42 protein-coding genes and 1 riboswitch are annotated in these 44,972 nt (G+C 41.3%); of the genes, 39 read left to right on the forward strand and 3 right to left on the reverse strand.

Annotated elements, in window-relative coordinates; all coding sequences use genetic code 11:
• Nucleotides 1-242: 242 nt before the first annotated feature.
• From CSX02_RS06355 to CSX02_RS06390, 8 genes are all read left to right on the forward strand, one after another.
• Nucleotides 243-905 carry a response regulator transcription factor gene (locus CSX02_RS06355; protein ID WP_099386069.1) on the forward strand — a complete coding sequence of 221 codons (663 nt, stop codon included), beginning with the start codon at nt 243-245 and terminating at the stop codon, nt 903-905.
• Nucleotides 902-1,930: a sensor histidine kinase gene (locus CSX02_RS06360; RefSeq protein ID WP_099386036.1), complete on the forward strand. Its 1,029-nt coding sequence runs from the start codon at nt 902-904 to the stop codon at nt 1,928-1,930. Before CSX02_RS06355 ends, CSX02_RS06360 begins: the two co-directional genes overlap by 4 nt.
• A 75-nt stretch (nt 1,931-2,005) precedes the next feature.
• Entirely contained in the window at nt 2,006-2,770 is a 765-nt protein-coding gene (locus CSX02_RS06365) for an ABC transporter ATP-binding protein (RefSeq protein ID WP_031542245.1), read from the forward strand.
• Nucleotides 2,760-4,748 (forward strand): ABC transporter permease, encoded by a 1,989-nt coding sequence (locus CSX02_RS06370; RefSeq protein WP_099386037.1) that lies wholly within the window; start codon nt 2,760-2,762, stop codon nt 4,746-4,748. Before CSX02_RS06365 ends, CSX02_RS06370 begins: the two co-directional genes overlap by 11 nt.
• Before the next feature lie 77 nt (nt 4,749-4,825).
• Entirely contained in the window at nt 4,826-5,845 is a 1,020-nt protein-coding gene (locus tag CSX02_RS06375; protein ID WP_099386038.1) for an alpha/beta hydrolase, read from the forward strand.
• Nucleotides 5,846-5,927: 82 nt separating this feature from the next.
• Nucleotides 5,928-6,683 (forward strand): ABC transporter ATP-binding protein, encoded by a 756-nt coding sequence (locus tag CSX02_RS06380; RefSeq protein ID WP_099386039.1) that lies wholly within the window; start codon nt 5,928-5,930, stop codon nt 6,681-6,683.
• 2 nt (nt 6,684-6,685) lie between these two features.
• Nucleotides 6,686-7,603 carry a SufB/SufD family protein gene (locus tag CSX02_RS06385; protein ID WP_334293584.1) on the forward strand — a complete coding sequence of 306 codons (918 nt, stop codon included), beginning with the start codon at nt 6,686-6,688 and terminating at the stop codon, nt 7,601-7,603.
• Nucleotides 7,604-7,788: 185 nt separating this feature from the next.
• Nucleotides 7,789-9,810 carry a methyl-accepting chemotaxis protein gene (locus CSX02_RS06390; RefSeq protein ID WP_099386040.1) on the forward strand — a complete coding sequence of 674 codons (2,022 nt, stop codon included), beginning with the start codon at nt 7,789-7,791 and terminating at the stop codon, nt 9,808-9,810.
• A gap of 71 nt (nt 9,811-9,881) precedes the next feature.
• Here CSX02_RS06390 and CSX02_RS06395 read toward each other — a convergent pair whose 3' ends face one another.
• Nucleotides 9,882-11,192 (reverse strand): sensor histidine kinase, encoded by a 1,311-nt coding sequence (locus CSX02_RS06395; protein ID WP_099386041.1) that lies wholly within the window; start codon nt 11,190-11,192, stop codon nt 9,882-9,884.
• Complete coding sequence (locus CSX02_RS06400; RefSeq protein WP_099386042.1) at nt 11,189-11,914, reverse strand: LytR/AlgR family response regulator transcription factor; 726 nt, start codon at nt 11,912-11,914, stop codon at nt 11,189-11,191. The genes CSX02_RS06395 and CSX02_RS06400 overlap by 4 nt, the downstream gene beginning before the upstream one ends.
• A gap of 184 nt (nt 11,915-12,098) precedes the next feature.
• On the opposite strand from CSX02_RS06400, the gene CSX02_RS06405 reads away from it, so the two are divergent.
• From CSX02_RS06405 to CSX02_RS06505, 21 genes are all read left to right on the forward strand, one after another.
• Nucleotides 12,099-13,601 carry a sugar ABC transporter ATP-binding protein gene (locus tag CSX02_RS06405; protein ID WP_031542229.1) on the forward strand — a complete coding sequence of 501 codons (1,503 nt, stop codon included), beginning with the start codon at nt 12,099-12,101 and terminating at the stop codon, nt 13,599-13,601.
• A gap of 11 nt (nt 13,602-13,612) precedes the next feature.
• On the forward strand, nt 13,613-14,569 hold the full coding sequence (locus CSX02_RS06410) for an ABC transporter permease (protein ID WP_189281384.1): 957 nt from the start codon (nt 13,613-13,615) through the stop codon (nt 14,567-14,569).
• A 52-nt stretch (nt 14,570-14,621) separates the two neighbouring features.
• On the forward strand, nt 14,622-15,791 hold the full coding sequence (locus tag CSX02_RS06415) for a sugar ABC transporter substrate-binding protein (RefSeq protein WP_099386044.1): 1,170 nt from the start codon (nt 14,622-14,624) through the stop codon (nt 15,789-15,791).
• An 83-nt stretch (nt 15,792-15,874) separates the two neighbouring features.
• Nucleotides 15,875-16,873, forward strand: coding sequence for an ABC transporter permease (locus tag CSX02_RS06420; RefSeq protein WP_031542222.1), 999 nt, complete (start codon nt 15,875-15,877; stop codon nt 16,871-16,873).
• Nucleotides 16,874-16,892: 19 nt separating this feature from the next.
• Nucleotides 16,893-18,587 carry a glycoside hydrolase family 3 protein gene (locus tag CSX02_RS06425; protein ID WP_099386045.1) on the forward strand — a complete coding sequence of 565 codons (1,695 nt, stop codon included), beginning with the start codon at nt 16,893-16,895 and terminating at the stop codon, nt 18,585-18,587.
• Nucleotides 18,588-18,608: 21 nt separating this feature from the next.
• Nucleotides 18,609-21,362, forward strand: coding sequence for an alpha-L-rhamnosidase (locus CSX02_RS06430; RefSeq protein ID WP_099386046.1), 2,754 nt, complete (start codon nt 18,609-18,611; stop codon nt 21,360-21,362).
• Between the two features lie 9 nt (nt 21,363-21,371).
• Nucleotides 21,372-22,022, forward strand: a complete 651-nt coding sequence (gene pgmB, locus CSX02_RS06435) for a beta-phosphoglucomutase (protein WP_099386047.1) — start codon at nt 21,372-21,374, stop codon at nt 22,020-22,022.
• A 137-nt stretch (nt 22,023-22,159) separates the two neighbouring features.
• Entirely contained in the window at nt 22,160-23,269 is a 1,110-nt protein-coding gene (locus CSX02_RS06440) for an Ldh family oxidoreductase (protein WP_099386048.1), read from the forward strand.
• 69 nt (nt 23,270-23,338) lie between these two features.
• The gene (locus tag CSX02_RS13890; RefSeq protein WP_099386049.1) at nt 23,339-25,018 is read left to right on the forward strand and encodes an HNH endonuclease; all 1,680 of its coding nucleotides are present in this window, start codon (nt 23,339-23,341) and stop codon (nt 25,016-25,018) included.
• Nucleotides 25,019-25,086: 68 nt separating this feature from the next.
• Entirely contained in the window at nt 25,087-25,542 is a 456-nt protein-coding gene (locus CSX02_RS06450) for a GNAT family N-acetyltransferase (RefSeq protein WP_099386070.1), read from the forward strand.
• Nucleotides 25,543-25,557: 15 nt separating this feature from the next.
• Nucleotides 25,558-25,809 carry a heavy-metal-associated domain-containing protein gene (locus CSX02_RS06455; protein WP_099386050.1) on the forward strand — a complete coding sequence of 84 codons (252 nt, stop codon included), beginning with the start codon at nt 25,558-25,560 and terminating at the stop codon, nt 25,807-25,809.
• A gap of 23 nt (nt 25,810-25,832) precedes the next feature.
• On the forward strand, nt 25,833-26,654 hold the full coding sequence (locus CSX02_RS06460; protein ID WP_099386051.1) for an MBL fold metallo-hydrolase: 822 nt from the start codon (nt 25,833-25,835) through the stop codon (nt 26,652-26,654).
• Nucleotides 26,655-26,763: 109 nt separating this feature from the next.
• Nucleotides 26,764-27,486, forward strand: a complete 723-nt coding sequence (locus CSX02_RS06465; protein WP_099386052.1) for a DUF134 domain-containing protein — start codon at nt 26,764-26,766, stop codon at nt 27,484-27,486.
• 16 nt (nt 27,487-27,502) lie between these two features.
• Nucleotides 27,503-28,990, forward strand: coding sequence for a hypothetical protein (locus CSX02_RS06470; RefSeq protein WP_099386053.1), 1,488 nt, complete (start codon nt 27,503-27,505; stop codon nt 28,988-28,990).
• A 3-nt stretch (nt 28,991-28,993) separates the two neighbouring features.
• Nucleotides 28,994-29,668, forward strand: coding sequence for an NUDIX hydrolase (locus CSX02_RS06475; protein WP_099386054.1), 675 nt, complete (start codon nt 28,994-28,996; stop codon nt 29,666-29,668).
• 75 nt (nt 29,669-29,743) lie between these two features.
• Nucleotides 29,744-31,354: a MutS-related protein gene (locus CSX02_RS06480; protein ID WP_189281385.1), complete on the forward strand. Its 1,611-nt coding sequence runs from the start codon at nt 29,744-29,746 to the stop codon at nt 31,352-31,354.
• On the forward strand, nt 31,344-32,012 hold the full coding sequence (locus tag CSX02_RS06485) for a MerR family transcriptional regulator (protein ID WP_189281387.1): 669 nt from the start codon (nt 31,344-31,346) through the stop codon (nt 32,010-32,012). Before CSX02_RS06480 ends, CSX02_RS06485 begins: the two co-directional genes overlap by 11 nt.
• A gap of 83 nt (nt 32,013-32,095) precedes the next feature.
• A riboswitch (cobalamin riboswitch) is annotated at nt 32,096-32,267 on the forward strand.
• A 33-nt stretch (nt 32,268-32,300) separates the two neighbouring features.
• Nucleotides 32,301-33,347: an ABC transporter substrate-binding protein gene (locus tag CSX02_RS06490; RefSeq protein WP_099386057.1), complete on the forward strand. Its 1,047-nt coding sequence runs from the start codon at nt 32,301-32,303 to the stop codon at nt 33,345-33,347.
• Nucleotides 33,348-33,403: 56 nt separating this feature from the next.
• Nucleotides 33,404-34,372: a FecCD family ABC transporter permease gene (locus tag CSX02_RS06495; RefSeq protein ID WP_278278647.1), complete on the forward strand. Its 969-nt coding sequence runs from the start codon at nt 33,404-33,406 to the stop codon at nt 34,370-34,372.
• Entirely contained in the window at nt 34,356-35,129 is a 774-nt protein-coding gene (locus CSX02_RS06500) for an ABC transporter ATP-binding protein (protein WP_099386059.1), read from the forward strand. The genes CSX02_RS06495 and CSX02_RS06500 overlap by 17 nt, the downstream gene beginning before the upstream one ends.
• Before the next feature lie 194 nt (nt 35,130-35,323).
• Complete coding sequence (locus tag CSX02_RS06505; protein ID WP_189281388.1) at nt 35,324-36,766, forward strand: sensor domain-containing diguanylate cyclase; 1,443 nt, start codon at nt 35,324-35,326, stop codon at nt 36,764-36,766.
• A 282-nt stretch (nt 36,767-37,048) separates the two neighbouring features.
• Here the strand turns inward: CSX02_RS06505 and CSX02_RS06515 are convergent, their stop codons facing one another.
• A complete protein-coding gene (locus tag CSX02_RS06515) occupies nt 37,049-37,210 on the reverse strand; it encodes a ribbon-helix-helix domain-containing protein (protein ID WP_099386062.1) in 162 nt (53 codons plus the stop codon).
• A 196-nt stretch (nt 37,211-37,406) separates the two neighbouring features.
• Between CSX02_RS06515 and CSX02_RS06520 the strand changes: the two genes are divergently transcribed.
• From CSX02_RS06520 to CSX02_RS06560, 10 genes are all read left to right on the forward strand, one after another.
• Nucleotides 37,407-37,811 (forward strand): hypothetical protein, encoded by a 405-nt coding sequence (locus CSX02_RS06520; protein ID WP_189281390.1) that lies wholly within the window; start codon nt 37,407-37,409, stop codon nt 37,809-37,811.
• A gap of 18 nt (nt 37,812-37,829) precedes the next feature.
• Nucleotides 37,830-38,933: an SPFH domain-containing protein gene (locus CSX02_RS06525; protein ID WP_099386064.1), complete on the forward strand. Its 1,104-nt coding sequence runs from the start codon at nt 37,830-37,832 to the stop codon at nt 38,931-38,933.
• Nucleotides 38,934-38,946: 13 nt separating this feature from the next.
• Nucleotides 38,947-39,105, forward strand: a complete 159-nt coding sequence (locus tag CSX02_RS13525) for a hypothetical protein (RefSeq protein WP_189281392.1) — start codon at nt 38,947-38,949, stop codon at nt 39,103-39,105.
• Between the two features lie 8 nt (nt 39,106-39,113).
• On the forward strand, nt 39,114-39,671 hold the full coding sequence (locus CSX02_RS06530) for a hypothetical protein (protein ID WP_143248145.1): 558 nt from the start codon (nt 39,114-39,116) through the stop codon (nt 39,669-39,671).
• Between the two features lie 95 nt (nt 39,672-39,766).
• Nucleotides 39,767-40,828 (forward strand): zinc ribbon domain-containing protein, encoded by a 1,062-nt coding sequence (locus tag CSX02_RS06535; RefSeq protein WP_207653756.1) that lies wholly within the window; start codon nt 39,767-39,769, stop codon nt 40,826-40,828.
• A gap of 260 nt (nt 40,829-41,088) precedes the next feature.
• Nucleotides 41,089-42,243 carry an AAA family ATPase gene (locus CSX02_RS06540; RefSeq protein WP_099386066.1) on the forward strand — a complete coding sequence of 385 codons (1,155 nt, stop codon included), beginning with the start codon at nt 41,089-41,091 and terminating at the stop codon, nt 42,241-42,243.
• A gap of 11 nt (nt 42,244-42,254) precedes the next feature.
• Nucleotides 42,255-42,467, forward strand: coding sequence for a hypothetical protein (locus CSX02_RS14025; RefSeq protein WP_330399467.1), 213 nt, complete (start codon nt 42,255-42,257; stop codon nt 42,465-42,467).
• Nucleotides 42,468-43,278: 811 nt separating this feature from the next.
• Nucleotides 43,279-43,494, forward strand: coding sequence for a type II toxin-antitoxin system RelE/ParE family toxin (locus CSX02_RS06550; RefSeq protein ID WP_408607277.1), 216 nt, complete (start codon nt 43,279-43,281; stop codon nt 43,492-43,494).
• A 28-nt stretch (nt 43,495-43,522) separates the two neighbouring features.
• Complete coding sequence (locus CSX02_RS06555; protein WP_099386068.1) at nt 43,523-44,575, forward strand: HigA family addiction module antitoxin; 1,053 nt, start codon at nt 43,523-43,525, stop codon at nt 44,573-44,575.
• A gap of 9 nt (nt 44,576-44,584) precedes the next feature.
• Nucleotides 44,585-44,761 carry a hypothetical protein gene (locus tag CSX02_RS06560; RefSeq protein WP_242970429.1) on the forward strand — a complete coding sequence of 59 codons (177 nt, stop codon included), beginning with the start codon at nt 44,585-44,587 and terminating at the stop codon, nt 44,759-44,761.
• Nucleotides 44,762-44,972: the final 211 nt, after the last annotated feature.

Genomic DNA, 44,972 nt, shown 5'->3' on the forward strand with positions numbered 1-44,972 from the left:
GCATGGTGCCTATAAACACAAAACTCATTTTGTCATTTTACTTGGCAAACGGAGTCTGAACCCGGGGATCCCTTAGATTGAGAAGTACATAATATCAATAAATAAAGTGTCCGCCACTTCATAAACCTTTTTCCAAAATAGTTCATTCTCAAAAGACAAAAGAGGAGATGTGGACTGGAAACTTGGATTTAGGATAGGGGATGCGGTATAATCATGTTAAATATGTAAAGGAAAGGGAAACGATGAAGAAGATTTTAATTGTGGAAGACGATCAGGTGCTGCGTGAGCAGCTGATGCATCTGCTGGAGAATTCGGGATATGAAGCAATGGGCGTGACCTGCTTTGAGACGGTGAAGGAACAGCTGGAGAACACGGATGCTGATTTGATTTTGATGGATATTAATTTGCCGGGCACCAACGGAGAAGCTTTGTTGCAGGAATACAGAAAGAAACATGAAACACCGGTGATTATGCTGACGAGCAGAACCGGCGAGATGGACGAAGTGCTCTCGATGAGCTATGGGGCGGATGATTATGTGACAAAGCCGTACAACCCGACGATTTTGCTGCTTCGCATTTCTGCTGTGCTCAAAAGAGCGGTCAAGACGGAAGGCGTGCAGATGTACGGGGACATCGAGGTCAGCACGGTGAAGGGCAGTTTGACTAGGGGCGCGCAGGAAGTGGTATTGACCAAAAATGAGATGATTATCTTTCAGCTGATGCTCGATCGCAGGGGAGAGATTGTGACGAGAGATGAGCTGATGACGGCATTGTGGGACAATGATGAATTTGTGAATGACAATGCGCTGACGGTCAACATCAGCCGATTGCGTACCAAGCTGGCGGAGCTTGGGGCAGACAAAGCAATTGAGACACGAAAGAAGCAGGGGTATCAATTATTATGAGATGGAATTTGTTTCTGAGAGATAGGATGCCGCGTTATGTGACAGAGATTCTCGCATTGGCGCTGGCTTATGTCTTTCTTAAGGCCTTTCGGGTGCAGACACAGTTGATGATGGCACTTGTGATTATTTTTTTGATTGCAAATGTAATTGAAGAGGTATGGGAATATCAGCGCAAGAAAAAATTCTATGATGTATTGGAGCAGGCCGTGCGGGAACTGGATTGCAAATATCTACTGCCGGAGATGCTGTCCAAACCGGATTTTTATGAGGGCAGACTCGTGTATGAAGCACTTGCGGACACGAACAAATCGATGTATGAACATGTGGCGGAGTGCGAGCGGACGACGAGGGAATTCCGTGAATATATCGAATTGTGGGTGCATGAGGCAAAGATTCCGGTGGCGGGTCTGCTTTTGATGTGCCATAACAAAGCAAATGAAGATGATGCACTTCTGGCAGAAATCTGTCGTGTGGATGATGCCATTGAAAATGTTCTTTATTATTCTCGCAGTGAGAATGCGCAAAAAGATTATTGCATCAAATCAGTGGCATTGAATCGCATCTTTTCCAATGTGGCAGTGAAATATCGGCGGATGCTGCAGCTGGCAGGCGCTTCGCTTGAAGCAGAGCATCTGGACCATATGATTTTGACCGATGCCAAATGGATGGAATATATTCTCGGACAGCTGATGTCCAACAGTTTAAAATATCGGGATTCCAAACGGCCATTGTCGATTCGCGTCTGGGCAGAAGCATCAGATGACAGAATCTGTCTGTGTTTTCGCGACAATGGAATCGGAATCGGGCAAAGTGATCTGCCGCGCATCTTTGACAAGACTTTCACCGGGGCCAACGGCCGTAAGGGAAGCAAGTCCACGGGGATGGGACTCTATATTGTCAAAAACCTGTGCAGCCGTCTCGGACATGCGATTTCTGCGGAGTCTGAAGAAGGTGCCTATACACAGATCCGGATTACATTTGCAAAGAACGACTATGCAATGTTACAAAATTGTAATGTTCGGTAAGATAAGAAATGCGATTCTTTCGTCTGGATTCGGTAAGATTGCATTGACAACGAAAACAGCGAAAGGAGTTTTGAAATGGAATTACTGAAAGTAGATCAAATCGAAAAATATTACGGAAACAAATCGAGTCTGACGAAAGCCATTGACCGATTGTCCTTTTCCGTCAAAGAAGGAGAGTTTGTTGCAATTATGGGGGCTTCCGGAAGCGGAAAGACCACACTCCTGAATTGCATCTCCACAATCGATTCGGTGACTGCCGGACATATTTATCTTGAGAACGAAGACATCACCAAATTGAAAGGCAAAGGATTAAACCGTTTTCGCAGAGAAAAGCTTGGATTCATTTTTCAGGACTTTAATCTGCTTGATACATTGACCGCATATGAAAATATTGCACTTGCACTTTCAATTCAAAAAGTACCGGCGGCAAAAATCGATGCCGAAATCAAAACGGTAGCGGCACAGCTCGGCATCGAGGATGTGCTGTCAAAATATCCTTATCAGATGTCCGGCGGTCAGAAACAGCGCGTGGCTTCCGCAAGGGCAATCATTACGAAGCCAAAACTGATACTGGCCGATGAGCCGACCGGAGCACTGGATTCGAAATCATCAAAAATGCTTTTGGAGAGACTTGGATATTTAAACCGTGAATGTAAGGCAACCATTATGATGGTTACCCATGACAGCTTCTCCGCAAGTTATGCAGGCCGGATTATTTTTATCAAAGATGGACAATTGTTTCATGAAATCAATCGTGGAACAGATTCGCGGAAAGAGTTTTTTGACAAAATTATCGATGTGGTGACTTTGTTGGGAGGTGACGCGAACGATGCTCTTTAAAATCTCCTGCAAAAACATTCGAAAGAGTATGCGCGATTATGCGATTTACTTTTTCACTCTGGTCATCGGTGTGTCCATCTTTTATGTCTTTAATGCAATCGGGACACAGATGGGATTCATGAAGCTTGCGGACGATACAAGACAGATTTCGGAATTGCTTGTCACATTGATTTCGATGCTGAGTATATTTGTCGCAATTGTGCTTGGCCTGTTGATTGTTTATGCCAGCCGTTTTCTGATGAAACGCCGCAATCATGAATTTGCAATCTATATGACGCTCGGCATGAGCAAGGGTCGAATCTCGATGATTCTGGTGCTTGAGACCATGCTGATCGGAATTGGCTCTCTGGTATGCGGATTGCTTTTGGGAATCGGATTATCTCAGCTGATGAGTGCGCTTGTCGCCAATCTGTTTGAAGCGGATATGACGGATTATGCATTTACCGTTTCCTGTGATGCAATTGTCAAAACATTGCTTTGCTTTGTGATTATCTATCTTGTGGCCATGATTTTTAACAGTCTGATCATCACACGGATGCGTCTGATTCAGCTGATTCAGTCAGGTCAAAAATCAGAGCGTGTACATCTGCACAATCCGGTTTTGTGCGTATTGATTTTTGTGATTGCCTCAGCGGTTCTTGGCAGATGCTATTACCAGGTTGGCTGGGATTATGCAAACTTAACAACCAGGAAATTATTGATTTGTATTATTTGCGGTGCGATTTGTACCTTTTTGGTATTCTGGTCAATCTCAGGATTGTTGCTTCGCCTCGTGATGATGCGCAAAAAAACTTATTATCGCGGTCTGAATGCGTTTACATTCCGCCAGATCAGCAGCAAGGTCAATACAATGGTATTGTCAATGTCAGTCATCTGTCTGATGCTGTTTATTACCATTTGTACGCTTGCAGCCGGATTTTCCGTACGCAATTCACTGAATCACGATCTGAAGACACAATGCCCGGTGGATATGGAAGTGGCAGCAGTCAACGGATCGAAACCGGTTGATCTGACAAAAGACTGGGTGATGCGCGGACACGAATGCGGATTCCCAATCGATGATTACATGAGTGATTATGTGCAATATTGTCTGTATTATTTTAAGGATTATAAGGCTTCGGATTTCCTTGGCCCTGAGGCGGGGGACAGATGGGATACCATGATCGAAACATTTATCGGTGTCAGTGATTACAATCGTCTTGCGCAGCTTTACGGCAAAGATTCCATTGAATTGTCAGCGGATGAATTTGTATTGCTTTGTGATTTCAAAAATATGACGGATATGCGCAATGACAGACTCGCAAACAATCGTGAAATTACCGTCGGCGGGACCACGCTGAAAAGCAAATACGATCATTGTGTGGACGGATTTGTACAGATTTCCGCACAGCATATCAACATGGGTGTGTTTGTGGTTCCGGATGAAACATTGCAAAATGCGACAGTGAACCTGATGGTTCTCTCCGGTAATTATCGGGCCAATACGGATGCACAAAAGAAGAGTGTTGATAAGAAGGCTTTGAAGGCATTCGAGCATGATTATTTGATCAATACGAAAATCGATATCGCAAATGCATCCATCGGACTGGGCGCAATTATCACATTCATCGGGCTGTATATTGGAATTGTCTTTTTGATTGCGTCGGGCGCAATTCTTGCATTGAAAGAATTATCGGAGAGTGTGGACAGCATTCACAGATATGAAATGCTGCGCAAAATCGGTGTGGATGAGCGCGACCTGACCAGATCGCTGTTTCGGCAGACAGGAATCTTTTTCCTGCTACCATTTGCAGTGGCTGCGATTCATTCTGTCTTTGGTATGAAATTTGCAGTCAATACGCTTGAAATATTTGGTACGGGCGGACTTCCGGAGTCCATTGCAGCATCTGCGATGATTCTTGCACTCATCTATGGCGGCTATTTTGTTGTAACATACCTGTGCGCAAAAGCAATTGTACGCGACAACTCCCGGCTTTAAATCCCGTACACAAATATGATATACTTTTGGTGTCGCTATTGTGGAGAAGATGATTTCAAAATCAGGGGAAGTTTTAGATGAAATATGGTAGAGCGGTTGCTGCAATGCTCGTGATTCTTATGGGGCTGGCCGGATGCACAAAAGCATCTCCGGCGGGCAGAAATGATAGTTCGGATGTCATAATATGTGATGCTGTTCCGCAGGAGTATTGTGAGCCTGCGGAGCATGCGGGCACTTTGCAGCGGTTTTATTACAGGACACGCAATTATGACAAGGATGAAAGCGAGATGGAGAAGTATGCCGTGGTATATTTGCCGTACGATTATCATCCGGAGCAATCCTATGACATTATGTATCTGATGCATGGCTATACCGGAGCAGCGACTACCTGGCTTGGGGATGAGAACGACGAAAATAAGGTCAAGCATTGTATTGATCACATGATTGAGGATCATCTGACTGAGCCGATGATTATTGTATCCTGCACCTATTATGACAATAATACGGATGAGGAGACAGGAAATTATGATATTTATCTGGTCAATCAGTTTGACCGGGAATTGCAGAATGATTTGATGCCTGCAGTGGAGAGTGCGTTTTCGACTTATGCGGAATCTGTCGATTCTGAAGGCCTGTATGCTTCGAGAGCACATCGTATTTTCGGTGGCTTTTCAATGGGCTCGGTAACCACATGGTATCAATTCTGCACTTCCATGAAATATTTTTATTATTATATGCCGCTGTCCGGATCAATTTTATGGGGACCGGACGGACGGGGCAATAAAGACGCAACATGGTCCGCGCAATTTCTCGAAGATGCGATATCTGCCCAAGGCTATACACCGGAGGACTTTTATATTTATATGGCAACCGGGGAGGAGGATTATGCGCGGTCGCTGTTTGAAGCACAAATCCGGGAGATGGAGCGCAAGCCCGAAGTGTTCCGTTTCGGAAATCCGTATGAGCCGGATACCAATTGTGTATATGCGATTGGACCGGGCGAAAAACATAATGCGGAAGGACGACTGCGTTACATCTATAATATCCTCCCGGCATTCTCCGCACGAATCAGCGCTACCATGCGGATGGAATTGTAAATTGTCTCAGAATGGATTATAATGAAGTGCTAAGTACGTTTTGCGCTTAGTACTTTTTGATTTGATTACCAGGAGGAAAAACATGCTGGAATTAAAAAATATTACATTTCAGGTCAATGACGAGGGCTCGGACAAAGAGATTATCCGCGATATCAGCCTGACCATACCTGATGATAAACTTGTAGTCATCACCGGCCCGAACGGTGGTGGAAAGTCAACTTTGGCACGCCTGATTGCGGGAATCGAAAAGCCGACATCCGGTCAGATTCTGCTCGACGGAGAAGATATCACAAATCTTTCGATTACAGACCGTGCGAAAAAAGGAATCGGATTTGCATTTCAGCAGCCGGTGCGCTTCAAAGGCATTCAAGTGTTTGACTTAATTAAACTGGCCACAGGAACCAATCTCTCAGTAGGTGAGGCCTGCCAGTTCCTGTCAGCGGTTGGACTTTGCGCACGCGATTATATCGATCGCGAGGTGAACAGCAGCTTATCCGGTGGAGAATTAAAACGAATCGAGATTGCAACCGTATTGGCAAAGGCATCTCGTCTGTCGGTATTTGACGAGCCGGAAGCCGGAATTGATTTGTGGAGTTTCCAGAATTTGATTGAAGTATTTCAGAATATGCGGGAACAAATTCATGACAGCTCGATTTTAATTATTTCCCATCAGGAACGAATCCTGAATATTGCAGATGAAATTGTTGTATTAAAGGATGGAAAACTTGAAAAGCAGGGAAGCCGTGAGGAAATTCTGCCAAGTCTTATGGGAACGGCATCGGCTGTGCCGGAGTGCCGTAAAAACTTTGTTGCAAAGGAGGATGCGCAAGAATGTTAGAGATGGATGAAATTCAAAAGCGTCTGTTGCGTGAAGTGGCAGATTTACATAAAGTGCCGGAAGGCGCCTACAACATCCGTGCCAATGGCGAATCGGCAGGACGCGTATCTACAGAAAATATCGAGATTGAACCACGCGAAAGCGGGGACGGATTGACCATTCGAATCAAGCCGAACACCAAAAACGAGAGTGTACATATCCCGGTTGTCATGACCAAGAGCGGTATCAAGGAACTGGTTTATAATGATTTTTATGTTGGTGAAAATGCAGATGTGACCATTGTGGCCGGCTGTGGAATCGACAATTGCGGCTCACAGGATTCCGAGCATGACGGTATACACCGTTTCTTTATTGGCAAAGGTGCCAATATCCGATATGTAGAAAAACATTACGGATCGGGTTCGGGTTCCGGTAAGAGAATTTTAAATCCAGGAACGGAAGTATATATGGAAGCAGACAGCTCCATGGAGATGGAGATGGTTCAGATCAAGGGCGTGGATGACACGAATCGCACGACCAAGGCGGAATTGGCAGAAAATGCAAAGCTTGTCATCCGCGAGCGTCTGATGACACATGGCGATCAGAATGCACTCAGCTTCTATGATGTGCAGTTAAACGGAGAAGGATCCAGCGCAGATCTGGTATCGCGTTCTGTAGCCAGAGACAATTCTTATCAGAAATTTGATGCGACACTGACCGGTAATGCAGCTTGCTCCGGCCATACGGAATGTGATGCGATTATCATGGACAAGGGCACCATCCTCGCAGTTCCTGCACTTGAGGCAAATGATGTTGATGCGGCACTTGTACATGAGGCTGCAATCGGAAAAATCGCAGGTGATCAGATTATCAAATTGATGACACTCGGTCTGACCGAGGCGGAAGCGGAAGAACAGATTATCAATGGATTCCTGAAATAGGGCAATTGTACTATTTTTTATTGCAAGCAAATGTCTTCTGTGATACAATGATATTTAGGATATATTTCCTATTTTTGTAGGGGAAGGGAGTATTTAATTCAAAGAACTGTTCAATTGAATCTTATCTTTTTTGTGGTATTGTTGGTGGTTTTTTATCATTTTATATAGCTTAAAGGAGAATACTTATGAGCAAGAAACAAGAGACAAAAAACGTGAAATCAATTAGCCGTAAATTATCATTGATTTCGGCTGTCATGTTGGTAATCAGCATGATTGCAGCAGAGTTGATTGTAATCGGATTTGGTTACAACATGGTTCAGGATTTGATCAACAAATCGCTGAAGACAGAGGTTTCTACCGATGCAGGACTAGTAAACCGTGAATTGAATGCAACCTTTTATTATTTAAACGGAGTTGCGGATGCAGTGGAGCAAAATACATTTGCGGATGAGGCTGCACTTCGTTCCTATCTGGAAGGCACAATCGGAAGATATGAGATGATTCCGACCGGTGCTTATCTTGCATTGAATGACGGAACATTTATTTATCCTGCAGATCCGTCGATTGAAGAAGGCTTTGTAGCAACAGAAAAAGCTTGGTATACGGAAGCAATTGCATATACCGACAAGTATTTCTATTATTATGATGTTCCATATTTTGATACTGCAACAGGAAATTTGTGTTCTACCGTTCAACGCCATGTTAAGATGAAAGATGGTCGTGAAGGTGTATTTGTTGCGGATCTGATGATGAGTTCAGTACAGGCAAAGCTTGCCGATGTCAATCTCTATGATACAGGTAAAGCAATGATGGTTACGACAGACGGACTGATCCTTTCTTATGAGGATGCTTCTGTTTGCGGACAGAAACTTGAAGAACAGACCGGAAACAAATTGCTTGAGAACATCAATGAAGTGCTCACAAAGGATGACGGAACCGTTTCATCTGTCAATGCGGGCAGCAAATATCTGACCTGCGGATCGACAATTGACGGTACGAACTGGAAAGTAATCATTTATGTGAAATCATCCGAGGTATTTGCAGCCGTAACAAAGATTATCGTTACTTTGATTATCTTTACGATTCTTGCAGTTGCAGTAGTAGTATTCATCATGGTTCGTGTATTGACCAAGATGATTAAGAAACCGGTACATGAGCTGACCAACAATATTGAAAAGATTGCCGGCGGTGACTTTACTGTTGAAGTACATGCAAAGGGCAATGACGAAATTGCATATATGAATTCTGCAATGGGCGATTTCATTGCGGGAATGCGCGATTCCATTACGGACATCAAGGATGCTTCCGTGAGATTGCGCGGTGAAGCACACAACTCACAGGATACGGCAGATCACCTGGAAGGTGCAGCTGAGAATCAGTCATCTTCTATGGAACAGATTCGCGGAACCATTTCAAATATGGCAGATGCGGTAACATCTGTTGCGGAGAGTGCGACCACACTTGCACAGACCATTGACGAAGTCAATGAAGGTGAAAAGCGTATTGAAGAATCTATGAATACATTGGTTCAGAAAGCGGAAATCGGAAAGAAAGACATGATGACGGTTTCAGAAGGAATGACCAATGTGGTGGCATCTATGGCAGATATGGCAGATGCGGTTAATGCGGTAGATGAGGCTGCACAAAAGATCAATGAGATTGTAGATATGATTACAGCCATTTCAACGCAGACCAACCTGCTTTCATTGAATGCATCTATCGAGGCTGCAAGAGCCGGAGATGCAGGAAAAGGATTCGCGGTTGTTGCATCCGAAATCGGTAATCTGGCAAACAATTCTGCACAGGCAACCAGCGAAATTGCAGGTATTATTACAGAAATGTCAAGCCGTGTAAGAATGCTTTCGGAGAAATCAAATACCAATACCGAATTGATTAATCACAATGCGGAATATGTTAATTCGGCAGCTGCAACATTCGAGCAGATTACAGAGGAACTTTCCGAAGCATCTGATACTTTGAACAGTATTGCACAGCAGATGATGACGGTGAACGATGTCGCTTCCAATATGGCAGCAGTATCCGAAGAGCAGTCAGCATCCACTCAGGAAATTGCTTCTCAGGTAGAAGTGGTAACCGAGGCGGCAAGAGGCGTTGCAGAATCCAGCGATATGGTTTCTGTAGCTGCAAATTCCGTTGCAGATGCAGTTGATGTCATCAATAACAATCTGGAGCGATTTACCATCTAGATCCGGACAAAAAAATGAGCCTCCCCCGTTTGAATATGGGGGAGGCTTTTTGATTGTTTTTTCAATGAATGTTATGACTGAATCGGGAAGAGAATACTTGCCACAAAATAACCGCTTTCCATATAGGTATCAAAGATACCGCCAGCTTCTTTGACTGCCCTACGAATAATCTTCATGCCAAGCCCGTGATTGGAGGCATTGTCCTTGGAAGTATGGAACTGAGGATTCACTTCGTGGACATTATAGGATACCTTGTTTTTGATGCAGCAGACAAGGTACTGATTCTTTTGATTCATATAAATCTGCAAATCCGGTTTCTTCTCTTTCACACTGGCCTCAATGGCATTGTCAAGCAGGTTTAACAGAATCGTACAAAATGTTTCTTCGTTAATGGAGAGCTTCTCCGGAATTAAAATTTCGGTATAGGTTTTGATATGATGTTTCTGTGCAAGCGCCAGCTTGGTGTTTAAAATATAATCAATCAGCGTATTGTTGGTATACAGAGCGGAAACATTGTCGCTCAATTCTCCGATATGTTTGGACAGAAATGCATCGATTTGGTCATATTTCTGTTCTTTCAGCAGCGTCTGTATATAAAAGTAGGAATTCTTGAGTTCGTGTCTCTCTTTTTTTGCCTGTTCTTCAATCAAAATCGCATATTTGTATCTGGACAACTGCGCCGAAGTCTCGGCATAAGCGCGTCCCAGTTTGATCCGTGCCTCATTGTTTTCACCAATCTTTGCATATAAGAAATAAAAGACCGGCAAGTTGAAAACCAGTAAAAATGCTGAGACAGAAACAAATATCGCATGTGGAATGGTCAGTGACGGATCGGCAAGCTGGAATGTAACAAAAATCGAAACCGGACAATACATCAACAGCGCAACCTGGTATTTTTTCAGGTATGTCAGGACATTGTGAAGCGGATATTTCAGGCAGAATTTTCGGAAGTAAATCAGCGTAAATGTCGGAACCAGCGCAGTGGTAATATCAAGCGTCAGGTAAAGATAATGGTCCATTGTCGGTTCATGATCATATAAAAATCCACCGAGGAAGAATACGATACATTTGTATACGGTGAAATAATACAGATAATAGACAAGCTTTTCGATGATATAGCGATTGCGCAGGAATACAAATATCCAGATCAGACATACCGACATCAATACAGAAAAATAATAATAATATGGTATGGTCTTATGCTTCAGTGCATATTCCGGGAAATAGTACAATGCCCAGAACAGAATAATGGGCAGCGCATAATACAGGAATGTATTGATTTTTTTGTCATTCTCAAACAAATGCAGCATCATATTCAAAAATACGATGATGTACAACGCATTGCTCATATATTGAAAAAGCAGATAAATGATTTCTATCATGACAGACTCCTGTTGGTATATTGAATAAATAAGTGTTTGACTTCATCAATGCGATTGCGGCTGATTGGAATCAGCTCCTCATTGCTTAATTCAATGGAATTCTTTTTGATGGCATTGATGAATTTATAATTCACCAGATAGCTTCGGTGCGGCTTGATAAAATCATAGTCCACCAGCAACTGTTCGATTTCCGAAAGTGAAATTTTGATTTCGGTTGTATTATTGGTGCAGTGAATCTGGCAGTTTTTGCCCTGTGCTTCAATGAATTGAATATGATTGACATCAAATGAAAACAAGTCTTTTGAGCGCGGTTCCATAATCCGGATAATTGCCGGATTACGGCGGTTCAGTTCCGTGATGATGGCAGGCACAAGACTTGGCAGAAGCTGGTCAAAGTGGCTCTTGCGCACAAAGCGGAATGGCTGTACCTCAAAGGTCGAAAAAACAAGTTCATCTTTATTGGAAATAAAAACAACCAAAGCATCTTCGTTCATTTGCCGGATTTTGCGGCAAATCGATATTCCGTCGATCTCCGGCATCTCGATATCCATGAATACAATATCAAAATGATAATGCTCATCCATCATGGAAAGCAATTGATTTCCGTTATAAAACAAATCAAATTCAACCTGGACATTGTTTTTCTGAAATTCATTTGCCAGAGTTTTCATAACATAAGATGCGATTTCTTTTTCATCTTCGCAAACAGCTGCATGATACATATCCGTTCTCCTTATTTTAGCCCTTCAATACTTTTTTCTTATATCTATTGTATTACAACTCTGTCTTTTTATGTTTTACATTTCATACCATATTTTAACATTTCATTCCAAAAATGAAAATTTGAAAATTTACTTGATATACTCACAATCAGTAAAACAACAATTCAAGTTAGGAGATAGCCACATGAGTGAAGTATTACTTGAAGTAAAAGGTATGTGCAAAAACTACGGACCGATTACAGCATTGAAAAATGTGAACTTAACCGTATGTCGTGGCCAGGTTCATGGACTCGTCGGAGAGAATGGAAGCGGCAAATCGACCATCACATCGATTGCAGCGGGAATGCAGCCGAGAACCTCCGGTCAGATGACATTCCTCGGAAAGGAATGGAATCCATCCTCCATGATTGAGGCGCAACGCAATGGATTTTCCATGATTCTCCAGGAAGCAAATACCATTCCGGGATGTACCGTTGCAGAAAATCTGTTTGCCGGAAAAGAGAATGAGTTTTCAAAATTTTCTCTGGTACAAAAAAGAAGAATGAACCGTGAAGCGGATGAAATTCTCGATCGTTTTGGGATTCATCATATGAGAGGAAAGGATCCGATTGACAGATTTGGATTTGAGGATCGCAAGCTTCTTGAAATCGCAAGAGCGGTGACAGAAGATACACAGATACTGGTTGTGGATGAGACCACAACAGCGCTTTCTCTGGAGGGACGTGACATTCTCTATAAAGTAGTGGATGACATGGTTGCCAACAACAAAGCCGTAATCTTCATTTCTCATGATATGGATGAAATTATGGAGCGATGCAACATCCTTACTGTATTAAGAGACGGTGAGATCCGCGGAACCATTACAAAAGAAGAGATGGAAGCACCGGATGCGGTTCGAACCATTCGACAGCTGATGGTCGGACGAGACATCGGAGAAAAAATGTATCGTACCGATTTTGATGCAAGCTGCTCCGATGATGTGGCTTTGGAATTTGAACATGTGACAGGTCCGAATGTCAAAGATTTCAGCTTACAGCTGCACCGGGGGGAAATCGTCGGAATCGGCGGATTGTCCGGATGCGGTATGCATGAAGTCGGCAGAATGGCATTTGGAATGGAAGAAGTTGACAAAGGTCATGTGCGAAGCAACGGCAAGGAAGTGCTTTCCGCAAAGGATGCGGTCGCAAGAAAAATCGGATATATTTCGAAAAACCGTGATACGGAAGCGGTTATCCTGCAGGGCTCCATCGAAAGCAATATCAATCTTCCATCCCTTTCGGATCTGACCGTCGGAGGAATCCTTTCTCCGCGCAAAAAGAAAAAGCTTTCCAATGAGCATATAGATTTGCTTGAAATCAAATGCAGAAACGGCAATCAGTGGGTGAGCACGCTGTCCGGTGGAAATAAGCAAAAGGTTTCCTTTGCAAAATGGATTGCAAAAGGAGCGGAAATCATCATCATGGACTGCCCGACACGAGGTGTTGATATCGGTGTCAAGCAGGCAATGTACGGTCTGATTGACCAGATGAAGCAGGAAGGCAAAGCAATCCTGATGATCAGCGAGGAAATGTCCGAATTGATCGGTATGTCAGATCGTCTGATCGTAATGAAGGACAGCAAAATTGCAAAAGAATTTAAACGCTCAGCGTCGTTGTCAGAGACCGATGTGATTGAGTATATGATTTAGGAGGTATGACAGTGAAAAAGCTGGGTAAAGAATTATTCACCAATCACGGCGCTGACATATTGAGCTACGGCGGCTTGGTTTTATGTGTTTTGATTTTTTCATTTTTGAGTGAGGGAAAAATTTTCAGCGCGTATAACTTTCGTATATTGATTCAGGCAGTTTGTGTATATGCCATCCTTTGTATGGGCGCAATGTTCGTTTATGCAATGGGTTATATGGATATCAGTGTCGGCGCACAGGTCGGCGTTTACAGTATCCTTTGTATCCTGATTGCAAACAAAACGAATTCCGTATGGCTTGGATTTTTAACCATCCTCGGGCTGGCGCTGATTTGTGGATTCATCAATGGATATGTATCGGTGATGCTGGGACTGCCGTCCATTGTCACATCGATTTTCCTGATGTCCATCTTCAGTGGAATACAGGCTCTGATCATGGAAAAACTCGCGCTCAACAGTGTGGCAATCACCTGTGACATGACACAATACAAAGACACGAAATTTATGATTGCCATGATTGTGATTGTAGCAATTGTATCGATTGTACTGTTCAAATACACACCGCTCGGAGAAGTGGTCCGCTCGATTGGAGCAAATGAGCATGCGACTCAATATTCCGGAATCAATACCACCAAATGGAAGGTTCTGGCATATGCATTCTTTGGCATCTGTGTTGCGCTTGGCGCATTCCTTTTGACAGCAAGAACCGGTGCTGCCGGAAAAGGAACCGGAAACGGCTATGCGATGGATATCATGGTTGCATTGCTGCTCGGCGGAATGCCGCTTTCCGGTGGTATGCGTTCTAAGATTTCGAGCGCATTGATTGGTTCATTTACTTACGTGATTTTGTCAAACGGATTGATTCTTTCCGGTGTTGACACCAAATTGGTTTATATCATCAAAGCAATTGTATTTATCGCGGTAATTCTGATTACATGCCGCAAGAAGGACGGTGTCCTTCCAAGATAATTTTGTTAACTTCCCCATACGGGGGGTTTTGATAAAAAAGGAGGAAAAAGAAATGGCAAATTTCAAAAAAATCGCAGCACTCGGACTGGCTGCAATCATGGGGCTTTCTACACTTACCGCATGTGGTAAGGGAGGATCGTCTGACACAACTCAGGGAGGATCAACAGTAGAGACCAAGCATCACAAAATCGGTGTAGGTTTGTATACCGATTCCGGAAAGGCGGTTGAGGCAATCAAGGCATATCTTGACGGCATCTCAAAAACAGTTGATTGTGAATTCTCTTATACAACTCTTTCAACCTATGATGAGGCAACAAACCTGACAGAGGTACAGAACCTTATTTCTTCAGGCTGTGAGGGTATTATCCTGACAGCAGATATGGGAACCACTTCCATCATCAAGGAATGTGCAGAGGCAAATGTTTATGTAGCAGGATTCCTTTGTGACTTCAACCAGTCTATGTTTACCGCTCATGAAGAAGTATTCGAAAATGAATATTTCCTCGGAACCGTGTGTGACGGATGGGCAGATGCAACACCATACGGCGAGCAGGTTGCTGATGAAGTGATCAAGAATGGTTACAAGTCAGTTGGTGTCATCGTATTCCCTGAATATGCTTATCCAAACCAGACCGTAGTAGCAAAGGCATTTACAGATAAGATTAATGAGTACAACAAGACTGCTGATCAGAAGATCACAGTAAAAGAGCCGACTGTATTGAATTTTGCTCCGCTCGATGCAACTTACTTCAGCGAGAATGCAGACATTGACTGCTTATTCTCAGTAGCAGCAGGTGCAAGCTTCGTATATCCTCAGATGGTTGCTGCAAACCGCACCGATATCAAGCTCTACACCAGTGGATTTGAAGGAACAGAAGATGTAGAAAACTTTGGCGCAAACGGAAACGGAGCATTCCGCGGAACCATGTGCTCAGCACCGGAAGCAATTGCATATCCGCTTTGCCTGTTGATTGACAAGTTAAACGGAACCGTATACAAGGATCTTCCTGCAACTGAGCGTGTAGATTGCCAGCCAATCATTATCTTAAGCGATGACGATTTGAACAAGGTAAAAGAGAAATCTCTTTACTTCTCAGCTGATTACAAGGATGCACTCATCACAGGTGAGGACATCGTAAATATGTGTGCAAGCTACAATGCTGATGCTACTTATGCACAGCTGGTAGAAAAATTACAGCACTTAGGTGTAAACGATTTATAAAATCAAGAAACAAGTTTTCGGGCGGCCGCAGGATATGCGGCCACCCATATCACTAAAAAATGCGATACGGAGACAGGCAGCATATGAAAAAAACAAATAAAGCGGTTGATATTTTAAAAAGAATTTTTTTGACGATGTTATTCCCGTTAGTAATTTATGTCGTCATGTTTATCCTGACAAGGAGTAGAGGAATTACATATTATGGTCTGACTGTGGACATGTGGCGCACGGTTTTGGTGAATTCATCGATGACAGGTGTGGCTGCGCTTGCAATCTGGCTTCAGGTCAAGAACGGCCGCTTTGATTTTTCGGGTGGCGCGACCATGGTGCTGACTGCAATCCTGGCAGGAAATATTGTCATTCAGAATCATCAGGGACCTGTTGTATATCTGATTTTATGTATTTTATTTGCAATGATTTTGTGTACGATTACCGGAATCATTTATATTGTAGGCCGACTTCCGATTATGATCTGTACAATCGGAGTGGCTCTTTTGTATGAATCAATTACCTATCTGGTATTTGATGCGCAGGGACTCATCATGATGAGTAATACCAAGCTTACTATTTTTGGCAGAATGCCATACATTCTGATTGTATTGGCGATTGCATTATTTGTCTTTGTCGGATATTCGTATTTTACGGTTTCCGGAAAGAGAGCAAAACTGCTTGCAAACAACCAGCAGGCAGCAGTTAATATCGGAATTAATGAGAAGAAAAACGTGATTCAGACATTCGTGGTATGCGGCGTGCTGCTCGGATGTGCGGCAGCAATCTACGGTTCCAACAATACCGTAGCACCGCAGTCCGGACTTTCCACAGCAAACACGTTGTTCTCAAACATCATTCCGGCATTTATGGGAATGTTTGTAGGAGCAGCATCAGTAGATGCAATCGGTGTCGTAGTCGCAGCATTCGGTATGGAAATCCTCAATTACGGATTAAGCTGTCTCGGATACGGTGCCGGCGGATGGCAGCAGATTATCGTGGGCAGCTTCATGCTGTTGTTCTATACGATTACAGCGCAGTGGCCACGCATCCAGGCTGCAAGAGCAAAAAAAGCACGAATGAATGAAGCATAGGATATAAAGAGGTGAAAAAATGGTAGATTTAAAAGCCAATCCATTTTATTTAAATGACGAACAAATCGCATGGGTTGAGAAAACCCGCAGTGCGATGACAGATGATGAAAAAGCAGAGCAGCTGCTTTGCCCATTGATGTTTACAGATGATGAAGAAGAATTAAAATCCATCATTTCCGCACACAATTTCGGAGCTGTGATGTTCCGCAGCGGTGTGGCAGAAAAAGTACAGAGAAATTTAAATGCAATGCAAAAAGTCGCAAAGATTCCGCTTTTGATTGCAGCAAATCTCGAAAACGGCGGAGATGGTGTCGCAAACGAAGGAACCAGCATGGGAAACCAGATGATGGTAGCGGCAACCGACAACGAGGAGCGCGCTTATCAGCTTGGCAAGATTTGCGGACGCGAAGGTTCTGCACTCGGATTCAACTGGTCCTTTGCGCCGGTGCTCGACATTGATATGAACTATCACAATCCAATCACCAATGTGCGTACCTACGGCAGTGATTACACCCGTACCATTCGCATGGGACGCCAGTATATCAAGGGATTGACGGAAGAAGGCATTGCACCTTGTATCAAGCATTTCCCAGGTGACGGTGTGGATGAGAGAGATCAGCATTTGCTGACCAGTGTCAATACCTTAAGCATTGATGAGTGGGAAGCAACCTATGGACAAATTTATCGCACCATGATCAACGAAGGTGCGCTGACTGCCATGATCGGACATATTGCGATGCCGGCAATGGAGGAAGCTGTTTCCGGACAGCCTTGCAATGAAGTGATTCCTGCATCCTGCTCAAAGAATATCCTTTCCGGATATCTGCGCGGCAAGTTGGGATTCAACGGCCTGGTATCCACCGATGCATCCCCGATGGTCGGATTCCTTTCCAACAGTGTGCGCCGTGAAGCGGTTCCGCTTTGTATCGAATACGGTTGTGATGTTCTCCTTTTCAACAAGGATCTCGAAGAAGATCTGATGTATATGAAGGAGGGAATCAAGAACGGTCTGCTCTCAAGAGCGCGTCTCGAAGATGCCGTAACCCGTATACTTGCAACAAAGGCAGCACTGAATCTGCATACAAAGCACGCAGATGGCAGCATTTGCAATGGCCCAGAGCAAATGAAACAGATTGCATGTGAGGAACATCTTGCATGGGCACGCGGCTGCGCGGATGAGGGAATTACACTGGTTAAGAATGTACAGAACATTCTTCCGCTTTCTCCGGCAAAGACCAAGAAGGTATTGCTGGAAATCCTCGGTGATTTTGCTTCCAATGAACGCGTGCAAAAGCAGGTAGTGGACATCCTCGAAAAGGAAGGATTCGATGTGACGGTATATGTACCGGAGACCTTTGAAACCATCTTCCTGAATCAGGCTGTCGAAGACTTTAAGAAGAAATATGATCTGGTATTATATGTGGCCAATATTGAGACTGCATCCAATAAGACCGTATCCCGTATCAACTGGCATACACTCTTTGGAGCAGGCAATAACCTGCCATGGTTTGTAAAAGAAGTTCCTACCGTATTTGTAAGCTTTGGCAATCCATATCACCTGTTGGATGCACCAATGATCAAGACCTTTGTCAACAGCTATTCCAATGCACCGCATATCGTGGATATGACATTTGACAAGTTGTTCGGCAAGAGTGAATTCAAGGGCAAATCTCCGGTGGATGCATTCTGCGGACGCTGGGATACCAGACTTTAATCAAAAATTATCAGGTGTGATATGAGAATTACAGACTTAAAAATTAATGGCATCAAGCGACCGGTCGGCTTTGCGTTTCCGCGCATCTCCCTGAGCTGGAAAGTAGAGGAAGCCAAAGATACGACCCAAATCAATGCAAAAATTACTGTTTCAACAGAACCGGATCTGAGCAACCCTGTATGGGTTGCTCAGTCTGCAACATTAAAATCCATCGGCACCACAATCGACATTCAGACGCAACCGCATACGCGTTATTACTATCGCGTCGAGGTATGGTCTGATGGCGGCGATTATGCGGCCAGCGAGATTGATTATTTTGAGACCGCAAAACAGGATGAACCATGGGTTGCAAAATATATCGGAACTGCAGCAGAGGATGAATTTCATCCGGTATTTGTCAAAAGCTTTTCCGGTCCGAAAGATGTGGTTCGTGCAACCATCTGCCTGACAGGACTCGGACTGTACGAAGCATATTTGAATGGCACAAAAATCGGAGACGAGTATCTGGCTCCGAATGTGAATGACTACAGCGTGCGGGTACAGTATCAGACCTATGATATTACGGATTTGCTGCAGGAAAAAAATGAAATTTGCATTTACTGCGGCAATGGTTTTTATAAGGGGCGCTTCGGCTATGACGGACATGTGAAATTCTTCGGTGACCGGTTTTGCACCATCGCAGAGATTCATATCTTGGATGCCGCAGGCGCTGATACGATTGTGGCAACCGATGAGAGCTGGCAGTATCGCGCAAGCGATATTATGGCAAGCGATATCTATGACGGGGAGACCGTTGACCGTATGTACGGTCAGGAACATGAGAACCCGTTGAAGCCAGTTGCAGTGCTTGATTTTGACACAGACAAACTGGTGGAGCGATACAGCCTGCCGGTGCGTGTGAAAGAAGTATTGCCGGTGCGCGAGGTGATCAAAACCGATGCCGGAGAGACCGTGCTTGATTTCGGACAGAATTTTGCCGGATTTGTATCATTTCCGTCAACGCTTCCAAAGGGATGTGAAATCACGCTGGACTTTGGTGAGATTTTGCAAAACGGTAATTTTTATAATGATAACTATCGTTCCGCAAAGTCGCAGTTCATTTATCGTGCAGATGGAAGAACGGAAACGGTGCGGGCGCACTTTACTTATTATGGATTTCGCTATGTGCGCGTAACCGGATGGCCGGGCCAATTGCCTGCCAATGAATTCAAGGGCAATGTGATTTATTCGGATCTGGACAATGCAATTGCGTTTGAGACCGGACATGCAGGGCTGAATCGTTTGCATCTGAATTGTCTGTGGGGGCAGAAATCAAATTTTATCGATATCCCGACCGACTGCCCGCAGCGTGATGAACGTCTGGGATGGACCGGAGATGCGCAGGTATTTTCACCGACTGCATGTTATCAGATGGACACCAGAGCATTTTATCGCAAATTCATGTTGGATTTGCGCACGGAACAGCAGAAATTAAACGGTGCGATTCCGCATTATATTCCGAATAATAATTCAGCCGTAGCTGGCAGCAGTGTCTGGGGGGATGTGGCAACATTTCTTCCGATGACACTCTATGATGTATACGGAAATTTGGCACAGCTGGAAGAAGCATATCCGATGATGCGGGATTGGGTAGGATTTATCCGACGCGGAGATGGAGAACATGGCAATCGTCATCTGTGGGATTTCGGATTCCATTTTGGAGACTGGCTGGCACAGGATGGTGTGACTGCCCAGAGTATGAAGGGTGGTACTGACGATTATTATGTTGCCTCGGTTTATTATTACGCATCGGTCTGCAAACTTGCAAAAGCAGCTCAGCTTTTGGGCAAAGAGCAGGATGCAAAAGAATATACGCAATTGTCAGCAGAAATCCGTGAAGCAATTCTGAATGAATATTTCTCGCAGTCAGGAAGACTGTGCATTGATACACAGACCGGATATTTATTGGCATTGCGTTATGCCATCTATCGCGACAAAGAAAAACTGCTCGAAGGTTTCCGTGTCCGCCTGAAAAAAGATTGTTTCAAGATCAAGGGCGGTTTCGTCGGCGCACCGATTATGTGCCAGACACTGGCAGAAAACGGTATGGAGCAGCTCGCATATGAAATTTTGCTTCAGGAAGGTTTCCCAGGATGGATGCACTGCATCAATCTTGGTGCGACAACCATATGGGAACGTTGGAATTCCGTACTGGATGACGGCAGTATCAGCGGCACTGAGATGAATTCGCTCAATCATTATGCATACGGCTCCGTCATGGAATATGTATATCGTCATATTGCGGGAATTCAGTCCCTGGCACCGGGATTTGCCAAAGTACAATTTGCACCGCAGCCGAATTGCAAACTCGGACATTTGCATTGTGCCTATGATTCTGTCAGCGGACGTTATGTTTCGGACTGGAAGATCAATGAGGATGGCACATTGACTGTACATTTTGAAGTACCGTTTAACGCGTGTGCAGTTGCAATATTGCCGGGAACAGACGGCAGAACCGTCGAATTAAAGGCCGGTGTTTATGAAGAAACCTATCGACCGAATGTCGATTATCGTATGCGTTACTCGATGGATACGCGCCTGGATCAATTAAAGGATGATGAAGAAGCAATGGACATTCTGGCGCAGGATCTGCCTGCACTTGTCGGCATCATCAAGAGCAATAATGAGGAGAGCCTGAGCATGAGTTTTGCCGATTTGCAATTCATGTTTTTCTGGGGCTTCAATCCGGAAATCATCCAAAAGGGGTGCAAGCGAGTACTGGAATTAAAGAATTAGGAGGTTGCAATGTATCGTGGAATTATATTTGACCTGGATGGTGTAATCTGTTTTACAGATCGTTATCATTATCAGGCATGGAAAAAACTGACAGATCGTCTCGGCATTTATTTTGATGAGACGATCAATGACAGATTGCGCGGGGTCAGCCGTATGGAGAGCCTTGAGATTATTCTCGAGCGCAGTGAAGTGCAATATTCCGATGAGGAAAAGGTTGCTTTTGCGGAAGAAAAGAATGAAACCTATAAGCAGTTGCTGACACAAATGTCTGAAAAAGATCTTTCCGATGAGGTTAGAGATACGTTACAGGAACTGCGTAATCGTGGATATAAGCTTGCAATCGGATCTTCAAGCAAGAATACCAAGATGATTCTGGGACGAATTGGCCTGGCTGATTTCTTTGATGCGATCAGTGATGGCACCAATATCACCAAATCAAAGCCGGATCCGGAAGTCTTTTTAAAGGCAGCAGAATTTATCGGCGAGAAGCCGGAGAATTGTCTGGTGGTCGAAGATGCAGAGGCCGGAATCGAAGCCGCATATCGCGGAGGATTTGACAGCGCCGGCATCGGTGAAGCTGCAAAGCATGCACATGTAACATATCCGATTCAAACATTTTCGGAGTTACTATCCCAAACCATATGTAAAAGAGTGTTCTAAGGAACACTCTTTTTTTACTTTATAGAGAGATTCTTTTTTTATTTTATTTGATTTTTGTCGGAATAAAGGGGAGAATGGTAGTAGGTAGTATCAGAATCAAATATGGTCTGAAAAGATTGAATAATAGGAGAATCAAGATGAACGAAACAAGACCTTTTGTCCCTTGGAATATGATGAATGATTTTATGATTGATGTATTTATGAAATACGGTGTGCCGAAAGAAGATGCAGAGATCTGTGCGGATGTGCTTTTGGAGAGTGACAGAAGAGGCATCGAAAGCCACGGCTGCAACCGATTCAAACCAATCTATCTGGATCGCATCAAGAATGGTACATTGCTTCCTGTAACCAAAATGGATATCGTCAAAGAAACAGAGACCACGGTTGTCATGGATGCAAACAACGGAATGGGCATGGTGGCAAGCTATCATATGATGCAAAAGCTGATTGAAAAAGCAAAGAAATACGGAATGGCAGGCGGAACCATTTTCAATTCTACACATTACGGGATTGCGGGTTACTGGACCACTATGGCGCAAAAAGCCGGTATGATTGGCATATCCGGAACCAATGCCAGACCGTCGGTAGCACCGACATTTGGTGTGGAGCCGATGATGGGAACCAATCCATTGACCTTTACGATGCCGACGGACGAGGAATTCCCGTTCAATTTCGACTGTGCAACCAGCATTGTACAAAATGGCAAGATTGAATATTATGAGCGTTCCGGCAAAGAGACTCCGGCCGGACTGGTTGTGACCAAAGACGGTGGCACGATGACCGATTCCGGCCAGATTTTAAAAGACATGCGTGCCGGTGATTGTGCACTGCTGTCTATTGGTGGACTGGGTGAAGCGACCGGTGGATATAAGGGATATGGATTTACCACAATTGTCGAAATCCTTTCCGCAGCACTTGCAGGCGGACCGTTTATGAAAGACTTAAGCGGTGTCGATGCAAACGGAAATAAGCAGATGTATCATTTGGGACATTTCTTCTTTGTAATCAATCCGGAATTCTTTATGGGACTGGATACTTTTGAACAGACAGCAGGCAATATCCTGCGTGGCCTGCGCAATTCGCGCAAGGCACCGGGGGAAGAGCGCATTTATACAGCCGGTGAAAAAGAATGGATTGCATGGAATGAACGCAAGGACAAAGGGGTTCCGGTAGGCGAAAGCATCCAGAAAGAATTGATTGCATTGCGCGATGAATTCGGCTTGGATTATCGATTCCCATTTGAATAAAAGAAAATCTGGATTCCTATAGCTAATGTTGCGATTGAATTTTTGTGTTGAAAAAGGAGAACTGTTAAAATGCTTGATTACATAGCGGAAAATAGAAATGTGATGCTATTGTTTTTGGCATTCGCTCTTGTAGTGGGATTCGTAACCGCTGTATTCATTATTAATCAAATCAAAAGAGAATTACTTGAAGAAGTATTGGTAAAACTGAAATTAGAGGATATTGATTTGAAAATTACGGAATTTGATGATCAAATTGTGGTTAAAAGTCGGCAGACATTAAACAATTATACGGATTTGAAATATTTAAAAGATCATGATGCTTTAGATAAAGTTGTCGCAAAATCTCAAGAAAGAAAACAAATTCGTATGATTTTATCATCCTTTCTTAAAGGAAACGTATATGAGAAAGTGCGGTATTATTCTTATGTAGAAGAACAGCTGGAATATTATTTAAAAAGATCAAATGGTTATAGAGTAAAACTTGTTTATATTACTCCTGCAGGAAATAATCTGGGGGAGAGAGTTATTCACCTGACAGAAAAAAGAATAAATGAAATCGTGGCACATCCGGAATACTTGATGTCAAAGAGCGAATATAATAAACTCATTAAACAACAGGGAAAACTCGAATTGGAGGCAACCAAGGGGTTATATTATAATCGGATTAATGAGTTGATTGATTTTGCTAATCAGGAAAAACCATTATTAATTGTCAAGTCAAAAACAAAAGATGTGGATGAATTAATTCAGAGTTTGTTTGATAGAACAATAAATAGCATTCAAAAAGTTAAATCGATTGAAAGCGACGAGTGGAAAGTATTGGATAATTATATATCCACTATTGATTCTCAGGTCCATCAAATTATTGCGAATGATAAAAAGATAAGTGAATATTATGCGTCTGAAGATTTCGCAAAGATAAAAGAAACATGTAGATTATTAACGGAATCACAAAAGGAATTTAACGAATATATTAATGAAAAAGCCAAGGCATTTGAGAGTCTTTTTGGCACACGAGTTGTTCGTAATGAAACGCAAATTGAAGATGTAAATAATTATATCAGACCATATCAAAAAAGCATTACGCCATTCACTGCTGAAGTTTCATCGACGGTGTTTGGTAGTGCAGAAAATAATCCAATTGAATATGTTATAAAATATTTTTATTCGAATAAAAGTCAATACAAAAATCAAATTGATAAATTAAGAATCCTACTTGAAGAATTGGAAACCTTGAAGGAAGCTAAAATTATTATTGATAATTACAAGGCGGACTATAATCAATATATTCAGAATGTTCCGACGTATGTTATTGAAAATGATGAAAATGGATTTTATTCACGATTGGGATTGGCTGTTATTGATGAAGCAATATTGAATGTTGAATACAGATTTACATACACAAGCAATGGAGGAATGGCACAACGTTCTTTTTCAATTCCGATGACCGAGGACAATATCGTAGAATTAATACATCAGTTAGAAAACAAACTGACCAAGGCACAAGTGGCAAAAGAGCAAAGAGCATTAATGACCACAAAGCTAAGGAACTATATCAAACAGAGAGATAAGTTTACATGTTGTCAGTGTGGAAATTCAGTGAATGAAGAACCTAATTTATTACTTGAAATTGATCATATAATTCCTGTTTCAAAAGGTGGATTAACAATAGAAGATAATCTACAAACATTATGTTGGAAATGCAATCGAAGCAAAGGCGCAAAGATATTGTTAGATGACGAACTTTAAGATATTAAGGATTCAGGAATCGGATTTTTTGAATCATCGCATCTGTGGAAAGGTTATAATGTAAAATGATGGATATTCGAATTGCAACAAAAGAAGATATCGACGATTTGATGTGCATACGCCTGGAAATGCTAAAAGTGGTTAATCAACTGTCTGAAAAGGATAACTTTTTAGAAGAACTGGTGGAAAACAGTCGTGATTATTTTCTAAACGGAAGTCAGACAACTGTGCTTGCATATGACAATGGGAAACAAATTGGCTGTGCCTCGATAAGCTATATCCGGGTTATGCCGACTTTTTCACATCCGACAGGAATGAGGGCGCATCTGATGAATGTCTATACCAGAAAAGAATATCGTCGACATGGTATTGCACGACAAATGGTCAGTATGCTTATGGAAGAATCATGGGAAAGAGGCGTGTCAGAGATTAGTCTCGATACTACGGAAAAAGGAAGAAAATTTTATGAAAGTCTGGGATTTCAGGCTTCTTCTGAATGTATGGTATTAACCAGAAAAGTGTGATTGGAGAAACGTTTTATGATAAAAACAGTATTAAAAATTGACGGAATGATGTGCGGCATGTGTGAGGCACATATCAATGAGGTGATTCGAAAAATAGTTGCAGATGCGAAGAAAGTAAAGAGTTCCCATATGAAGGGGGAGAGTTCTTTTCTATCTGCTCAGGAGCCGGATTTTGAACAATTACAAGCAGCCATTGCAGAGACGGGATATACGCTGCAGTCGTTTCAGACAGAACCGTATACAAAGAAATTTTTAGGATTGTTCTAAAATCCATAAGGGGAAGACAGAAAATGCAAACAGAAATTGTAGTTATTACCGACAATCGTTCAAATGAATACTTGACCGGAGAATGGGGATTTTGCCTGCTTGTTAAATATCAGGACAAGAAAATCCTTGTGGATGCAGGTTCATCCGATTTGTTTTTGCGTAATATGAAAGAATTGGGTGAGCGTGTCGAGGATGTCGATTATGCGGTCTTAAGTCATGCACATTATGATCATGCAAACGGTTTCCCAGCTTTTTTGGAACAAAATAAAAAGGCAAAACTCTATGTGAATGATACGGTGGCGGCTAATTGTTACAAGAAAATCTATTTCCTGAAAAAATATATCGGAATACCGCGCAAAATGCTTGAAAAATATCCGGACCGAATCGAAAAGGTATCCGGAAATTATAAGATCAGCGAAGGCATCTATCTGATTCCGCATACGACATGTGGCCTTTCGAAAATCGGGAAACAGGAAATGATGTATCGTCGAACGAAGAAGGGATGGATGCCGGATGATTTTTCGCATGAACAAAGTCTGGTGTTGGATACCGAGAAAGGCTTGCTGATTATCAATTCCTGTTCGCACGGTGGTGTTGTGAATATCATCAATGAAGTCAGGGAAGCTTTTCCGGACAAAAAAATCTATGGCTATATCGGTGGATTTCATTTGTTTAACAAGAGCAATGAGGCAATCGGGGAAGTCGCTGAGATGATCAGTCAAACTTCGGTTGATTACATATGCACCGGACATTGCACCGGAGGAAGGGCATATGGCATTTTAAAAGAGAAACTTGGAGACAAAATCGAGCAGCTGCAGGTTGGAATGCGGATTCATCTGTCCTAAAATTTCAGATAGATTAAGCACGGGAAGCATATGTTGCGTTTTTGCTAATATTGACATATGTCAAAAACAAGAGTATGCTAAAACTGACATATGTCAGAAAGGATAAGACATGCCTAAGCGTACGAAATGCAGAAAAATATCAGGGCTTCCGGGACAGTTTGGATTTGTCCCATCGGATCAAATGGGTGAAGATGCGATTCAGTTGACATTTGATGAATTTGAAACCATACGATTGTTAGATGCGAAAGGGCTGACACAGGAACAGTGCGCAAATAATATGGGTGTTGCCAGAACAACGGTGACGGCAATGTATGACAGCGCACGCAAAAAAGTAGCCCAAATGCTCGTGGAAGGTAGAAGCCTTATCATTTCCGGCGGGAATGTAAAATTTCATTTCTCCCAAAGTGATAATTATTTGGGAAATTTAAAGGAAAAAGGAGAACACGAGATGAGAGTAGCGGTAACATATGACAACGGTGAGATTTTTCAACATTTTGGGCATACAGAACAATTTAAAGTGTATGATATCGAAAATGGTGAAATCGTACATGAAGAAATTGTAGATACAAATGGCCAGGGACACGGAGCACTTGCCGGTTTCTTGTTTGGAGGAAATGTTGATACATTAATTTGCGGTGGAATCGGCGGCGGTGCACAAGTTGCATTAAAAGAGGCCGGGATTACTCTTTTTGGCGGAGTTTCCGGAAACGCAGATGCAGCAGTGAAGGCATTGCTTGACGGCAACCTGAACTATAATCCTGATGTGCAATGCAATCATCATGATCATCATCATGAAGATAATCATCACTGCGGCGGACATTGCGGACAATAAAAAAACGAGAAAAACGATGTATACATATTTGTTTAAGAATGATTCCGTAAGAACGACTCCTGTGGAGATTCGTGCTGCGCTTACGGAAATGTATAACCAGATTATGCTATATGGAAATACCATTGTATTATCTTATAATCAGGTGACGGATTCCCGCGCCTTTCTTTCCGGAATTTACAGCGATGATTCTTATGAGGCAATCATGAATTTGATTCGACACGGCAAGATTAAGATGAATCGGTATTTCTCCGCCAAAACGCCATCTGAATATATGCAAAATGCAATCGCGCAATATCTGAATCATGATAATCCCGGTTCGTTTCAATTCTCAGGACTTCCGATTGAAACCAAAGAATCCCAACTTGAAGAAAATAAAATGCGTCTAATGGATGTGGCCGATGCCTTGCGCTGCAGCGATCCATGGCTGCTGATGAAAAAGAGCAAGCAATATGCTGCAAAAGGAGATGAGCGGGAAGCAAAGCGCTATCGCATGTTTGAACATTATGTGCAGATGATTCTTTTGTTTAGCATGAAAGAAGATGCTTATATCGCGGAAAAGAATCCGGAAGAAATGGGGAGAACGAATCGCTCCCTGTTGGATTTTTTGTTGCTTTTATTAAAAGATTTCGAGACAGAAAAATGTGAATTTACTGCAGTGTCGGCGAGAAATAGGCTGGAAGCATGTAAGTTAATTCGAGATTATATAAAGCAAAATCAGAGAACTCCAAAAATTCTGTGTGGAAGAAGCAATTGGTATCACCATTTGAGAAACTTATGGGATGGAGCTGCAGATGAAAATAAAGTAAATTGCCGGAAGGCGATTGCTTTTGCAGAAGCAATAATTGACATTTGCTATAATTTTACGATTGAAGAGAGCATCTCAATTGTATTGGATCATGATATTGAAGCTGAACTTCTTGAGGCGATGCATACGGAATTGGAACTATATTGGCAGGATATTGCTTCGGGAGCACATATTCCTTTCTGCAATGAGGAAAGATATGTAAAAGCAATGGAGCAATCTTTTTTGGATGCCATCGAAAAGACGGATGTATTTCGGGATTTTCGAAAGGCAGATATTGTGATTTCCGATAATATTCATCAGAAGAAACAGACAAGGAAACATAAAAAGGAATTGCATTATGAAGTCCTTGAAGGCGAGCATTCAGAGAATATGAGACGCCAGCAGAAAAGATGGATTGGTGGTATCCTTAAGGGAATTTTCTGGAATATCGGAATTGCAGTTTTTTATATAGTTGTATTTGTTTTGATCAATAAGATGATGGGATTGGCGCAGAGCTTGTTTGAAGATATGTTTCAAAGATTTGCCCAGCTGTCCATAGAAATTGTTTCTATTATCGTATTTGGAATTGTGAATTCCGTGATTGCCGGTTGCACGCATGTGCCGGATATTTTGGATTCAATTAAAAGAATTGCTTGCTCGATTCGGGATCTGCATTATATTTTGCAGGCCAAGCGGGCCACAAAGAAATGTGAAGGGTAGATTATGGAAAAAGTGCAAGAGCAGAGTGGATACGAAAACACTCCCGAATGGCGTGGATATTGTAAATTAATGGAGGAACGGCCGAAGTCTTTTCGAGGAGGCGGTTATCCGAAAATTGTCACAGATGTGAGAGTGGTGGATCGGTTTGTGCGTGAAAATCATGTGAAAATCGGTTTGATTTATCAAAGTCCCTACAATACATTTCTGGTGGATTTGGTGGAAGAGAAAGATGGATTTCTTCATACCTATGACAGGCTTTTGGCAACTGTCGGGGAAGGTGCGGTGGTAACCGTTCCGATTTTTGAACATCAATTTGTCCTGATTCGTCAGTTTCGTCATTCGGTTCAGGATTATGTGTGGGCATTTCCGCGCGGATTTGGAGAGAAAGATATTTCACCGGAGGAAAATGTGGCAAAGGAATTGTCTGAAGAAATTGGCGCACGACAGGTGTCCAAGGTGCAAAAAATCGGAACCATCGCGCCGGATACAGGTATCCTAGGAGTCTATGTAGATGCATATGTATGTGAAGTATCAAATGTAGAATTAAGAAAAAATTATGAAGGGATCGAAGAAGTGATGCTCGTATCTGAGGAGCAGCTGCAGCGGATGATACAAGAACAAAAACTGGTAGACGGATATACCCTCGCCGGTTTTGCAATGTACCAACAAAAAAAATAACCCATCGAATTTCGAAATATGATTGACTCTCAACCAGGTTTATACTGTATATTCCCGGTGAAAGGAGAGTATCATATGCATTGCAGAAAAGAAATTTATTCTACAATTAACAATTCTTTTGGGAAAGATCCGCTTCGCGAGGTCCTTCCCTATCATACACAAAATCGCATGGAGGATATCAAACGATATCATCATGCGATTTTGAAATCAGAAAAAAGTGATTGCATTTCCTATGTGGATGAATGCACATGGAATGATTTGGAAATGGATCAGATTTTTTCGCGTATCAATCATACCCATAGTACAATTGGAGAGCAGATGTTGTATCATCAACTTCATCGACTTCTAATATCAAAGAAAGATGAGAAGTCTGCAAAAGCCTTTGAAAACAGGTTAAGCACATATAAAAATAATCCTGATTTAAGAATCAAAACAGAGGCCGTGCTTCATAGGATTGGGAAAAGCAGGGAAGATTGTTTCCTATTTGAATTTCTTTCGGAGACATCTGCATGGAAGTTGGGAAATCCCATTGTTTATCATTTGCTGCAGATTCTTTTGGCTGGATTTGGAATGCTTTCTATTTTAACCGGTGCATATTGGGCTATGGGCGCCTTGATTACGGTTGCTTTGGTGAATTTGGCGGTTTATGTTTGTACAAAGCAACGATATGAGGTTTATCTGCAGGGAATGATGGATTTTCTCCGGATTTACAGTGGCGCAGAAAAAATGAAAAAGCATTTTGAAAAAGAATCTCTGAAGGTGGGAGAGGATGTGACAGATGCGCTGCAACAGTTGAAGAAATTATCGGGTTTGTTAGGTCGTCTTGCGGGACAAAAACAATCCTATGCTTCCGGAGATTTGGTCGGAATCTTATATGAATACATCTTTGGTGTGACATTGATTGATTTGACCATCTTTTGTTATATGAAGCGTATCCTCAGCGAAAAAAGAGAGGCTGTGTATCAAATTTTAAATTTCATAGGGACCACGGATGCAGAGATTGCGGTGGCATCATTTCGCGAAAGTCTGCCCTATTGGTGTGAACCGGAATTCGCAGAAGACGGAATTGAAATCAGGCAAATCATACATCCGCTTTTAGAAAATGCAATTCCAAACGATTGGGCGCCCGGCCGCTGTGCCATCATCACAGGATCAAATGCCTCCGGCAAATCGACTTTTATGAAGAGCCTTGCAATCAATTGCATATTGGCGCAGACCATTCATACCTGTACAGCCAAATACATGAGAATTCGCCCTTATCAGGTCCGCACCTGTATGGCTTTGCGAGATGACATTCGTACAGGAGAAAGTTATTATTATCGGGAAGCCAAGTGCCTGGAATCCATGATTTCATGCTCTGATGATGCCAATATGCTCTTGGTGATCGATGAGATGTTAAAAGGAACCAATTCGAGAGAGCGGATTGCTGCGTCAAAAGCGATGCTTGAATATTTGGAATCGCAAAATGCACAGGTGGTTGTGGCAACACATGACCTGGAACTGACAAATGTAAGCGGATATGAGAATTATCACTTTAGCAGTGAGATTAAAAATGATAATATAGTATTCGATTATAAGATCCACAAAGGGATTAATGCCAAATCAAATGCCATTGCATTATTGGATTTGCTTGGGTATCCGGAAACAATCATCAGACGGGCAAAGGAGTATGCAGATGAGAATTAGTGAGGTTGCGGAGCGAACAGGGCTTAGCATTAGTAATATCCGGTTTTATGAGAAAAAGGGATTGATCGGACCGCAAAGAGAAAAGGAAAGCAATTACAGAAATTACACAGACGAAGATGTTATGCGTCTGAAAAGGATTATCCTGTACCGCAAAATGGATCTTCCTGTGGAGACAATCGGTAGAATTTTGATTGAAGAAGAGGATGCAAATCATGTGTTAAAAGATCACCTTCAGGTGCTTTTGGATAAGCAGCAAATGATTCAAAATTCAGTGGACTTGTGCAATAAAGTAATCGAAGACCAAATCGATGGGGTTTTGGATGTAGAGTATTATCTAAACTATGTGAAAGAAGAAGAGGAAAAAGGCAATTTCTTTGCCATGATTGATGATGTGGTAGAGGAGTTTGCAGCATTTACAAATTTTGATCGATTCGTTGGTTCTACAGCCATGGGATGGCGCTTTTTTACAAATCCGGTATTGAACCGGATCATTAATGTGATATGGTTTTTGCTTTTTATTTCGATTCCGATTATCGGAATCATCGATGATTGTTTGGATGAGAACGGATTTCGTGTTCAATCGTTAGTGCTATGGATTATTTGGATTTTGGTTTTTGGGTTATCCTTTTTGCGCTTTCATCGGAAATCCAAATTCTAATTTTTGATTCACTGAGGAACTTTGTTGACAATAGAGTTTTTGTAATAGTATACTACTCGCTGTATGGGTGTGACCAGAAGCGGAAATATTCGTAGGATTGCGTGTACTTTCGTCTTCGGAGCCAATGAAAAGGGAATGAAGTGAGAATCTTCAGCAGTGCCGCTACTGTGATGAGAAAGTAAGAATGGATTGGCCTGATTATTTTACTTGTGACGCTTTCTCCAGCCAGATACCTGCCTGTATAGTACTACAAAACTTTTTTCGTGACCAAAGAAAGTGAGGAAAATTATGAAGAAAAAACTACTCTCGATGATCATGGCAGCTGTCATGATCTCTACTTTTGTTGCCGGTTGTGGCAAAAACACAACAAGTAACAAAGACACATCAGCCGTTTCAACAGAGGCTTCACAGACTGTGGAAACACAGGCATTACCGACACAGGATCGCGCGGGAAATGATATTGTACTCCCAAGCGAAGTGAATGCAATCGTATCTATGGCACCTTCCATTACCAGAACTTTAATTGATCTTGGTTTGTCAGACAAAATCGTAGCCTGCGACACAAATTCCGCAGCAAGCTATGGCACTGAATTAACAGCTGATATTCCACAGTTTGATATGATGACACCTGATCAGGAACAGATTATTGCTTTAAAGGCAGATCTTGTTTTGACCTCGGGCATGAGCGCAGCACATGGCGATGATGTATTTGCTTCCGTAAAGGAATCCGGCGTATGTGTATGCGATTTTCCAAGCAGCGCAAGCCTTGCGGATATTCAGGAAGATATTAAATTTATCGGAACCATCACAGGCCTTTCAGACAAGGCCAATGCCATTGTAGAGCAGATGCAGGCTTCGATGGATGAACTTGCCAAAATCGCAGCAACCATCCCTGAAGAGGAGAAAAAGACAGTTCTCTTTGAATTGTTTACACCTTCTGCAGACACACCGACCATCTACACCTGTGGCGCAAACACTTATATTACAGAGATGATTGGTCTCATCGGTGCAACCAATGTCGCAGAAAAAGAAGCTGACCAGTGGCCTGCATTGACAGAAGAGGCTGCAGTGGCAATGAATCCTGATGTGATTCTGACAGCAGATATGTATACCCCTGATGTCATCAATGTATTATTGAAAATGAGCGGATGGGAAAATGTCACAGCAATTAAGAACAGCGCAGTATATCAGTTGAATTCGGATGAAGTCAACCAGCCGAATCATCATGTCATCAGCGCAATGATTGCTATGGCAAAAGCAATTTATCCGGATTATTATAAAGATGTAGTCGATCCTTTCAGCACAGATAAAGCAGAGGAAAAAGAAGCAGCGTGAAACAGAAAACTCATCGGGCAAAAATCATAATTAGTTGCATTTTATCAGTCATAATTGTGATATTGTGCATGAGTATCGGAAGTGTATCGGTTCCGGTAAAGGAAGGCGTGACAATTGTCTTCCACAAAATTACCGGAACTGCAATTCCGGATTCCGTGAATCCGTCCCTGATATCCATTTTGTGGGAGATTCGCATGCCAAGGACTCTGTGCGCTTTTTTCGTGGGAGCGGCATTGTCTGCAAGCGGCGCAGTGATGCAGTCCGTTTTGCAAAATCCATTGGCATCCTCCTATACGATGGGTGTTTCTGCCGGCGCAACACTTGGTGTGGCCATTTTGATTGTAAGCGGCATAGCCAATACCGCTTTGGGTATGTTTACACTCCCGGTGGTGGGCTTCCTGGCAGGATTTTTGACCGTGATTTTTGTAATCGGCGTGGCAGCAAAAATCGATCATAATATGCAAAACCATACCATCATTATGTTTGGTATGGTCTTTTCTTTATTTGTGAATGCAATTTTGACTTTGATCAGTTCTCTTGCCAGTGACCATGTGCAAAGGCTGATTCTCTGGCAGATGGGCTCTTTCTCCGGACGGAGATGGATTCATGCCGGAATTGTCTGTGTCTGTGTCATCGTCGGAGGCATCATATTAATGTTATGGCACAGGGAACTGGATATCATGACCTTTGGAGATGAGCAGGCCATGAGTCTTGGCGTTGATACCAAAAAATCTAAGGTGATACTTCTGGTGATTGCGTCGTTTCTAACCGGAGCGGCGGTCTGCTTTTCTGGAATTATCGGATTTGTGGATTTAACGGTTCCGCATGCGGTCAGACGGCTTTTCGGTTCGAAACACAAATATGTACTTCCGATGTCCATGGTAATCGGCGGTGCCTTTCTGGCCTTGGCGGATATGATTTCGAGAACGATTCTTGCGCCGCGGGAAATTCCGGTTGGTGCCGTGACTGCACTTGTTGGCGTACCGTTTTTTGTATGGGTATATTTTCATGATTCTAAAAAGTAAAGATTTAGTATGCGGATATAGCAAAAAGCCACATATCAATCCTGTTATCAAAAATATAGAATTTCAAATCGAGCAGGGAAGCAAAGTTGCAATCCTCGGGGCAAACGGATGTGGTAAGACCACACTGTTAAGAGCCATAGGAGGAATCCTGCCTTATGAAGGCAGTCTGCTCCTGGATGGAGAAGAAGTGCGCTCCTATAAGCGCCGCAAAATCGCAGAGAAGCTTGCTGTTATGACGCAGCTCTCGCAACTGTATTTTTCCTATACGGTGGAGGAGACCGTCATGCTCGGTCGTTATCTTCATACCAATCATATTTTTGGAAATCCGGATGACAGGGACAAAGATGTGGTGGAAAAGTGTCTCAGAAGAAACGGATTGCTTGAAATACGCGGAAAACAAATCGATGAATTATCCGGAGGACAGCGCCAGCGTGTATTTCTTGCACGCACCATGGCGCAGGAGACACCGATTCTGCTTCTGGATGAACCGACCAACCATCTGGATTTGCGCTATCAGGCGGAATTGATGGAATATCTGCTTGACTGGTGCAAAGAAGATCCGGCGCACACACTGATAGGGGTGTTTCATGATATCAATATGGCGCTGTCAGTCTGTGATCAATTTCTGGTGATGAAAGACGGACAGATTATATCTGCCGGTTCAAAGGATGTTGTCCTTTCCGGAGAAATTTTGAAAGAGGCATATGAAATGGATGTGGAATCCTATATGCAAAAACAGTTGTCATTTTGGTCCTAGATTCCTTTTTGATAAATGTAAAGGTATTACGAAAATAATCGAACAAATACTGTTTTGATGTTAAATTTTGTAAAAAGAGCAAAAAATAATAAGATAAGTGATACAATAAATATTAGAATTAGAATAAAAGGAAAATACTTTACCAAATAAAGTAAACGCAACTTAAAGGAGTTATTATGGAAAGTGGCAATTCAATGGAAAGATTAGAGGGCGGAGTCGGTAAGTTTGTTGCTGAAGCCGGTATAGAAATAAACGATTATGTCCCTTTGTTTGACATATCCGCTTATCCAAAAGAACAGCAGGAGATTATTGCCGAGTGCAACAAAAGAATTGATGAGGCCAACAGCAAATATCGTATCGCAAAAATCAGAGAGGATATGTTTGCAAAAGGCTTAAAATCCGGCATGTTTTATTGCACGTTTGACAGGGATGAAAATCTGCTGAGTTTTGAATTTAATGATGAAACCAGACAGATGCTTGGGTATAGTGGACTTGAAGACCTGCCGAATGAATTTGACAGTTGGGTAAAGACGTTGATTCCCGAAGAACGGGACGGAATCGTGAAGCTGTTTTGGGAATCTGTGAAATGTCATCGCAATCTGCCGGAAATCACACATGCTACATATCGTATGCAGAAGAAGGACGGCAATATCATCTGGGTTACCGGTGCGGGAAGATTTATCAGACGCCCTGATGACGGTTCCCTTGAGATTTATATGGGATGTTATTTGGATGTCACAGCACAGCAGGAACTCGAGGAACATGTTAAAATCATTGAAGCAATCGGTAAGGTATTTAATTTCTCACTGTTCATTGATGCGAAGGATATGACTTATCGCATGATCAGTACCAATGAATATGTGGAGTCGGTAGAAAAAGCCCCTGATGCAATCGCATTCATGAAAAAAATAGTCGATGAAACCGTTGCAGAAAGTTTTCGTGACAGATTGAATGAATGGCTGGATAAAGATAGTATTCTTGCAGCCGTTGAGGAACACGGATCCTCCACGATGGAATTTTATAGTGCAAGCGCCAATCGTTGGTACAATGGCATCTTTATGGTGGGAGATCGAAACGAAGACGGAAGTCTTTCTCACCTTGTATATGGTTGCATGGATATCACAGATTCCAAACTGCAGAATCTTGCACAGCAGAAAATGATATCCGATTATGAAACGGCGATTTATGTGGACTCTCTTTCGAAAGTGCGCAACCGCAAATTCCTGGATGAAAAGCTGATTTTTGAGCCTTGCAAGGCGGTTGTCATGTGCGACATTGACTTGTTTAAAGCAGTTAATGATACCGCAGGTCACAGGGGTGGAGACGAAGCGATTGCAAAAGTCGCCAGAGTGCTGGAAGAGTTGGTACGAAAAGAAGATATGGTCATTCGTTACGGCGGTGATGAATTCATGTTGGTTTTTTTTCATATCAATAAGAAGAGTCTTGAGAAAAAGCTGGCGCAGTTGAAAGCGGCAGTAAAAGAAGTCACCGTGGACGGGTATCCGGAAGTACGAATTAGCATGAGCTTTGGCGGAGCCTATGGAACGGAGCTTGTAAATAATCTGATTGCGACTGCGGATAAGGCGCTATATGAATCGAAAAAGACGCGGGATACCTATACAATCATTTCAATATAGATTTACAGTCTTATTTCATTAGTGCTTTGCTGTGGGCATAGTCTTAATCGTTATTGATCTGATTGCTTCGATAGTAGAACAGGTTAGAATAAGGAATACGATTCTTTCGGACAGTGATAATCCTGATTTTCAGGCATTTCAGGATGCTTTATCAAAAGAAGGTGACTGTGTAGAGAATATAAAAGGCTTCGTAGAGGCGAAAATCGAGTCAGCTAAAGATAATAATGATTTTACAAATGACGATGAATAAAAAACAGGGCGGAAATCTCCGGCCCTGTTTTTTTATGAGTTTTGAGCTTCGGATTCTTTGATATGGTCTTTCAAAACTTTATTTATATATGCACTAAATGTTCGGTCGTCTTGCTCAGCAAGTTGTTTGATTATCTCGATGGTATCTTCATCTAATGAGACGGATACTTTTACTTTGTACGGTTTTTCTTTCATACTTTATACCCTTTCTTGCTACCACATTCATTGTAATATAATTCATTTATGATATAATGAAGTAGTAAAAAGTAGGATAAAGTAGTAAGACTGGAGGCTATAAAATAATGCCAATAGAGTTAAGTGTTATTAAATGTCCAGAATGTGGCGCTGAGATATCTTTCGTTGAAAATAGAGATGTATTCGTTTGCTCATATTGTGGTGCGAAAATTTTGACTACAAACGAAATGGAAAAAATTCATATGCATCAATTCTTCTTTTTTTAGATGTTACTTGGGGTGTTTATGCAATGGTATCACCAAACCGTAGAAATGAAAAACAGGATAGTTATAAGTATGAGAATGATGAAAAATATGAGGGGGCTAAAGTTCCTAATTCAGTCGGCAATTTAGAACATTACAATTATAGTGAAATGGAATCGATATTGAAAAAAGCAGGCTTTCAAAATATTATAAGCATTAATATGCATGACATAACATTAGTTGATTTGTTTAATAGGCAAGGAATGATTGAATCGGTGGAAGTCAACGGAAGAACTCTTCGTAAGGGAGTAGTGTATGAGCCTGATGTGTTAATTACAATAAATTATCATGGAAAATGATGAAAGGAACATTCTTATATGGGTATTATTAAAGCATTTAGTGGAGCTGTGTCAGGGAGTTTTTCGGATCAGTGGAGAGATATAATAACGGTTGAACCTTTTACGGAAACTGAAGTAATAAAGCTTGGAACATTTATTAATCAAAATAATGGAAGAGGTAGTAATACAAATTCATCAGAAGGTGTGATAACGAATGGGTCAAAAATATTTGTTCCAGAGAATACATTGGCTATTATTTTTGATAGTAGTGGAATTGAAGGTATTATTACAGAGCCTGGCGAATTTGAATATCATAATGGTGAAAAGAGTTTATTAAGTAATGATGGATTCATGGAATCTATCGTTAGATCAATCAATAGTAGATTTGATTTTGGTGGACAGCCATCTTCTTATAAAAAAATTCTTTTTATGAATTTACGTGAAATAAGAAATATAAAATTTGGCACAAGAGGACCACTATTGTATCATGACCTTTTCTATGATGTTGACCTTGAAATAATAGCGCATGGCACTTTTTCAATTCAGATAATCAAACCTGCGACTTTTATACAGAATTTTTTGCCACCCAATTGCGAATATTATGATTTATCAAATGTTGAAGCGTCTGAGATTATTCGTGCAGAGCTAATACAATCATTAGGTGCTTCATTAAATCGTTTGTCAAAAAAAATTAGAACCTCCGATTTACCGAGCCATATCAGTGACATTACGAAGACGATTAATGAGGATGCTCTTAATGTAGGCGCATGGAAAGAAAAATATGGATTTGAATTATCTTCGATTTACATCAATAATATACAGTTCTCAAGCGATTCAAGAGAATTGGTAAAGCAATTCTCTGCAAATAAAATGAATGTGGATGCATATGGAGCAACTTCAAAAAAAGCATCGGATATAGCATTTATGCAGAATGTCGGACAAGGTGTTAAAGCAAATGGATTAGGTGATGCGGCAGGATTTATGATGGGAATGAACCTGTTTGAAAATATGAAAAGTGATAAAGCAGAGGTAGCTTTTGATAACCAAGTTGAAATGGTAAAAAAACTTAAAGAACTATTGGATATTGGAGCAATCAGTGAGGCAGAATTTGATATCAAGAAAAGGGATATTTTAGGTTTGTAAGAAAGGAAAAATTATGAACAAAAGAGCTTTGGAGGATGAAGAAACTCAAAAGTACAAGATTGATAAGGAGAAACAAATTGGATCATCAAATATGGTTTCAACTGTTATTGGCATGATAATTAGTATTTTAGTATTTGGAACAATAATAATTATGGTGATGGCAATTGGGTGAAATGCATTATGAGAGTTGAAAATTTGAAATGTCCGTCTTGTGGTGCCATGATAACAGAAGAGTTGATAGGAACAAAAAAAGCGTATTGCTCGTATTGTGGGAGCCGGTTTGCTATTGATGATGAAGTTAAGAGAACTGAGAGTAATGAGAAAATAGAGAAAACAGTGAATGTTACCAAGACATTTATTGATAAGGCTGCTGTTATAAGGGAGGAACGGCTGAATAAAGAGTCTAAGCACTCATTATTGTTTTTTGCGGGATGTATAATACTTGTACTATTGGTCTGGTTTGGATTAGGGCTTTCTATAAAACATGAGGAAGTGAGTAGGGAAGGAAAAATATGTATAGGGAGATCTTCAGAAGATATTGTTGGTAAAAAGTATAAAGGGATTGTGTCTGAACTAGAAAAGATAGGATTTACAAATATAGAAGTTGTTGATATGGATGATGCATTTTGGTTTTGGGAATCAGATACGATTGACAAGATAACAATAGATGGGGATTCAACATTTGGAGAATACGAATACTTTGATCCGAGTGCAAGGGTTATAATATCGTACCATTGATTTTGCATTTGGCAATATTTGATATTTATAAGTCATTATTATTAATGAAATACTGTAGTTGTAAATATTTTTTATGTGGAAGGAGAAATGAAAATATGAAATGTCCGAACTGTGGGGTGGAAGCTGATAGCAAGTTTTGCCCAGAATGTGGTAACCCTATGAAAGTTGCTGAGCAAAAACCCGAAAAAAAGAAATGTCCAAACTGTGGTACAGAATCAGACTCAAGGTACTGTCCAGAGTGCGGCTCGCCGATGAATGAATCAGATAGTATACCGGTGTCTCCGATTATATCTCAAGAGTATATGTATAACACCCCACAGTACGCAGCTACGCAGAAAAAGAACAATGCCATAATTATAGCAGTAGTTGGTGCTGCAGTTATTATTATTGCAGTTATTAGTGTTATAATAGCCATGCATCTTGGAAATGGCGAAAAACGAGCAGACATAAAACAATCTGAAACGACAGAAGAATCATTGGCGGATGCAGCCAAAGATAAACAGGCGAAAAAAGATTCAACAAAAAAAGAAAAGTCCACCGAAGAAACGCAAAGTGCTGTCGTGCAAATTGATGAATCTGAATCGCCATCTAGTGAATCTGAAGATACCGGAGATGGGAATGAATATTATGATGTTGTAAGTACAGAGTACTATAAAACGGATTATTATACATATCGAGTGGACAAGGTTGTTGGAAAACAAGATGTATATATTAAAAATACTGCAATTGTATCTAAGGATAATAAGGTTATCGGAAAAATTTCAGATGATATTATACTTCAAAAGGGAAAAACGAATTGCTTCGTGTATGGTTTTGAAGGAGATATGGAGGGGGGAGATTATAAAATCCAATCTTCAGCCACTCCTATAGATGAATTATATAGAGACACTGGTGATATGGATGCGGTTGAGATGGTTGATTATAACCTGTCAGACGATAATCTTTATATTACATTTAGGCAGACAAAGGATAAGATTGCTAGCTTTGCAGGGTACAGGCTTCTTTTCTATGACGGGGATACATTGGTGAATTGTGAAGATGGTTACTTTAGGGTATATTGTGAAAATTTGAATGGAAAAGATACAACCGATGTAGCAAGTATTTGGGCATATAATTTAAAATTTGATAAGATAGAATACTATTACGAAGCAGAATGATAAAAAATGGTACGCAGAGGTCGAAATATTCTATAATGGGATTAATATGATTAAAACCAAAGAAGCGATTAAGGCATGTCCTTAATCGCTTCTTTCCTATAAAGTATATTGATACCGTATCTAGAACTAGCCTAATGTGACTGTCTACACTTAAAAATAAAAACGGAAAATTCGTTGATAAATCTAATTTAGATGGTATACTATCCATATAGATAGATTTATTAACGTGAAATCTGTTTTTAAATTTTGGAGGGCGGATAATGAAAATATTACGAATTGTGGCGGATGGGCTACCACTCTTTAGAGAAAAACTGGATATATGTTTTTATGCTAGGCAGAGAGTGTCCGAGGGGCAGCAAGACCTTCTATACCCAGTGTTTTCGAATATATACCTAAATTCTGCAAATGGTATTATTGGCATTAATGCTTCCGGCAAGACATCTGTGTTGAAGGTAATACTTTTAGCGCTTGGGATTCTTAATAACGAGCCAATTAACCACATTGAGACCAAAGATATTCTAGGAAATGCAGAGAAAGCTGTGTTAGATATTTACTTCTATTCAGCGACAGGTGGGGAGATATGCCGTCTGGAAACTACTATATCATCAAACAAAGCCAAGATGGAGGGTACTATTTATAGTATTATATCAGAACGGATTTGGTCGAAGCAGATAGACGAGATTACTACGCGAAAATCGTTACTCGATTTTGGTGATAGGGATCCTATAATGCAAAGAAGTGGGCAGGAGGATTTTTTGCCGGATGATGTCAGCATCATGATTGCTCGAAACAAGCGGACGGGCGAAAACTTGCGAGTGGTGAATTTGCTTAGATTCACCAACAACAATGTGCTCCCTCTTTCCGACAATATTCCACCGGAGGTTATAACTTATCTGGATCCGACGATTGAACGGTTACAGTTTGAGGAAAAAGAACAAAAGACAGTCATATCTCTTAAATTTAAAGGAAAAGAAGAGATTGTACTGAATAATCCGATTCAACTAAATAATTACTTATCCTCCGGTACAGTAAAGGGAATCATTACATTTACTCTGGCGCGGGAAGTATTGCAGACGGGCGGATATATGATTGTTGATGAGTTAGAAAATCACTTTAACAAGGAAATTGTAACCACGTTGATGCGATTTTTTATGGATAACAAGTTGAATAAGAATGGCGGTACATTGGTTTTTTCAACGCACTATCCGGAATTATTGGATGAGTACGACAGAAATGACAGTATCTATATTATTCGCAACAGAGACGGAATCACCGCGCAAAATTTGGCTACAATTCTGAATAGAAATGATATTAAAAAGAGTGATGCTTATCAGAGTGGACTTATGGATGGTACAACACCGAAGTATGAAGCGTATATCCGACTGAAAAAAAGCATAGCTGCGGCGATTGAATAGGAGGCAGGCCAATGGAGTTAGCGAAATATAAGGCTTGTATATGCGAGGGGGCAGCGGAAAATGCCATTATAGATATTCTTTTAGATAATGATTTGCTGATTTTTACCAGAGAAGAAATGTTGGAAGAAGAGGTCATTCGCTGTAGAGATGGTAAGCGCTTTGAAGAGAAATATTTGCGAAAAGGTTTTATGGATAAGATTTCTGTAATTCGAATTTTGGATTAGCGTCGCGAAAATTTTAAACTCAGCAAAGCATATGAGCACAAAGTTGATGTTATCAATGTAATTACTGCTCCGGAGATTGAAATGTTGATTATTCTCAATGAGGATAAGTATAAGGAGTTTAAAAAGTCAGGAAAGAAACCAAGTGATTATTGCAAGGAAGATTTAAGAATGTCCGGAGTAAAGTCTTACAAGTTTGTGAGAGAGTATTTTTCTAATGCTGACATATTGTTGGATGCTATTAAGAAATACCATGAAATATCCAAAATCCGCAAGGGGGAATATACTTTGATGGATTTGGTGAATACCTAAAAAAGAAGCGATTAAGACAAGGTTCTTAATCGCTTCTTTTTTTCACCGATCGAAACGAAGTGAAAAAAACGAAAGAATACACAGGAACATGTGGCTGATGCAATTGTAGAGTTTTGTAGAGTTTTGTCTATCTTTTTTTTGAATTGGCTAGGTGATAAGATAAAATCATCAAAGGAATGGCGTCGCACCGATGAAAGAAAGGAGAGCAGAATTATAAGCAATACTTATGAGATTCTTGAGGAATTCATTGATCGGCCGAGTATGATTTGATACGACGGATTTGATACGATTTGATACGAGCATAGGCATTTGACAATACTGTGAGAATTTACCACTAAGGTAAATTATAGATTGACGATTTGCAACAGAGGTGATATTATAAATTTACCTCAAAGGTAAATTTTGGGAAAGAGGTGAGGCATTGGAAATCTCGTACAAAAATAATAAGATCAAGAAAGTTTGTACGGATGCCAAAGTTTCAGATAGAACCTATGGGAATGAAATGTCAGAAAAGATTCAAATGAGAATAGGGGAAATCGAAGCTGCAGATACTGTGGAAGATATGATTAAGTTTCATATCGGTAGATGCCATCCACTAACGAATAATCGAAAGGGACAATATGCAGTTGATTTGGTTCATCCGTATAGACTAGTTTTTGAAAAACATGGTAATGAAATACAAGTAGCTCATATAATGGAAATAGTTGATTATCATTAGTGAATGTAAATGAATAGGAGGTAGCACTATGGTGAGAAGTCGCAGTTTTATTGCAACACCACCTGGAGCGACAATTAAGGAGCAGCTTAACGACAGAGAGATGAGTCAGAAAGAGTTTGCTGCGAGAATGGATATGTCTGAAAAGCATATAAGCAAGCTTATAAACGGTGAAGTACAGTTGACTCCGGAGGTGGCTGTAAGATTGGAAGTGGTACTGGGTGTACCAGCAAAGTTTTGGAATAACTTAGAAGCTATTTACAGAGAAAAGTTAATTAAAGTTAAAGCTGAAAATGCAATGGAGGCTGATGAGGCTTTAGCTAAACAACTTCCATACAATGAAATGGCAAAATTTGGATGGGTTCCAGAAGCTAGAGACTCTAAGGAAAAAGTAATAAATCTAAGAAAATATTTTGAAGTAGTAGAACTTTCATTATTAGAAAATACGCAGATAACTAGAATTGCATGTAGAAGATTGGCAGTAACTGAGAAAGGCGATTTTGCCCTTATGGCTTGGGCACAGAAGGCTAAGCTGGAGGCAAGAAATATTCAAACTGCACCAATTAATATAAAGGGATTGATAAATGCAATTCCTAAGATCAGAGAAATGACAGTTATGAAGCCAAAGGATTTTTGTCCAAAGATTAAATCGGTATTGGCGGATTGTGGAATAGCTCTTATATTTTTACCACATTTAAAAGGTTCCTTTTTACAGGGAGCGTCTTTTATGGATGGTGGAAAAATAGTAGTAGGATTAACTGCAAGAGGTAAAGATGCTGATAAGTTCTGGTTTAGTTTATTTCATGAGCTGGCTCATATTATTTTAGGTCATATAGGGCAAGTAAATGGTACAACAGAGGATGATGAGCTTGGGGCTGATGCATGGGCTAGAGATACATTAATTCCGATGGAAGTATTTGATGACTTTAGAGACAAAAGCAATTATTCTGCAACGAGTATATGTAAATTTGCCAAGCAACAAGGGATTGCTCCTGGAATTGTTGTTGGAAGATTACAGAACGAAGGATGCATTAAACATAGTATGTTGAATGATTTAAAAGAACACTATGAAATAGCTATTTAATAATGGGTTATGGGAAAGAAAATAGTAAAACCAAAAGAATTACGAGGCTTATTTTTACCATATCATACTATGGACCCTGCTCAGGCAATTGAAAGAATATTAGAAGCAAAAAATATGCTTGTCAATGAAGAAGCAGAGTTGAAACGTCAGTATGAAATATTTAGGAAAATACGCAAAGCGCAATAAATTATGCTGGCAGAATGATGCTGTTAAGGGTAAAGGATATCGCACAAGAGCAGAGCAAATGCCTCGTTTGAGAGAAAAGGCAAAAAAGGCAACATTATGTTAGATGAATGATTGGTGATAAAAAGGTGATTCTTCGGAATCACCTTTTTTATTGCGAAAAAACAGGGAAAAAGCGCAATTTAAAAAATGTTGACAAAAATTCGGGGGGGGG

This window comes from Agathobacter ruminis, from assembly GCF_002735305.1.
Taxonomy (GTDB): domain Bacteria; phylum Bacillota; class Clostridia; order Lachnospirales; family Lachnospiraceae; genus Roseburia; species Roseburia ruminis.

Excerpts from the sequence above, each read along its gene's own strand:
- CSX02_RS06530 (WP_143248145.1), top strand. The coding sequence starts at position 39,114 with ATGAGAGTTGAAAATTTGAAATGTCCGTCTTGTGGTGCCATGATAACA.
- CSX02_RS06525 (WP_099386064.1), top strand. The coding sequence starts at position 37,830 with ATGGGTATTATTAAAGCATTTAGTGGAGCTGTGTCAGGGAGTTTTTCG.
- CSX02_RS06370 (WP_099386037.1), top strand. The coding sequence starts at position 2,760 with ATGCTCTTTAAAATCTCCTGCAAAAACATTCGAAAGAGTATGCGCGAT.
- pgmB (WP_099386047.1), top strand. The coding sequence starts at position 21,372 with ATGTATCGTGGAATTATATTTGACCTGGATGGTGTAATCTGTTTTACA.
- CSX02_RS13525 (WP_189281392.1), top strand. The coding sequence starts at position 38,947 with ATGAACAAAAGAGCTTTGGAGGATGAAGAAACTCAAAAGTACAAGATT.
- CSX02_RS06505 (WP_189281388.1), top strand. The coding sequence starts at position 35,324 with ATGGAAAGATTAGAGGGCGGAGTCGGTAAGTTTGTTGCTGAAGCCGGT.
- CSX02_RS14025 (WP_330399467.1), top strand. The coding sequence starts at position 42,255 with ATGGAGTTAGCGAAATATAAGGCTTGTATATGCGAGGGGGCAGCGGAA.
- CSX02_RS06475 (WP_099386054.1), top strand. The coding sequence starts at position 28,994 with ATGGAAAAAGTGCAAGAGCAGAGTGGATACGAAAACACTCCCGAATGG.
- CSX02_RS06560 (WP_242970429.1), top strand. The coding sequence starts at position 44,585 with ATGGGAAAGAAAATAGTAAAACCAAAAGAATTACGAGGCTTATTTTTA.
- CSX02_RS06420 (WP_031542222.1), top strand. The coding sequence starts at position 15,875 with ATGAAAAAAACAAATAAAGCGGTTGATATTTTAAAAAGAATTTTTTTG.
- CSX02_RS13890 (WP_099386049.1), top strand. The coding sequence starts at position 23,339 with ATGCTTGATTACATAGCGGAAAATAGAAATGTGATGCTATTGTTTTTG.
- CSX02_RS06425 (WP_099386045.1), top strand. The coding sequence starts at position 16,893 with ATGGTAGATTTAAAAGCCAATCCATTTTATTTAAATGACGAACAAATC.
- CSX02_RS06400 (WP_099386042.1), bottom strand. The coding sequence starts at position 11,914 with ATGTATCATGCAGCTGTTTGCGAAGATGAAAAAGAAATCGCATCTTAT.
- CSX02_RS06430 (WP_099386046.1), top strand. The coding sequence starts at position 18,609 with ATGAGAATTACAGACTTAAAAATTAATGGCATCAAGCGACCGGTCGGC.
- CSX02_RS06415 (WP_099386044.1), top strand. The coding sequence starts at position 14,622 with ATGGCAAATTTCAAAAAAATCGCAGCACTCGGACTGGCTGCAATCATG.
- CSX02_RS06395 (WP_099386041.1), bottom strand. The coding sequence starts at position 11,192 with ATGATAGAAATCATTTATCTGCTTTTTCAATATATGAGCAATGCGTTG.
- CSX02_RS06480 (WP_189281385.1), top strand. The coding sequence starts at position 29,744 with ATGCATTGCAGAAAAGAAATTTATTCTACAATTAACAATTCTTTTGGG.
- CSX02_RS06380 (WP_099386039.1), top strand. The coding sequence starts at position 5,928 with ATGCTGGAATTAAAAAATATTACATTTCAGGTCAATGACGAGGGCTCG.
- CSX02_RS06470 (WP_099386053.1), top strand. The coding sequence starts at position 27,503 with ATGTATACATATTTGTTTAAGAATGATTCCGTAAGAACGACTCCTGTG.
- CSX02_RS06355 (WP_099386069.1), top strand. The coding sequence starts at position 243 with ATGAAGAAGATTTTAATTGTGGAAGACGATCAGGTGCTGCGTGAGCAG.
- CSX02_RS06365 (WP_031542245.1), top strand. The coding sequence starts at position 2,006 with ATGGAATTACTGAAAGTAGATCAAATCGAAAAATATTACGGAAACAAA.
- CSX02_RS06550 (WP_408607277.1), top strand. The coding sequence starts at position 43,279 with ATGTCAGAAAAGATTCAAATGAGAATAGGGGAAATCGAAGCTGCAGAT.
- CSX02_RS06455 (WP_099386050.1), top strand. The coding sequence starts at position 25,558 with ATGATAAAAACAGTATTAAAAATTGACGGAATGATGTGCGGCATGTGT.
- CSX02_RS06460 (WP_099386051.1), top strand. The coding sequence starts at position 25,833 with ATGCAAACAGAAATTGTAGTTATTACCGACAATCGTTCAAATGAATAC.
- CSX02_RS06535 (WP_207653756.1), top strand. The coding sequence starts at position 39,767 with ATGAAATGTCCGAACTGTGGGGTGGAAGCTGATAGCAAGTTTTGCCCA.
- CSX02_RS06515 (WP_099386062.1), bottom strand. The coding sequence starts at position 37,210 with ATGAAAGAAAAACCGTACAAAGTAAAAGTATCCGTCTCATTAGATGAA.
- CSX02_RS06450 (WP_099386070.1), top strand. The coding sequence starts at position 25,087 with ATGGATATTCGAATTGCAACAAAAGAAGATATCGACGATTTGATGTGC.
- CSX02_RS06440 (WP_099386048.1), top strand. The coding sequence starts at position 22,160 with ATGAACGAAACAAGACCTTTTGTCCCTTGGAATATGATGAATGATTTT.
- CSX02_RS06490 (WP_099386057.1), top strand. The coding sequence starts at position 32,301 with ATGAAGAAAAAACTACTCTCGATGATCATGGCAGCTGTCATGATCTCT.
- CSX02_RS06500 (WP_099386059.1), top strand. The coding sequence starts at position 34,356 with ATGATTCTAAAAAGTAAAGATTTAGTATGCGGATATAGCAAAAAGCCA.
- CSX02_RS06385 (WP_334293584.1), top strand. The coding sequence starts at position 6,686 with ATGGATGAAATTCAAAAGCGTCTGTTGCGTGAAGTGGCAGATTTACAT.
- CSX02_RS06405 (WP_031542229.1), top strand. The coding sequence starts at position 12,099 with ATGAGTGAAGTATTACTTGAAGTAAAAGGTATGTGCAAAAACTACGGA.
- CSX02_RS06485 (WP_189281387.1), top strand. The coding sequence starts at position 31,344 with ATGAGAATTAGTGAGGTTGCGGAGCGAACAGGGCTTAGCATTAGTAAT.
- CSX02_RS06540 (WP_099386066.1), top strand. The coding sequence starts at position 41,089 with ATGAAAATATTACGAATTGTGGCGGATGGGCTACCACTCTTTAGAGAA.
- CSX02_RS06555 (WP_099386068.1), top strand. The coding sequence starts at position 43,523 with ATGGTGAGAAGTCGCAGTTTTATTGCAACACCACCTGGAGCGACAATT.
- CSX02_RS06360 (WP_099386036.1), top strand. The coding sequence starts at position 902 with ATGAGATGGAATTTGTTTCTGAGAGATAGGATGCCGCGTTATGTGACA.
- CSX02_RS06465 (WP_099386052.1), top strand. The coding sequence starts at position 26,764 with ATGCCTAAGCGTACGAAATGCAGAAAAATATCAGGGCTTCCGGGACAG.
- CSX02_RS06375 (WP_099386038.1), top strand. The coding sequence starts at position 4,826 with ATGAAATATGGTAGAGCGGTTGCTGCAATGCTCGTGATTCTTATGGGG.
- CSX02_RS06390 (WP_099386040.1), top strand. The coding sequence starts at position 7,789 with ATGAGCAAGAAACAAGAGACAAAAAACGTGAAATCAATTAGCCGTAAA.